At 73.1% G+C, this 44,997-nt stretch carries 40 protein-coding genes, 3 tRNA genes and 1 pseudogene; 21 read left to right on the top strand and 23 right to left on the bottom strand.

Annotation, left to right across the window (positions count from 1 at the left end):
- A partial coding sequence (locus tag DN069_RS15025; RefSeq protein ID WP_133259930.1) for a DEAD/DEAH box helicase occupies positions 1–786 on the bottom strand: 786 nt, incomplete at its 3' end.
- 92 nt (positions 787–878) lie between these two features.
- Positions 879–952 (bottom strand) — tRNA-Met (locus DN069_RS15020).
- 141 nt (positions 953–1,093) lie between these two features.
- Between DN069_RS15020 and DN069_RS15015 the strand changes: the two genes are divergently transcribed.
- From DN069_RS15015 to DN069_RS15005, 3 genes are all read left to right on the top strand, one after another.
- Positions 1,094–1,552 carry a MarR family winged helix-turn-helix transcriptional regulator gene (locus DN069_RS15015; protein WP_111501480.1) on the top strand — a complete coding sequence of 153 codons (459 nt, stop codon included), beginning with the start codon at positions 1,094–1,096 and terminating at the stop codon, positions 1,550–1,552.
- Between the two features lie 189 nt (positions 1,553–1,741).
- Positions 1,742–4,201, top strand: coding sequence for an MFS transporter (locus tag DN069_RS15010; protein WP_243639247.1), 2,460 nt, complete (start codon positions 1,742–1,744; stop codon positions 4,199–4,201).
- A 71-nt stretch (positions 4,202–4,272) separates the two neighbouring features.
- Positions 4,273–5,118, top strand: a complete 846-nt coding sequence (locus DN069_RS15005; protein ID WP_111501478.1) for a YceI family protein — start codon at positions 4,273–4,275, stop codon at positions 5,116–5,118.
- 16 nt (positions 5,119–5,134) lie between these two features.
- Here DN069_RS15005 and DN069_RS15000 read toward each other — a convergent pair whose 3' ends face one another.
- From DN069_RS15000 to DN069_RS14985, 4 genes are all read right to left on the bottom strand, one after another.
- Complete coding sequence (locus DN069_RS15000; protein WP_111501477.1) at positions 5,135–6,895, bottom strand: hypothetical protein; 1,761 nt, start codon at positions 6,893–6,895, stop codon at positions 5,135–5,137.
- Entirely contained in the window at positions 6,892–7,713 is an 822-nt protein-coding gene (locus DN069_RS14995; RefSeq protein ID WP_111501476.1) for a nucleic acid/nucleotide deaminase domain-containing protein, read from the bottom strand. The genes DN069_RS15000 and DN069_RS14995 overlap by 4 nt, the downstream gene beginning before the upstream one ends.
- A 57-nt stretch (positions 7,714–7,770) precedes the next feature.
- The gene (locus tag DN069_RS14990) at positions 7,771–8,424 is read right to left on the bottom strand and encodes an SUKH-4 family immunity protein (RefSeq protein ID WP_165845505.1); all 654 of its coding nucleotides are present in this window, start codon (positions 8,422–8,424) and stop codon (positions 7,771–7,773) included.
- 113 nt (positions 8,425–8,537) lie between these two features.
- A complete protein-coding gene (locus tag DN069_RS14985; protein WP_111501474.1) occupies positions 8,538–9,398 on the bottom strand; it encodes a nucleic acid/nucleotide deaminase domain-containing protein in 861 nt (286 codons plus the stop codon).
- Between the two features lie 182 nt (positions 9,399–9,580).
- Between DN069_RS14985 and DN069_RS14980 the strand changes: the two genes are divergently transcribed.
- From DN069_RS14980 to DN069_RS14960, 5 genes are all read left to right on the top strand, one after another.
- Positions 9,581–10,105 carry a pyridoxamine 5'-phosphate oxidase family protein gene (locus DN069_RS14980; protein ID WP_111501473.1) on the top strand — a complete coding sequence of 175 codons (525 nt, stop codon included), beginning with the start codon at positions 9,581–9,583 and terminating at the stop codon, positions 10,103–10,105.
- 147 nt (positions 10,106–10,252) lie between these two features.
- Positions 10,253–10,717 carry an SPW repeat protein gene (locus DN069_RS14975; protein ID WP_243639244.1) on the top strand — a complete coding sequence of 155 codons (465 nt, stop codon included), beginning with the start codon at positions 10,253–10,255 and terminating at the stop codon, positions 10,715–10,717.
- A gap of 25 nt (positions 10,718–10,742) precedes the next feature.
- On the top strand, positions 10,743–11,738 hold the full coding sequence (locus tag DN069_RS14970; protein ID WP_111501471.1) for an ABC transporter ATP-binding protein: 996 nt from the start codon (positions 10,743–10,745) through the stop codon (positions 11,736–11,738).
- Positions 11,738–12,634, top strand: a complete 897-nt coding sequence (locus DN069_RS14965) for an ABC transporter permease (protein WP_111501470.1) — start codon at positions 11,738–11,740, stop codon at positions 12,632–12,634. The genes DN069_RS14970 and DN069_RS14965 overlap by 1 nt, the downstream gene beginning before the upstream one ends.
- 120 nt (positions 12,635–12,754) lie before the next feature.
- Positions 12,755–13,477: a DUF4232 domain-containing protein gene (locus DN069_RS14960; protein WP_111501469.1), complete on the top strand. Its 723-nt coding sequence runs from the start codon at positions 12,755–12,757 to the stop codon at positions 13,475–13,477.
- A gap of 21 nt (positions 13,478–13,498) precedes the next feature.
- Here the strand turns inward: DN069_RS14960 and DN069_RS14955 are convergent, their stop codons facing one another.
- Complete coding sequence (locus tag DN069_RS14955; protein ID WP_111501468.1) at positions 13,499–14,818, bottom strand: MFS transporter; 1,320 nt, start codon at positions 14,816–14,818, stop codon at positions 13,499–13,501.
- Positions 14,819–14,918: 100 nt separating this feature from the next.
- Here DN069_RS14955 and DN069_RS14950 point away from each other — a divergent pair, with 100 nt between their 5' ends.
- Positions 14,919–16,022 carry an ArsR/SmtB family transcription factor gene (locus tag DN069_RS14950; RefSeq protein ID WP_111501467.1) on the top strand — a complete coding sequence of 368 codons (1,104 nt, stop codon included), beginning with the start codon at positions 14,919–14,921 and terminating at the stop codon, positions 16,020–16,022.
- Between the two features lie 67 nt (positions 16,023–16,089).
- On the top strand, positions 16,090–17,229 hold the full coding sequence (locus DN069_RS14945; protein ID WP_243639242.1) for an ADP-ribosylglycohydrolase family protein: 1,140 nt from the start codon (positions 16,090–16,092) through the stop codon (positions 17,227–17,229).
- Between the two features lie 28 nt (positions 17,230–17,257).
- Here the strand turns inward: DN069_RS14945 and DN069_RS14940 are convergent, their stop codons facing one another.
- Positions 17,258–18,310, bottom strand: coding sequence for an MBL fold metallo-hydrolase (locus tag DN069_RS14940; RefSeq protein ID WP_111501466.1), 1,053 nt, complete (start codon positions 18,308–18,310; stop codon positions 17,258–17,260).
- A gap of 232 nt (positions 18,311–18,542) precedes the next feature.
- On the opposite strand from DN069_RS14940, the pseudogene DN069_RS41560 reads away from it, so the two are divergent.
- Both DN069_RS41560 and DN069_RS41555 read left to right on the top strand, forming a co-directional pair.
- Positions 18,543–19,013 (top strand): annotated as a pseudogene (locus DN069_RS41560) (HD domain-containing protein); the annotation flags it as partial.
- Complete coding sequence (locus DN069_RS41555) at positions 18,999–19,451, top strand: DUF6508 domain-containing protein (RefSeq protein WP_243639246.1); 453 nt, start codon at positions 18,999–19,001, stop codon at positions 19,449–19,451. The pseudogene DN069_RS41560 and the gene DN069_RS41555, both read left to right, overlap by 15 nt.
- A gap of 34 nt (positions 19,452–19,485) precedes the next feature.
- Here the strand turns inward: DN069_RS41555 and DN069_RS14930 are convergent, their stop codons facing one another.
- Positions 19,486–20,226, bottom strand: coding sequence for a MerR family transcriptional regulator (locus DN069_RS14930; RefSeq protein ID WP_243639240.1), 741 nt, complete (start codon positions 20,224–20,226; stop codon positions 19,486–19,488).
- A gap of 137 nt (positions 20,227–20,363) precedes the next feature.
- Between DN069_RS14930 and DN069_RS14925 the strand changes: the two genes are divergently transcribed.
- Complete coding sequence (locus DN069_RS14925; protein ID WP_111501482.1) at positions 20,364–21,461, top strand: LLM class flavin-dependent oxidoreductase; 1,098 nt, start codon at positions 20,364–20,366, stop codon at positions 21,459–21,461.
- Positions 21,462–21,480: 19 nt separating this feature from the next.
- Positions 21,481–22,104 carry an FMN reductase gene (locus tag DN069_RS14920; RefSeq protein ID WP_111501463.1) on the top strand — a complete coding sequence of 208 codons (624 nt, stop codon included), beginning with the start codon at positions 21,481–21,483 and terminating at the stop codon, positions 22,102–22,104.
- A 22-nt stretch (positions 22,105–22,126) separates the two neighbouring features.
- Here the strand turns inward: DN069_RS14920 and DN069_RS14915 are convergent, their stop codons facing one another.
- The 3 genes from DN069_RS14915 to DN069_RS14905 form a co-directional block, all read right to left on the bottom strand.
- Complete coding sequence (locus tag DN069_RS14915; protein WP_111501462.1) at positions 22,127–24,493, bottom strand: protein kinase domain-containing protein; 2,367 nt, start codon at positions 24,491–24,493, stop codon at positions 22,127–22,129.
- A gap of 156 nt (positions 24,494–24,649) precedes the next feature.
- Positions 24,650–25,402: a crotonase/enoyl-CoA hydratase family protein gene (locus DN069_RS14910; protein ID WP_243639238.1), complete on the bottom strand. Its 753-nt coding sequence runs from the start codon at positions 25,400–25,402 to the stop codon at positions 24,650–24,652.
- Positions 25,403–25,430: 28 nt separating this feature from the next.
- On the bottom strand, positions 25,431–27,167 hold the full coding sequence (locus DN069_RS14905) for a cholesterol oxidase substrate-binding domain-containing protein (RefSeq protein ID WP_111501460.1): 1,737 nt from the start codon (positions 27,165–27,167) through the stop codon (positions 25,431–25,433).
- Between the two features lie 363 nt (positions 27,168–27,530).
- Between DN069_RS14905 and DN069_RS14900 the strand changes: the two genes are divergently transcribed.
- On the top strand, positions 27,531–29,159 hold the full coding sequence (locus DN069_RS14900) for an APC family permease (protein WP_111501459.1): 1,629 nt from the start codon (positions 27,531–27,533) through the stop codon (positions 29,157–29,159).
- Here DN069_RS14900 and DN069_RS14895 read toward each other — a convergent pair.
- From DN069_RS14895 to DN069_RS14880, 4 genes are all read right to left on the bottom strand, one after another.
- Positions 29,137–30,519 carry a glycoside hydrolase family 26 protein gene (locus DN069_RS14895; RefSeq protein WP_243639237.1) on the bottom strand — a complete coding sequence of 461 codons (1,383 nt, stop codon included), beginning with the start codon at positions 30,517–30,519 and terminating at the stop codon, positions 29,137–29,139. The two genes, DN069_RS14900 and DN069_RS14895, sit on opposite strands and share 23 nt — an antisense overlap.
- A 120-nt stretch (positions 30,520–30,639) precedes the next feature.
- Positions 30,640–32,394: a putative bifunctional diguanylate cyclase/phosphodiesterase gene (locus DN069_RS14890; protein ID WP_243639235.1), complete on the bottom strand. Its 1,755-nt coding sequence runs from the start codon at positions 32,392–32,394 to the stop codon at positions 30,640–30,642.
- Positions 32,395–32,601: 207 nt separating this feature from the next.
- The gene (locus DN069_RS14885) at positions 32,602–33,027 is read right to left on the bottom strand and encodes an OsmC family peroxiredoxin (protein WP_111501458.1); all 426 of its coding nucleotides are present in this window, start codon (positions 33,025–33,027) and stop codon (positions 32,602–32,604) included.
- Between the two features lie 63 nt (positions 33,028–33,090).
- Entirely contained in the window at positions 33,091–33,885 is a 795-nt protein-coding gene (locus DN069_RS14880) for a VOC family protein (protein WP_111501457.1), read from the bottom strand.
- Between the two features lie 376 nt (positions 33,886–34,261).
- Here DN069_RS14880 and DN069_RS14875 point away from each other — a divergent pair, with 376 nt between their 5' ends.
- Together DN069_RS14875 and DN069_RS14870 are read left to right on the top strand one after the other, a co-directional pair.
- Positions 34,262–35,506, top strand: a complete 1,245-nt coding sequence (locus DN069_RS14875) for an MFS transporter (protein WP_111501456.1) — start codon at positions 34,262–34,264, stop codon at positions 35,504–35,506.
- A gap of 56 nt (positions 35,507–35,562) precedes the next feature.
- Positions 35,563–36,363 carry an inositol monophosphatase family protein gene (locus DN069_RS14870; RefSeq protein ID WP_111501455.1) on the top strand — a complete coding sequence of 267 codons (801 nt, stop codon included), beginning with the start codon at positions 35,563–35,565 and terminating at the stop codon, positions 36,361–36,363.
- A 9-nt stretch (positions 36,364–36,372) separates the two neighbouring features.
- Here DN069_RS14870 and DN069_RS14865 read toward each other — a convergent pair whose 3' ends face one another.
- Complete coding sequence (locus DN069_RS14865) at positions 36,373–37,173, bottom strand: putative protein N(5)-glutamine methyltransferase (RefSeq protein WP_111501454.1); 801 nt, start codon at positions 37,171–37,173, stop codon at positions 36,373–36,375.
- An 85-nt stretch (positions 37,174–37,258) separates the two neighbouring features.
- Positions 37,259–37,332 (bottom strand) — tRNA-Lys (locus DN069_RS14860).
- Between the two features lie 90 nt (positions 37,333–37,422).
- On the opposite strand from DN069_RS14860, the gene DN069_RS14855 reads away from it, so the two are divergent.
- The 3 genes from DN069_RS14855 to DN069_RS14845 all read left to right on the top strand — a co-directional run bounded on the left by DN069_RS14855 (position 37,423) and on the right by DN069_RS14845 (position 39,351).
- Positions 37,423–37,737 carry a chorismate mutase gene (locus DN069_RS14855; RefSeq protein WP_111501453.1) on the top strand — a complete coding sequence of 105 codons (315 nt, stop codon included), beginning with the start codon at positions 37,423–37,425 and terminating at the stop codon, positions 37,735–37,737.
- A 91-nt stretch (positions 37,738–37,828) separates the two neighbouring features.
- Positions 37,829–38,272 carry a universal stress protein gene (locus DN069_RS14850; protein ID WP_111501452.1) on the top strand — a complete coding sequence of 148 codons (444 nt, stop codon included), beginning with the start codon at positions 37,829–37,831 and terminating at the stop codon, positions 38,270–38,272.
- Between the two features lie 119 nt (positions 38,273–38,391).
- Positions 38,392–39,351 (top strand): cation diffusion facilitator family transporter, encoded by a 960-nt coding sequence (locus DN069_RS14845; RefSeq protein ID WP_111501451.1) that lies wholly within the window; start codon positions 38,392–38,394, stop codon positions 39,349–39,351.
- Positions 39,352–39,363: 12 nt separating this feature from the next.
- Here the strand turns inward: DN069_RS14845 and DN069_RS14840 are convergent, their stop codons facing one another.
- From DN069_RS14840 to DN069_RS14820, 5 genes are all read right to left on the bottom strand, one after another.
- Entirely contained in the window at positions 39,364–40,404 is a 1,041-nt protein-coding gene (locus tag DN069_RS14840; RefSeq protein ID WP_111501450.1) for an NAD(P)-dependent alcohol dehydrogenase, read from the bottom strand.
- Positions 40,405–40,450: 46 nt separating this feature from the next.
- The gene (locus tag DN069_RS14835; protein WP_111501449.1) at positions 40,451–41,455 is read right to left on the bottom strand and encodes a decaprenyl-phosphate phosphoribosyltransferase; all 1,005 of its coding nucleotides are present in this window, start codon (positions 41,453–41,455) and stop codon (positions 40,451–40,453) included.
- Complete coding sequence (locus DN069_RS14830) at positions 41,452–42,687, bottom strand: phosphodiester glycosidase family protein (RefSeq protein WP_111501448.1); 1,236 nt, start codon at positions 42,685–42,687, stop codon at positions 41,452–41,454. Before DN069_RS14830 ends, DN069_RS14835 begins: the two co-directional genes overlap by 4 nt.
- Positions 42,688–43,216: 529 nt before the next feature.
- Entirely contained in the window at positions 43,217–43,867 is a 651-nt protein-coding gene (locus DN069_RS14825; RefSeq protein ID WP_111501447.1) for a nucleoside/nucleotide kinase family protein, read from the bottom strand.
- An 89-nt stretch (positions 43,868–43,956) separates the two neighbouring features.
- A tRNA-Lys gene (locus DN069_RS14820) sits at positions 43,957–44,030 on the bottom strand.
- Positions 44,031–44,143: 113 nt separating this feature from the next.
- On the opposite strand from DN069_RS14820, the gene DN069_RS14815 reads away from it, so the two are divergent.
- Entirely contained in the window at positions 44,144–44,995 is an 852-nt protein-coding gene (locus DN069_RS14815; RefSeq protein ID WP_111501446.1) for a PhzF family phenazine biosynthesis isomerase, read from the top strand.
- The last annotated feature ends 2 nt before the right edge of the window (positions 44,996–44,997 follow it).

The raw sequence follows: 44,997 nt of genomic DNA, 5'->3' as shown, positions 1-44,997 counted from the left end.
GACAGCCTCCAGCAGGGCCGTGACCTGCGGCAGGAAGCCCATGTCGGCCATCTGGTCGGCCTCGTCCAGCACGGTGGTCTCGACGCGGTCGAGCCGCACGTCGCCGCGGTCCAGCAGGTCCCGCAGCCGGCCGGGGGTGGCGATGAGCACGTCGACGCCGCGCTTCATCTCGCCCGCCTGGCGGCCGATCGAGAGGCCGCCGACGACGGTGGCCACGCGCAGGTTGACCGCGGTCGCGTAGGGGCCGAGCGAGGTGGCGACCTGCTGGGCCAGCTCCCGGGTCGGTACCAGGACCAGGGCCAGCGGAGCCTTGGTCTCCGCGCGGCGGCCCGCGGTCCGGGCGAGGAGCGCGAGGCCGAAGGCGAGGGTCTTGCCGGAGCCGGTCCGGCCGCGGCCGAGGACGTCGCGCCCGGCGAGCGCGTTGGGCAGCGTCGCCCCCTGGATCGGGAACGGCTCGGTGATGCCCTCGCGCGCGAGCGTCGCCTGCAGCGCACGCGGCAGCTCCAGCTCGGCGAAGGACGTGACCGCCGGAAGCGCCGGGGTCTGCGGGGCCACCACCTCGAAGTCGCCCTGTGCGGCGATGACCTGACGCTTCACCGGACGGCGCTTCGGCGCACCGAAGGACTGTCCGCCGCGTCGCTGGCGGCCGTCACCGGCCTCCGGGCCGCCCTGCTGCCAGGAACCGCGCTTCTGCCCGGTCTTCCCGGCGCGCTCCGCGGGGGAGAGGGGTCGGCCGAATCGCGTCGCCGGGCGCTGGTCGTTGGACCGGTTGGTGCGGTGGTTCACGACGGACCTTCCACAAGAAGCCACGATGGCAGATAAGAAGCCATAAAAAGCTCTGTGGGCCCGGCCTTCCGGCCGAGCCCACAGAGTCGTAGTAGCGGGGACAGGATTTGAACCTGCGACCTCTGGGTTATGAGCCCAGCGAGCTACCGAGCTGCTCCACCCCGCGTCGGTATCTCAACGGTAACAGAGCCCGACCCCCTCCGGGTCCCGCCCGGACGTGACGGCGGTCACCGCACCGGCCATTCATTTGCCTGTTGCAACTAAATGCCTTAAGGTTGCCCCAGGCAACTAATGTGCGGGGGTTGTGATGGCGACGCAGGAGCGCTGCGCGGAGCTGATGCGGCAACTGAGCGCGCTGGGCGCGGTCAGTCGTGGGCTGAAGCGCGCGCTGCCGCACGACCGTGCGGCCGGCTCCGTCGCGGTGTTGCGGATGCTCTCCCGGTACGGGCGGATGCGGACCGTCGAGCTGTCGGAGCGGCTCGACGTTGACGTGTCGGTCACCAGCCGCCACGTTGCCTACCTCGCCGAACGCGGGTGGATCGAACGCCACCCCGACCCGCAGGACAAGCGATCACGGTTGCTGAGCCTCACCCCTGCCGGAGAGGAGGTCCTGCGCGACGCGTCGGACCTCATCGCCGAGACGCTCGCGGACTTCCTGCAGGACTGGACGGACGACGAAGTGACGCAGCTCTCCACACTCATGGCCCGGCTGCGCGAGAGCTTCGACGGCAGCCGCCCCAAGGCCTGCAGCCGACTGACCGACTGACGACTGATCGACGACCTGACCGAACCACTGACCGCCCGCCCACCCCTCGCCCAAAACTGTCTTGCCCAGCAAGTCAGTTGGAGAACACAGACGATGGCAACATCCGTATCGACCGGTGTGCAGGAGGCCGCGCCCAAGCACGGCGCGCATGCCGCACCCGGCCCGCACGCCGGGGACCACCAGGCCCCGATGTCGCACCGGCAGATCATGGAGGCACTGTCCGGGCTGATGCTCGGCATGTTCGTCGCCGTGCTCTCCTCGACGATCGTGTCGACCGCGCTGCCGACCATCCTCGCGGACATCGGCGGCGGTCAGAGCGCCTACACCTGGATCGTCACGGCGGCGCTGCTCGCGGTCACCGCGACCACCCCGCTGTGGGGCAAGATGTCGGACCTGGTGAGCAAGAAGCTCCTGGTCCAGATAGCCCTGGTGCTCTATATCGTCGCCTCGGTGGTGGCCGGCTTCTCGCAGAACGCCGGCATGCTGATCGCCTGCCGCGTCGTGCAGGGCATCGGCGCGGGCGGTCTGTCCGCGCTCTCGCAGGTGATCATGGCCGCCATGATCTCGCCGCGTGAGCGCGGCCGGTACAGCGGCTACCTCGGCGCGACCTTCGCCGTCGCGACCGTCGGCGGCCCGCTGGTCGGTGGCGTCATCACCGACACCAGCTGGCTCGGCTGGCGCTGGTGCTTCTACGTGGTCGTGCCGTTCGCCGTCATCGCGCTGGTCGTGCTGCAGAAGACGATCCACCTGCCGGTGGTGAAGCGGCAGGTCAAGGTCGACTGGCTGGGGGCGTTCTTCGTCACCGCCGCGGTCTGCCTGCTGATGGTCTGGGTCACGCTGGCCGGCGACAAGTTCGCCTGGCTGTCGTGGCAGACCTACGTGATGGTGCCCGGCGCCGTCGTCCTCGGTCTGATCTTCCTGCTCGTCGAGTCCAGGGCGAGCGAGCCGATCATCCCGCTGCGGCTGTTCCGCAACGCGACGATCACGCTGACCTCCGTCGCCAGCCTCTTCGTCGGCATCGCGATGTTCGCCGGCACCGTCTTCCTCAGCCAGTACTTCCAGCTCTCCCGCGGCAAGACCCCGACCATGTCGGGCGTGATGACCATTCCAATGGTCGGCGGCCTCTTCGTCGCCTCGATGGTCTCCGGCCAGGTCATCACCCGCACCGGCCGCTGGAAGGCCTTCCTCGTCGGCGGCGGTCTCTTCCTGACCGCAGGCGCCGGCACGCTCGGCCTGATCCGGTCCGACACCCCCTACTGGGAGGTCGGCGTCTACATGGCGCTGCTGGGCGTCGGCATCGGTCTGATGATGCAGAACCTGGTGCTCGCGGTGCAGAACCAGGTCGCCCCCAAGGACCTCGGCGCGGCCAGCTCGCTGGTCACCTTCTTCCGGTCCCTCGGTGGCGCGATCGGGGTCGCCGCCCTCGGCGCCGCGCTCACCACCCGGATCACCCACTACACGAAGGACGGCTTCGCCGCCCTCGGCCTCCCGATGCCGGCCTCCTCCGGCGGCGAGGCCAACATCCCCGACCTGGGGAAGCTGCCCACCGTGGTCCGCGGGATCGTCGAGAGCAGCTACGGGCACGCCATCGCGGACGTGTTCCTCTACGCCGCCCCGTTCGCGCTGGTCGCCTTCCTGCTGGTGGTCTTCATCAAGGAGGTGCCGCTGAAGACGGCGAACGCGCTGCAGCAGAGCGCCGGGATCGAGGGGACGGAAGACGCCAACCCGGCCGCCCCGGCCGCCGCGGCCACCCCGGCTGTCGAGGAGGAGACCGCGTCCGAGGTGGAGTTGGCCAGTCTGGCCGCCGCTGCCGACGTGCAGCCGGCCGCCGTGTTCGCGACCGCGGGCATCGACCCCGTGGCCGGCCAGGAGGTTCCGATGAGCGGCATCACGATCCACGGCTTCGTGCGTGGCGGGGACGGCCACCCGGTCGGCACCGCGACGCTCACCCTGATCACGCTCCAGGGGCGGCAGCTGGGCCGCACCCCGGTGGGCGCCGACGGCGGTTATGAGCTGACCGCGCCCGGCGCGGGCAGCTACGTGCTGATCGCGGCCGCCGAGGGCCACCAGCCGCAGGCGTCCACCGTCGTCGTCGGCGACGGCCCGCTCGTCTACGACGTGGCGCTCTCCGGCACCAGCGGCCTGACCGGCCTGGTGCGCGCGGCGGCGGGCGGGCGGCCGGTGGGTGACGCGATGGTCGTCCTCACCGACGTCCGCGGCGAGGTGCTGGCCACCGGGAAGACCGCCGAGACGGGCGTCTTCACCTTCGGCGACCTGGCCTCCGGCACCTTCACCGTCGCCGTCAACGCCGCCGGGTTCCGTCCGGCCGCGCTGCTGGCGGAGGTCGGCGGGGCGGGCCTGACCCGCGTCGAGATCGAGCTGGCCGCCGGTGTGCAACTGCAGGGCACGGTGCGTGCCGGCGCGGACCACCGCCCGCTGGCCGACGCCCGGGTCACCCTCGTGGACGGGGCCGGCAACGTCGTCGGCACCGCGACCACGGGTGAGGACGGCGGCTACGCCTTCACCGACCTGGACGCGGGCGACTACACCCTCATCACCAGCGGCTACCCGCCGGTCGCCTCCGCGCTGACCGTGGACGGGCGCGGCGAGAGCGGCCACGACGTGGAGCTCGGCCACCCGGACGAGTGAGCGGGGGAACACGGGTTCCGGCCGACAACCGTCGGCCGGAACCCGTCACCGAACGATCAGGAGCAGCAGCAATGACCACTCACACGGGTGCGGGCGGCACCGGGCTTCGTGCCCGGGTGCGGACCAAGGCGGGCTGGGCGGTGCAGCACGCGGTGCTGACCGTCACCGACATGACGGGCGCTCAGATCCTGCGGGTCACCGCGGACGACGACGGCGCCGTGCGCACGGCCGCGCTGCCGCAGGGCGTCTACACCGTGATCGTCACCGCGGTCGGCTACCAGCCGACCGCCTCGACCGCGATCGTCCCCTCCTCCGGATGGGTGGACCTGGGCAACCTGGTGCTGGCCCGCCAGGGCGGCGTGGAACTCCCGCCCCCGGGACCGTGGACGATCGACCCGAGCCACTCCTCGGTGGGCGCGGTCGCGCAGCACCTGGGGATCTCCAGCATCCGCGGCCACTTCGGCGAGTTCCACGGGCAGATCGAGATCGCCGAGAACATCGCGGACTCCCGGGTCTCCGCCACGATCGCCGCGGCCTCGATCGACACCGGCAACACGATGCGCGACGGGCACCTGCGGTCGGCGGACTTCCTCAACGTGGACGTCCACCCGGAGATCAGCTACCGCAGCACCCGCGGCGTCTCCCCGGCGGGCCCGGGCCGCTGGACGGTCCACGGCGAACTGACCATGAACGCCGTGACCCGCCCGGTCGACCTGGACCTCAGCTACCTCGGCACCGGCCCCGACCCCTGGGGCGGCACTCGCGCAGCGTTCCGCGCCACGGCCGAACTCCACCGTGAGGACTTCGCGATGACCTACAACCAGGTCCTCCAGGCCGGCATCGCCGCGATCGGCACCACGCTCCGCGTGGAACTCGACATCCAGGCGGTGCAGGGGAGTTCACTGCCGACGGCGTGACACCGCGCCGCCGCCCTCACCAGGGCAGCGGCGCGAGGCCGACGGCCGTGACCGTCGTCGGGGTCGAGATGAAGAGGGTGCCGTCCGCCGCGAAGGCGAGCGACTCGATCGGGGCCGGCCAGGGAAAGGCGGAGAGGGCGCCGGAGAGCAGGTGCCAGAGGTGGATCCGCTGGTCGGACCAGGCGACGGCGAGGATCGGGCCGGTCGTGGTGTCCGTGGCGGCCAGCGCGGAGGGGACGGCGGCCCGGCGTTCCACCGGCTCCGGCATGACGGTGCCGGAGATCGAGTCCCAGAGGCGGACGGTGCCGTCGAGCGAGCCCGTCGCGGCGAACAGCGGGCCGTCCTCGGGCCGGACCAGGGCCACGGCGGTGACCGGCAGGTCGTGTGCCTGGTAGGACGAGGGCTCCGCGCCGCTGTCGCTGTCGCCGGTGCTCGCTCCTGCGCCGTCGAGGGTCCACAGGTGCACCCGGCCGTCCGCGCCGGCCACGGCGAGGGGCGTGGTGGGGCCGCAGGCCAGCGCCGTGGGGAGGGTGCGGGGGTCGGTCAGCCCGCGCCGGCTGTGGTACGCCGCGGCCGCGGTGACCGTGGACGACTCGGCGTCGGGGCCGATGGGGTGCAGGGTGCCGTCCGTGTCCAGGCAGAGCAGGACGTGCGTGTCGACGGCGGTCAGGGCGTCCGGCCGGATACCCGCCACGGTGGGCAGGACGCCCGTGCGGGAGCCGGTGGCGGGGTCGAGGAAGAGGACCCGGCCCACGGCGTCGGCGACGGCGAGGCCGTCCCCGACGAGCGCCAGCGATCCCGCGCCGCCGTGGGCGTGGGACCAGTGCGCGGACCAGTTGTGGGTGGCGGCGAGCGGGCGCAGGTACTCGGCGAGGGCGGGGTCGGTGGACAGCGCGGCGGTGTGCAGCAGTGCGGCCCGCTCGACGGCGTCGAGCCCGAACGTGGTCAGGGCCGGCGCCGCGGCCGACCAGACGCGGCGCAGCCGGCCGGGCGCGGGCGTCCGCGGGTCGGCGAGTGCGGCGGTCACCGCGACCGGCGAGCCGTGAACGAGGTAGCCGGGATCGGCGAGCAGGCGCCCGCGCTCCTCCACCTCGGATGCGGCGAGCCGCCGGTCGCGCTCCTCCTCGTCCAGGCCGGCCCAGTCGGTGCCGGGGGCGATCGCCTGCGGGGCCGGACCCTGCTCAGGGGCCGGGCCGTCGGCGTGGGCGCCGTCGGCCTGACGTGGCATCACGGACGCGGATTCCGGCGACAGTTCCACGTCGAGGACGGGGGCCACCAGGGCCAGCAGCTCCGTCGTGCCCGTCTCCGCCGCCAGGCGGACGTGCGGAAGCTCCAGCAGCGGCGCGAGGATCCGCTCCGCCACGTCCGCCGGACGGGTGCCGGCGCCGCCCTCGGGCAGGCCGGCGCCGACGAGCTGGAGATCGGGGACGAGGATCCGCACCGGCCGCGGATCCGCCGCGACCCGGGCGACCAACTCCTCCGGCGGCAGCGGACCGTAGCCCAGCTGGCGGCCGAGCTCCCAGGCCACCGTCGCCAGGGTCTGGGAGGCCGCCGGCACGGTGGCGTGGATCCGCGCACCGGGGACCGAGTCCGACCGCTGCAGCAGTTCCGCGAGCAGCCGGCTCTTGCCGACGCCCGGACCGCCCAGCACCCGCAGCAGTCGCGGGCTGTCCCCGTCGACGCGCGTGGCCCAGTCGAGCAGCACGTCGGCCGGAGCGGCCGTGGCGCCACCCTGGTGCGCGGGCTCGGCGGTGGGATCAGCCGACGGTGGCGTCACTCCTGGCCCTCCCTCGCCGCGGCGGCCTCCAGCAGCGACCGGATTCCCTCCCGGCGCGAGGCCTGGGTGTCGCCGTAGGGGAAGGAGTACGTGTGCTCGGCGCGGGGGAACAGCCGGCCGGTCCACAGCGCGCAGTAGTGGCCCGGCAGGGAGCAGGTCTGGAGCTCGGTGTAGACCCGGGTGATCTGCCCGGGTTCGACCCCGGCCGCCTCCAGGGCCTCCCAGAGCCGCTCCTCCGGGTGCACGCACGGCCCGCCGGAGCGGGTGACGATCTGCTTGTCGCCGTTGTCGTCGAGGTACTCGAAGGCGGCATAGCTCGAGACGCTGGAGGTGTCCCGGATGTCGTCGAGCACCTGGGGCCACCAGTGGTCGCCGTCGGCCACCGCGGCCGGGTCCTCCTCGGCCAGTTGGGCCTGGAAGGCCTGGAAGGCGGCGGCCGCCCGCTCGGGGTTGCTCGCACCCGACACCGCGTCCAGCAGCCGGTCGAGCCCGAGGAGAGCGGAGAGCAGCTGAGCCGCTCCGGAGTTGACGAAGCGTGCGGGCTCGTCCTCGATCAGGGTCACCGCCTGGACCGACCCGGCGGCGTCCACGCACAGCTCGAAGCCGCCGTCGAGGCCGAGGCGGGTCCACTCGGCCTGCTCCGGACGGGACAGCGGCGCGCCGACCGATTCGGCGTACGCACCGAACGGGACGTCGTCGTCGGGCTCGGTCCGGAAGTACGGACCGACCTCCAGCGGATACGGCAGCCCGCCGATCGCGCGCACGCCCTGCTCACCGAAGTGGGCGCGGACGCGCTGCTCCAGCCCCGGATCGGTCATCGTTCCTGCTCCTCGCGTGACATGACGTGCTGTCGGTTCGGTCGGCCCGGACAGGCCCTAGTGGAGGCCCCCGGTGATGTGCCGCACCACCTGGTGCCAGATCGAGTCGGGGCGGGCCAGGGCCACCGGGTCCGTGCGCTCGATCGTCGCGCGGAGTCGGTCCGCAGCGGTCGGGCCGACCTGCTCGTACGGCATGCCGTAGAGGCGCTCCAGCCGCGCCTCCACCTGCTCCTCGTAGCCGGGCTCCTCGAAGTCCTCTTCGGGCCCCTCGTAGAACGGGCGCTCGGCCTCGGTCACGCAGATCAGGTAGGCGAAGACCTCCAGGCTGGTGTTGAGGAGGTAGGGCTCGCCGCCGTCGTCCGAGGTGGCGTAGACGACGCCGGTGGACGCGTCCACGTTGATCGAGTCGTAGGGAATCTCTCCGAGGGTGACCCACTCGTCGAAGTGGAAGTCGTCGGCGACCTCCGGGTACTTCTCCCCGAGCCCCGGCCAGCCCTTGTCCTCGACCTCCTCGGTCAGGTCCTCCACGCGGTGGAACCAGCCCTGCGTGTCCTCCTGGTCGGGCAGTCCGACGGTGGTCAGGAAGACACGGGTGGGCGCGTGCGAGATCTGCTCGGCCGCCTCCTCCGCCACCGTGTCCAGGTCGTCCTCGCCGAAGACGTCGGCCATCGTCGCGCGGTCGACACGTGGGGTCGGCAGCGGTTGGGACATGGTGATGTTCCTCCGGTCGGTCGATCGGCCCGCAGTCGTCGCAGGCATGGTCCACGGTAGCGGGCGGGTCGGTCAGCGCGGTCGGCGTGGGGTGGCCGGCCGTGGGCGAGGGCTCAGCCGGCCCCGACGTAGCCCTTGCGGGGAGCCTTCGGCCAGAGGCGGTTCACGTAGTGCTCCATGATGGCGTTCCCGGCCTTCTGGGACGCGTCGCTGGCGCCGTATTCCACGCTGTGGCTGACCGCGACGCTCGACGGCAGGAAGTGGCGCATCCAGGCGCTGCAGTTCACGCCGGTACTGCACGGTGCCCGCTCGGTGTACAGCTCGGTCAGTCCCCCTTCTGTGCCCGCCTGTTTGAAGGGTATGCCGAGTATTCGTTCGGAGTGGACAGGGCTCCGGCTGCGGCCGACCAGGATGAAGCTGTCCGCGTCGCCCTTCTTCCCGTAGCGCACGGCCGCGTAGTTGTTGAGCGTGAAGCCGTCCTTGCTGTAGTTGCCGTAACTCTTGTCCTCGTGCCGGGCCAGCTGCGTGGCCTCGGCGAGATCGGTGCTGCCCAACGGGACCTGGGTCGAGTGGTCCAGCAGGGGTCGTTCCTCGTCCTTGCCCTTGTCCGGCAGGTTGTACGGGCTCTTGTCGCCCTTCGGACGCTTGCGTACCCGGTCCTTCTTGTCGAGTTGGAGCCCGAGGCGATCGCGGTCCTCCTGCGTCAGCGCCCTCGGCCCGTCCGCGGTGAGCCGCTCCACGACGCGGTCGTCCCGCAGCCGGTAGACGGGGGTCTCCTTGTCGTGCATCCGCCCCCGGAGCTCCTCGAGGGTGCGGACGTGCTCGGACTCCGTCTTGGCGGCGTTCTCCGCGACTTGACCGGTCTTGTGCTCGGTGTCCTTGAGGAAGTCGTGCAGCCCCGGGGAGAAGTCCTTCGCCAGCGCCTGCTCGGTCTTCTGTGCGGCCTCGCCGACCGCTTCGCTCATCTTGCTCATGTACGCCCCCCGTAAACCACGTACTTTGACGTCGCGTCACGGAACGCTACCAAGACGACGGTCCTTCCGGGTGATGTGCCGCCGCGCCGTGACCGCCGAGGAGCCCGATCACCGCTCCGGTGAGAGGGTGGAAGTCGACTCCGCACACTTCTCGCGACGCGCTTGTCGAAGGGTGGTCGACGATGGCCGGCAGGGAACCCGTCGAGGTGACCAACCTCGACCGTTACGACCATCCGGTGCTTCCGTGGTCCAGGGCGGAGGAGGCGCTCGCCACCTCCATGCCGAGTCCGTCCGTCCCGTCGTTCCTGGGGACGGTCCGCCCCGACGGGCGGCCGAGCTCGGCGGGCGTCGGGGCCGTGTGGCTCGACGGCGGCGTGTACTTCACCAGCAGCCCCGGCGCGCGCAAGGCGCGCAATCTCGCCCAGAACCCGAACTGCACGTTCTCCGTGCGGCTCGGCGGGATCGACGTCGTCGCCGAGGGCGAGGCGGCGCGGGTGACCGACCCGGACACGCTCATGCGGCTGGCGGCGATCTACTGGGAGGCGGGCTGGCCCGCCGAGGTCGAGGGGGACGCGTTCACCGCGCCGTTCAACGCCCCGAGCGCCGGGCCGCCGCCGTGGCACCTGTACCGGATGCGGGTGGCCACGGTCTTCGGCGTCGCGACCGCCGAGCCGTACGGCGCGGCGCGTTGGCGGTTCGACGGCTGAGACCTGTTCCGGCGCGGACGCGCGCGGCGTTGATGTGCTTCTGGCGTTGACGTGGCTGAGCCGAAGGGGGATAAAAGTGGCATAAGGGACTTCGGGGTCGGTTGCCCCGGAGCCCGTCGTCACGAGTCTTCGAAGAAGGCGAATGCCGTGGCTGACCTCTTCCATCGCCCCCGCCATGCGGAGATGGCGGGACACCCGGATCTCGCGGAGATGCGCGAGCGCTACGCGCGCATCGAGGCGCGCCGTGGCGTGTCCGCGATCGACGGCCTGGTGCTGCTCGCCGGCCTCTACGCGGCGATCTCGCCCTGGGTGGTGCACTTCAGCACCAGCAGCCCCGAACTCCGGGCGAACAACCTGATCATCGGCCTGGCCCTGGTCGCGATCGGCCTGGGCCTCGCCCTCGCGCCGGAGCGGATGTACCGGATGAGCGGCATCATCTCGGTGATCGGTGTCTGGATGGTCATCTCCCCGTGGGTCGTGACCGTGGGCCACACGGCGACCCGCGGACTGATCTGGAACAACGTGCTGATCGGCGCCGTCTGCTGCATGCTCGGCCTCGCGGCCATCGGCATGGTGCGCCAGTCCACCCGCTCGCCGGGCACCGGCGGGTAGGCCGCCGATTCGGGATCCCGAAGGCATGACCGCAGCGCAGACCGTGATCAGCACGACGGGGCTGACCAAGGTCTACCCGCGCTCGTCCGTTCCCGCGGTGGACGGCCTGGACCTGGCCGTCCACCGCGGCGAGCTCTTCGGGCTGCTCGGGCCGAACGGCGCGGGCAAGACCACCACTGTCGGCATGCTGACCACCCGGGTCATCCCGACGGCCGGAACGGCGCTGGTCGGCGGGATCGACGTGGTCGCCCGGCCGACGCTGGTCAAGCAGCTCATCGCGGTGGTGACCCAGCAGAACACCCTCGACCGGGCGCTCACCGTGCGGGAGAACCTGTTCTTCCACGGTCTGCTGTTCGGGATGCCCTCGAGCCGGGCCAGGGCGGCGGCGGACGAACTGCTGTCCCGCTTCCACCTCACCGGCCACGCGGACGACTCCGTGCACGTGCTCTCCGGCGGGCTCGCGCAACGGCTCATGGTCGCCCGCGCGATCCTGCACCGGCCGGCGGTGCTCTTCCTGGACGAGCCGACGGCGGGGCTCGACCCCCAGAGCCGGCTCGCGCTGTGGGAGGTGCTGTCCGAGCTGGTCGCCGAGCGGCAGACGATCCTGCTCACCACCCACAACATGGAGGAGGCGGACCGGCTCTGCGACCGGGTCGCCATCATCGACCACGGCCGGATCCTGGCCCTGGACACCCCCACGGCGCTCAAGCGCGGCATCGAGGCGGACGCCCAGGTGACGGTCCAGCTCGCCGGACCCTCAACGGGCGCTGCGGGCGACGCGGGCGCGGACGGAGCGGGCGACGCCCTGGCCGCGCTGCTCGCGCGGGCCGTGCCCGGCGTGGTGCGGACGCGGGTCACCGACGGCCGGGTGGAGCTGCAGGTCAACGGCGGCGACCGGCTGCTGCCACGGGTGCTGGAGGCCGCCGAGTCCGGCGGGTTCCGGGTCGCGGACCTGTCCGTGGCGGAGACGACCCTCGAGACGGTCTTCATCCGCCTGACGGGAAAGGAGCTGCGGGACTGATGAACGCCGAGCCCCTGTCGTCGTCGACGAGCACCGACCCGCCCACGCTCGCGGAGATCCGACCTCCGCGCTCGACCGGCACGGCGAGCCGCGCCGCGCTGCGCGCGCTGATCCGGCGTGACCTCACCGTGCTGCGCAAGAACTTCGGGGAGTTCGTCGGCCGGACGGTGATGCAGCCGCTGCTGCTGGTCTTCGTCTTCCTCTACGTCTTCCCGACGATCGGCCAGGGCGTCGGCGGGGCCGGCGGCCGGGTGGGGGAGTCGGCGTTCGCGACCGTGCTGGTGCCGGGCGTGGTCGCGATCTCGATCATGTTCCAGGGCATCCAGTCCGTGGCCATCCAGCTCTCCCAGGAGTTCGGCTACACCCGGGAGATCGAGGACCGCGTCCAGGCGCCGTGCCCGATCTGGCTGGTGGCGGTCGCCCGCGTGCTCTCCGGCGCCACCCAGGCGCTGATCTCCGCGCTGATCGTCTTCCCGATCGCGGCGGTGGTGCACGCACCGGGTGTCCACGCGCAGCTCACCGTGCACTGGTGGATCGTGGTCACGCTGATCCCGCTGGCCTGCGTGGCGATGACCTCGCTCGGGCTGGTGCTCGGCACCACCTTCGAGCCGCGCAACATCGGCCTGATGTTCGGCTTCGTCGTGCTGCCGCTCGTCTTCCTGGGCGGCACCTACTACCAGTGGACCCGGCTGGGCGCGGTCAGCGTCGGCGGCTTCCACTGGCTGCAGGTCCTCGTCCTGGTCAACCCGCTGATCTACATCGCCGAGGGCATGCGCGCCGGGCTGACCGACGCCTCCCACATGCCGCTGGTGGCCGTCTACCCGGTGCTGATCGGGTTCCTGGCCCTCTTCCTCGGCGTCGGGCTGCGCAACTTCCGTCGCCGCGTGCTGTCGTGAGCCTGCGGAGGGAGCCCCGTCGTGGCTGGTCGGACGCGAGACGCTTCGGTGGCGCGGCCGGGACGGGCCTGTGACGATCGGGGCGCAACCCCGGGTGGGACGGGGGCCGTCCCACTGGGCATGAAGCGCATATCCGTGATCGGAATCCTCGCGGCCTCGGCCCTCTGCCTCACTGTCTCCGCCTGCGGCGGCTCCGGCAGCCCCGTGGCCGGGGCGCCCGCCTCCGGGTCGTCCACGGCCTCCGCGCCCGCCGCGTCGGGCGGTTCGACCGGCACCACCGGTTCGACGGGCACCGGAGGCACCACCGGCTCGACGACGGGCGGGTCCACCGGCGGGTCCACCACCGGCGGTACGGGTGGCACGGGCGGCAGCACGGGGTCCACGGGAGGCGGGGCCGGGGCCGCAGCCTGCACCGGGTCGCAGATCACCGTCGGCGACGGCGGAGGTGACGCCGCGACCGGGCACGAGACGGTCGTGCTGTACTTCACCAACGTCAGCGGCACCGCCTGCACGCTCCACGGTTACCCGGGCGTGGCCGGCCTCGACTCCGCCGGCCACCAGGCCGTCCAGGCCACCCGCACCCTCAACGGCTTCACCGGCGGCCTCGCGCAGGGCGCGACGACCATGCCGACCGTCACCGTGCCCGCCCACGGCCGCGCCTCCGCCCGCCTGGAGTGGACGGACGTGCCCGAGGGCAACGCCACCTCCTGCCCGACCTACCACGGCGTCCTGGTCACCCCGCCCGGAACCCGCACCTCGACCCGCATCGCCTCCCTCGAGCCGAACGCCTGCACCTTCCAGATCCACCCGGTCGTCCCGGGCAGCACGGGCAACCAGAGCTGAACCCTGCGCCTCCCGCGACGGTCACCGGCGGTCCGGCTGAGGCGCGTCACGGGCCGCGGGTGGTGTCGGAGTCGCCTGAACCGGCACGGGAGTTGGCGGTACAGGCGCAGCGGCGTGGGGGAGTCGGCGGACCGAGCGCAGGCTGAGGGGGAGGAGGGCGAAGGCCATGGCGCTGAGGCCGGCGACCGTGGCCGTCGTCTCCGGGCCGAAGGCCGCCGCCGTCGGGCCGACCGCCAACTGGCCGACCGGGATGGCGATGTAGGAGAAGAGGTCGTCGTAGGCGGCGACCCGGGAGAGCAGGCGCTGCGGCACGTGCTCCTGCAGCGAGGTGTCCCAGCCGATCGAGGAGGCGGACGAGCCGAGCCCCGCCACGAAGCCGGTGACGAGCAGCCAGGGGACCGGCAGTCGGGCGCCCAGGGCCAGCAGCGGCAACGCGAAGAGCGCACTGCACAGTTGGCCGAACGCCAGAAGTCTGCTGATGGTGAGCCGGTAGAGCACCGTGCTCATCAGCAGCATCCCCGCGCCGCGCACGCTGAGCAGCAGACCCCAGGTGGCCGCCGAACCCGAGCGCGCGGTGAGTTCCGGGCCCAGGATCTGCCAGGTGCCGGTCTGCGCCAGGTTGACTCCGCAGAACGCGAGCGTGACAGGCCAGATCCAGGACGTCGCGCGGAACGCGCTCCAGCCCTCCCGCAGGTCGCGAACGAGGTGGCGGCCGCCGCCGGGGGAGGCGGGGCCGGAGCCCGCCGGGAGGCGGAGCAGGCAGGCGGCGGCGACGAGGTAGCTGAAGGCGTCGAGCGCGATCGCCGCGCCGCCGCCGGTCGCCACCACGAGGACTCCGGCGACGCTGGGGCCGATCACCTTGCAGCCGTTGCGCACCGTCCCGAGCAGCGCGTTCGCGCGCTGGAGCTGGTCGGTGGCGACGAGCTCCGGCAGCAGGCCGCGCAGCGCGGGCGTGGTGAACGCCGACAGCAGGCCGTTGAGGAACTCCAGCCCCGCGATCGCGCCGAGCGAGTAGTGGCCGCTGAGCAGCAGCGCGGCCACGGCGCCCTGGGTGAGGGCCGCGCCGAGGTTGGAGACGACGAGCACGACCCGTCGCGGCAGCCGGTCGGCGACCGCGCCGCCGATCAGCAGGAAACCGAGCAGCGGCAGCATGCGCACGGCCAGCACGATGCCGAGGTCGCCCGCGCGGCCCGAGGCGTCGAGCACGGCGAAGGCGAGCGCCACCGGCGCCATCGCGCTGCCGAGGAGGGAGACGGTCTGGCCGGTGAAGAACCAGCGGAAGCCCGCCTGCCGCAGCGGTGAGAACCGCCGCGGGGCGGCCGGGAGGGGAGGAGTGGACACCGTCCAGAGGCTGCACGGCCCTGCGGGCCGGCACTAGTGTTTCGCCCACTGCCGAAAGTTCCGGCGCGAGCAGGACGGACAGGGAGGAGGCGCGCGGGCGATGGTGCTGCTCCGGCTGGACTCGCTCGCGCTCTCGCGCTCACGGTTCGCGCTGTCGCCCGCCGCGGAGACCCTCGGGGCGCTGAAGGCGCTGTCCCGCCCGTGCGTCGATCCGTGGCTCGCTCCCTGGCACGCGCGCCATCACGCCGCGCTGCGCGCGGCCCTCGCCGCCGACCCCTTCGCCGAGGGGCTGGTCCGGCTGACCAGCTCCACCAAGTACCTGCCCGACCAGGTCAGCCTGCCGCCCACGGGCGGCATGCACACCCGCCTGAACGACGAGCTCGCGCTGATGTGCGAGGTCCCCGACGAGGACGTCGTCGCCAGTGTCCGGCTCGCCGTCGCGGCCAGCTGGGAGGAGCACGACGTCGATTCCTGGCTCACCGGACGGAACTTCGCCGCGCGCACCGCCGAGCTGTTCCGCCGCACCTGGGACGCGCACCTCGCCGCCGACTGGCCACGCCGCCGGATCGCCCTGGAACGGGACGTCACCTACCGGGCCGGCCTGCTCGCCGCGTACGGCTGGCCGCGCGCGCTGGAGCGGATGGCCCGCCGCACCGCCTGGACCGGCGCCGACGCGATCCGCTTCAGCGACCGCCCCGGCCCCGACCGGGTCGTCGGCCCGGACGGCATGCTGTTCGTGCCCTACACGGGTGCACGCGGCAGCTGGCTCTGTGAGGCGCCCGGCCGCCCGTACGCGCTGGTCTACCCGGCCCGCGGGTCCGGTGCCGACCCGTCCGACTCCCGCGCCCACGCCGGCGGCGACCCGGACCGGGACGGGCGCGCCGGCCTGGAGCACCGCGACCGCCGCGACCGCGCGCTGGGACGACTTCTCGGCACCGGCCGCGCCGCCATCCTGCGGACGCTGGAGCGGCCGGCCACCAGCAGCGAGCTCGCGGCGGAGCTGGACGTCTCGCTCGGCACCGTCGGCGGCCACCTCGCGGTGCTGCGCGACGCGGAACTCGTCGTCGGCACGCGCGTGGGGCGCCGCGTGGTCTACCGTCGCACCGAGGCGGGCGAGGTGCTTGCCACGGGGATGACGTGGACGACGGGGGAACGGCATGACGACGGGGTCGACGTGGCCGACGGAGCAGACGGGTTCGGTTGAGCAGACGGGTTCGGTTGGTTCGGCGGGTCCCGCCGGTCCGGCGCGTCAGTCGGGTTGGGCGGGTCCGGTGGGTTGGGCGGAGCCGGTGGAGCAGGCCGTGCCGGCGGGCCGGACCGATCCGACCGGACCCGCGGCCGAGGCGGCCAGCGGTAGGCCCCCCGCCGGGGCGGCCGAGCCCGTGGCGCGCGTGGACCGGGTCCGCGGCTGCCTGCTCGGCGGCGCGCTGGGCGACGCCCTCGGCTGGCCGGTGGAGTTCCAGCGCCTGGAGCGGATCCTCGACCGACACGGACCCGAGGGCGTGCGCACGCTGGCGGCCACGCCGGGCCGACCCGCCGAGGTCACCGACGACACGCAGATGACCCTCTTCACCGCGGAGGGCCTGCTCCAAGCCGGGCAGCTCACGCCGGAGGCGGTCCTGACCTCGGTCCACGCCGCCTACCGGCGCTGGCTGCGCACGCAGTGCGAGGCCGCGCCGAAGCCGGACGAGACCGGCCTGATGGCCGAGGCCTGGCTCTACGCCTCGCGCGCTCCGGGCAACGCGTGCCTGTCCGGGCTGGAGGCGCACGCCGCGCCGCCCGCGTCCGTGCCGGTCCCGACCGGTGAGCGCGGCCCGGTCAACTCCGACTCCAAGGGCTGCGGCACGGTGATGCGCTCGGCGCCGTTCGGCCTGCTCGGGCTGGGCCCCGAGCGGTCCTTCCAACTCGCGTCGGACTGCGCCCAGCTGACGCACGGCCATCCCACGGGCTACGTCGCCGCCGGTGCGTTCGCCGCGCTGGTGGACCGGCTGGTGGCGGGCGCCGAGCCGCGCGCGGCCGTCGCCGCGACGATCGCGCAGACGGCGGCGTCGGCCGGCGGTGCGGAGACGGTGGCGGCGCTGGAGCGCGCGGTCCGCCTCGCGGACGAGGAGCAGCCCGGCTTCGACGCCGTGGAGCGCGTGGGGCTGGGCTGGATCGCCGAGGAGTGCCTCGCGATCGCCGTCCACGCCCTTGTCGCCGCAGCCGTCGTCGGCCCGCGACGGGCGCTGACGCTCTCGGTCACCCACTCCGGCGACAGCGACTCCACGGGCGCGGTCTGCGGCAACCTGCTCGGCGCGGCCTACGGCGCCGCCGCCCTGCCCTCGGACTGGCTCGACCAGATCGAGGGCCGCACCACCCTGCTCCGGGTCGCAGGCGACCTGATCGCGCGCACCCCGCCGCCCACGCCGTAGCGCGGCGCGGGCGAGCCGGTGCCCGGGACTACGGTGTGGGGACGCCGGGATGCTCGAGCTCCCACGCCAGTTGGGCGAGCGCGTGCATCTGCTCCAGCATGGGCCGCGGCGGGCTCGCGTCCAGGTGCCGGTACTGCAGGGCGACCGTGATCGACAGGCGCTCGCGCAGGTGGAGGGCCGGGTGGTGGTTCTCGGCGGCGATCCTGCGGGCGGCGTCCTGCGCGGTGAGGCCCGCGCCGTGCAGGTCGTGGACGTGGTCGCGCAGGTGGCACAGGTAGTCGCGGTGGGCGAGCACGCCCTCCCGGCCCAGCACCGGTCCGTGGCCCGGGACGACGACGGTCGCGCCGGTGGCCAGGACGCGGTCGCAGCCGTCGATGACGTTCTCCAGCGGCCCGGCCCAGTGGACGGGGTGGTCGCCGGGCTCGTCGTCCGTCGCCGCGAAGACGATGTCGCCGCTGAAGCAGACGCGCTGGCGCGGCAGGTAGGCGAGCAGGTCACCGGTGGTGTGGGCGGGCGGCAGCTGCGTGAGCTGCACGGGGATGTCGCCGACGGCTATCTCCACCTCGCCGGAGAAGGTCAGCGCCGGCTGCGGCAGCCGCGTCTCCGCCCAGCGGTAGCGGCCGAAGTGACGGTTGAGGTACCAGCCGACAAGGGTGCCCGGGTCGCCGTCGTGAACGAGCCGGTGCAGGTCGCAGGGGTCCGGCTCGTGGGCGATGTGGGTGGCGGTGGCGGCGGTGTAGACGACGCGCGCGTCCGGCACGGCCTCCCAGCCCCACAGGTGGTCGCCGTTGCCGTGGGTGACCAGCAGCCAGTCGATGTCCGTGCCGGGGGCGAGCAGGGGCCGGGACAGGGCGAGGAACTGGTCCGCCAGGGCCCGGTCGTACGGGGTGTCGATCCATGCCGCGCTCGAACGGCTGGTCAGCAGACCACAGTTGGCCAGCCCCCAGCCGACGCTCGGCTGCGGGCGCCAGACGTGGACGCCGTCCGCGACGGGACGCAGCTCGCCCCGGACCGGTGGGTGCGGGACACGGGCGGCCGGAATGGTGCCGGCGGTGGCTTGTTCCGTGCGGTCGGCGCTCATGGTCGTAGATTGTGCGATGAACACGCCGGGGATGCGAATGCGGAGTGTCGCGCAGGCGGCCGGCGGGCGCGCCAGGGGGCCCGGCGGGGGTCCTGGCCTGCGCGGAGGTCCGTTCGATCCAAGCCGTGGTCTGACGGACCGTGTCCCCGGCCGCGCGCTGCCGTGCGCCGCGCGACACTGGACGGACGGAGACCACCGCAGGGACGTCAGGACAGGGAAGGGGCCGGACCACATGCCGCAGCGCACGCCGGAGGCCGAGGAGCACGTGCCACCGGGACTGTCCCTGGCCGAGGTCGAGGAGATCGCCCGCGCCGCACACGCCGAGCAGGTGGACAAGGCGGGCCGCCCCTACGCCGAGCACCTCTCCGAGGTCGCCGCCGGCACCGCGCAGCACGGCGGCGACGAGGCGCAGATCGCGGCCGCCTGGCTGCACGACGCCGTCGAGGACGACGCGTTGACGGCCGAGTGGCTCGCCGCTGCGGCGCTGCCGCAGCGCACCAAGGACATCGTGCTGGCGCTCACCCGCCGCGAGGGCGAGGCCCTCCCGGACTACACCGCGCGCATCCTGGCCACCCCCGGCGCGATCACCGTCAAGGAGGCCGACCTCGCCAGCAACTCGTCGCCGGGCCGCCTCGCCCTCCTCCCGGACGCCGCGCTGCGCGCACGCCTGACGGGCAAGTACGCGCGCATGCGCCGCCTGCTCCACCCTGACCTGGCGGAGCCGCTGCCCACCGGCTCCGGCGAGCAGGGCGACCCGACGGACGAGTCCCTGCTGGCCGCACTCGACGGCACGTCGGAGGCCTGGGGCCGGCTGAGCGAGTTCGCCTCCGGCTGGGCGGTGGAGGAGGGCGACGCACACTGGAACGACCGCCACTGGGTCTACGGCCCCCGCGTCGCCGCGGTGACCACGGCCCTCAACGCGGTCGGCGCGGTGCCGCCCTCCTATGACTGGAACGCCTTCGGCCTCCCACTCCTCGCCATGGACGGCACCCTCACCCCACCGGACGCGATCCGCACGGCCACCGCCCTCCTCCGCCGCGAACGCTTCGTCGAGGGCACCCTCGCCACCGCCTGGATGAACGGCCGCCTCTACGCCACCATCCGCGCCCTCGTCCACTGGCATGAGACCGGCACGTCCTAGCCCGACGCCGGCGCCCGCCAGTGACAGAGCCGCCTCACTCCGCCGGGGCGGACAGTTCCTCGGAGAGGGAGCGTTGGAAGGCGGTGACGAGGGCCTGGATGACCAGGGGTTCGATGTGGGAGGTGAGTTCCTTCATACGTTCCAGGCCCTCGGGGTCGGGGTCGGAGGCGAGGAAGGGGCGCCAGACCGTGTCGCGGAAGAGGCGGTGGAGGTCGTGGGCGGTGGCGCGGCTGTGGAGGCGGACCACGGCGCGGGCGGCGACCAGGGTCTCCAGGGGGATGGGGACGTCGAGGATCCGCAGGCCGAGGGGGAGCAGGCCGGGGTCGACGGGGAAGGAGCCGTCGGCCACCTCTGCGGGGGCGGGGCCGTCCGGAGGTTGGGGGAGGATCGCGCCCATCGCGGCGAGGCGGTGGAGGTCGGCGTCGGTGAGGGCGCGGCCGGCGCGGCGTTCCAGCTGGTCGCGGGTGATCCGCTCCGCGGTCTCCGGCTGCCAGGAGGCGACGAGTGCGCGGTGGACCGCCAGGTCCAGGGAGCCGACGTCCTCCGGGAGCTCCGCGAGGTAGCGCTCAATCGCGGCCAGCGTCAGGCCCTGGCGCTGCAGTTCCTCGATCAGTTCGAGCCGGCCCAGGTGCTCGGGCCCGTAGCGGCCGACCCGGCGCGGGCCCAGTTCGGGTGGCGGCAGCAGACCCTTCGCGGCGTAGAAGCGCAGCGTGCGGACCGTGATGCCGGCCCGTGCCGCCAGCTCGTCGACGTTCAACCACGCCTCGACCGTCAACCGTGCCTCCCCTCCCGTACCGGGCTCAACGGGCTCAACAGTATCGCTGTCACACCCGCCGGGAATGGCGGCGACTGGCGCGATGTTGTGGAGCATGGTTGAATTTTCAACAAGTACGAGCGAGAGGGATGAGCCAGATGCAGTTCGGGATCTTCACGGTCGGCGACGTCACCCCCGACCCCACCACCGGTCGCACCCCGAGCGAGCGCGAGCGGATCAAGGCGATGGTGGCCATCGCGCAGAAGGCCGAAGAGGTCGGCCTGGACGTCTTCGCCACCGGTGAGCACCACAACCCGCCGTTCGTGCCGTCGTCCCCGACGACCATGCTCGGCTGGATCGCCGCGAAGACCGAGCGGATCATCCTCTCCACCTCGACGACGTTGATCACCACCAACGACCCGGTGAAGATCGCCGAGGACTTCGCGATGCTGCAGCACCTCGCCGACGGCCGCGTCGACGTGATGCTCGGCCGCGGCAACACCGGCCCGGTCTACCCGTGGTTCGGCAAGGACATCCGCGACGGCATCTCCCTCGCCGTCGAGAACTACGCGCTGCTGCGCCGCCTGTGGCGCGAGGAGGTCGTCGACTGGGAGGGCCGCTTCCGGACCCCGCTGCAGTCCTTCACCTCGACGCCGCGACCCATGGACGACGTGCCGCCCTTCGTCTGGCACGGCTCGATCCGCAGCCCCGAGATCGCCGAGCAGGCCGCCTACTACGGTGACGGCTTCTTCCACAACAACATCTTCTGGCCCGCGGACCACACCAAGCGGATGATCGAGCTCTATCGCGCCCGCTACGCCCACTACGGCCACGGCACCGCGGAGCAGGCCATCGTCGGGCTCGGCGGCCAGGTCTTCATGCGCCGCAACTCCCAGGACGCGGTGCGCGAGTTCCGCCCCTACTTCGACAACGCGCCGGTCTACGGGCACGGCCCGTCGCTGGAGGAGTTCACCGCGCAGACCCCGCTGACCGTCGGCACGCCCGAGCAGGTCATCGAGAAGACGCTGGGCTTCCGCGACTACGCGGGCGACTACCAGCGCCAGCTCTTCCTGGTCGACCACGCCGGGCTGCCACTGAAGACCGTGCTGGAGCAGATCGACCTGCTCGGCGAGGAGGTCGTGCCGGTGCTGCGCCGCGAGTTCGCCAAGAACCGCCCGGCGGACGTCCCGGACGCGCCCACCCACGCCTCGCTGCTCGCCGCGCGCGAAGCCGGCGCGGCAGCCGTCCAGGCCTAGAACCCAGGGAGACAGCACCGTGGACACCATCACCCTCGCCGTCGTCTCGGCGGGCCTCAGTCAGCCCTCGTCGACGCGGCTGCTCGCGGACCGGCTGAGCGACGCCGTCCGGGCGGGGCTGGCCGAGGCGGGGCGCGAGGTGCGGATCGAGCACGTCGAGCTGCGCGAGCTCGCCCACCCGATCGCGGACAACCTCGTCACCGGCTTCCCCGGCCAGGCGCTGCGGGACGCGATCGAGACCGTGACCGGCGCCGACGCGGTCATCGCGGTCACGCCGATCTTCTCCGCCTCCTACAGCGGCCTGTTCAAGTCGTTCTTCGACGTCCTGGAACAGGGCGCGCTGACCGGCAAGCCGGCCCTGCTGGGCGCGACCGGCGGCACCGCCCGTCACTCCCTCGCGCTCGACCACGCACTGCGTCCGCTCTTCGCGTACCTGCGCGCGGCCGTCGTCCCCACGGCCGTCTTCGCGGCGTCCGAGGACTGGGCCTCGGCGGAGCAGAACGGGCTCGGACAGCACATCGACCGCGCCGCGCAGGAGTTGGCCGCCGTCCTGCTCCGGCAGCCGGCGCGGACCCGACGGCCCGACGCCTTCGCCGACGTCGTGCCGTTCGAGCAGCGGCTCGCCGCGCTCAAGCTGCCCTGACGGCAGCCTGAGCGCGGGTGGGTCAGCGCGCCGGCAGGGCGTAGACGTGGTTGTCGTGCGCGGTGTACAGCAGGGTGCCGTCCGTCGCGCACCACCAGTGGGCGTCCGAGGCACCGCCGTCGGTGAAGGTCCACAGCAGGTGGCCGTTGGTGCGGTCGAAGGCGCCGAGCGCGGCGCCGCCGGACGCGGTGGCGACCGAGCAGAAGATGGTGTCCTGGACGACCACGATCGGGCTGGAGTCGAGGCTCAGCTGCACGTCCGACGTCCACAGCTGGCTGCCGTTGTGCGCGTCCAGGGCCAGCAGGGTGCCCAGGCCCAGCGTGCCGTAGACGACCCCGTTGCGGTAACCGAGGTTGCTGTAGCCGAGGTTGCCCTGCTTGGGCGCCGACATCCGCTTGTCGCCCTTGTCCAGCCCGTAGCCGAACACCTGGTTGCCGTCCAGGTAGACCGTGCCGTCGCCGAGCAGCGGCATCGACGGGTTGGGGAAGCCCTGCAGGCCGTAGTCCTGCGACCACAGCTGCGCCCCCGTCGTGGTGTCCCGGACCACGACGTTGTTGGCGTCGTTCGTGTAGACCAGGTACTTCGCGTTCGCGAAGCCCAGCACGTTCTGCCCGTCGCCGGCCTTCACGTTGCGCTGCTGCTCCCAGAGCAGCTTGCGTGTGTGGATGTCGACGGCGACGACGATCTGCTCGGGGTTGTCGGTGACGACGACCTGGCCCTTGCCGTCGAGCGGGTACTTCTCGGCGACGACGAAGGCGGCCTGCTCGTTGATGCCCAGCAGTTGGTGCAGGCTGTACTGGTCCGGGGCCCGGACGGCCCACTTCTGCCCGCCGCTGTCGAGGTCGAAGCCCGCGATCGTCTCGTTCGCGTTGCTCGGCAGCGTCACCACGAAGCCGCCGCCGTAGCCGAAGGGCGACTGCTGGTAGAGGGTCGGGATCGTGGGACCGGTCCACTGCTTGGCGCCGGAGCGGGGGTCGAGCGCCACCAGGCTCTCGTCCGCGACCATCAGGTGGTTCGCCTGCACCACCGGCGGCGAGTCCACCTTCTGGTTGGCCTGGTAGGTCCAGATCGGGGTGGGCGCGACACCCGGCGCGCGGGACGGCTGGGGCGCCGGCGTGCCCGGCCCGCTGTCGGAACTGGACTGCTTCTTCTTCGACTTGGGGGAACCGCCGGCGGACAGCGCGAGCGCGACGCCGCCACCGGCGGCCACGACGGCCGCCGCGCCGACCGCGCCGTAGAGGACCTTGCGCCGCGAGGGCGCGGGCGCCGGTTCGGGGGCGGGGGTGACGTGCGGAGCGACCGGCCCGGGCGGCGGGGTCGCGCCTGTCGCGCCCCCGGTCGCGCCGGTCCCGAGGACGACGGTGCCGTCCCCGGCGGAGCCGGCGTCCACGGCGGAGGCCCCGTTGAGGACCACGGTGCCGTTCTCCGGGGCCGGAGCGTTCTGGCCCGTGCGCGGGTCGACGGGGGCGGCCGGGCGCGCGATCGGGGCCGGGGTCTCCAACTCCATGACGCGGGCCGCGTGCTGAGCGATGCCGGAGGCGACCTGGCCCGGCAACCAGCCGCCCTGCAGCAGCGCCGCGGCACCGTCCGGGGCGAGCAGCTGCAGCAGTTGGGCGGGTGTCGGCCGGTCGGCCGGGTCCTTCGCCAGGCAGGCGCCGATCGCCTCGCGCAGCGACTGCGGCACCGTGTCCAGGTCGGCCGGCTCGTGTACCACCCGGTACAGCAGCGACGCCGCGGACTCCTGCCCGAACGGGCCGTGCCCGGTCGCGGCGAAGGCGAGCACCGAACCGAGCGAGAAGACGTCGCCCTCCGGCCCCACCTTCTTGCCCGAGGCCTGCTCCGGCGACATGAAGCCCGGCGAGCCGACGACGACGCCGGTGCTGGTGAGCGCGGCACCCGCGCCGTCCAGGGCGCGGGCGATGCCGAAGTCGATGACGCGCGGCCCGTCGGCCGCCAGCAGCACGTTCGACGGCTTCAGGTCACGGTGGATCAGACCCGTGTCGTGGATCGCCCCGAGCGCCTCCGCGAGGACCGCGCCGAGTGCCCGCACGGTGGCCTCCGGCAGCGGCCCGTACGAGGACACCGCCTCGCTGAGGGAGGGCCCGAGCACGTAGGCGGTGGCCAGCCACGGCGTCGCGGAGTCCCGGTCGGCGTCCACCACGGGTGCGGTGTAGGCGCCGGAGACGCTCTGCGCGGCGGCGACCTCGCGCCGGAAGCGGTCGCGGAAGTCGGGGTTGTCGGCGAGGTCCGCGCGGACCACCTTCACCGCGACGGTCCGGCCGCCCGCGCTGCGGGCGAGGTAGACGCGACCCATGCCGCCGGCGCCGAGACGTGCGACCAGCGTGTAGGGGCCGATGATTGCTGGATCGTCAGCTTCGAGCGGCTGCATGTGCGGATCCCCCGTCGAGTCTGTGTAGCTACGTCCGGCGAGGATTCTAGGACGGTTGGATCACGCGCAGGGCACGGGGACGTTGCACTACCCCCGTGCGGGGTGGGCCCTGCGCCGAGTGGGTGCGTCCCGCCGCCGGGGCAGCGAGGTCGCGCGTCAGCGGTGCCGTTCGCGGAAGGCCGCCGCACCGGGGAGGCCCTCGGTCGTCAGCGTCGCCATCCCGTGCCGGAACTCGTTCGCCAGGGCGGCCTCCTCGGTGAGGCCCTCGGCCTCCAGGGCCGAGAGGCGGTCGTTGCGGAGGCAGGTCTGTGGCAGCGCCGCGATCTCGTGGGCCAGCTGCTCCGCCGCCTCCCGCTCGGTCCCGGCGGGGACGACGCGGTCCGCGAGACCGATGGTGAGCGCCTCGGCCGCCGGGACCTCACGGCCGGTCAGGATCAGGTCCATGGCCCGGCCCGCGCCGACAAGGCGCGGGAGGCGGACCGTGCCGCCGTCGATCAGCGGGACGCCCCAGCGGCGGCAGAAGACACCGAAGACCGCGTCCTGCGCGGCCACCCGGAGATCGCACCAGAGCGCCAACTCCAGGCCTCCGGCCACCGCGTGGCCGGCGATAGCGGCGATGACGGGCTTGCCGAGGCGCATCCGGCTCGGGCCCATCGGGCCGGGGCCGTCGGGGGAGAGGGTGTTGCCCTGCGGGCCGTCGGCCTCCTTGAGGTCCGCGCCCGCGCAGAACGAGCCGCCCTCGCCCCACAGCACGGCCACCGACGCGGACTCGTCCGCGTCGAACTCCGCGAACGCGTGGTACAGCGCGTCCGCGGTCGGGCCGTCCACGGCGTTGCGCCGCTCCGGGCGGGAGAGGACCACCGTCCACACCGGCCCGGAGCGTTCGATCCGTACTGCGTTCACGTTCACCCGCACCACCCGTGGAGTACCGGACATCTCAGGGCAGCAGGGTATCCAGGAAGGAGTTGGAGAAGACCCGCCCCGGGTCGTAGCGGTCCAGCGTGGCCAGCGCGGTGTCCCAGTTGGCGGAGACCGGCTGCCCGGCCCGGTAGGAGGCCGGGATGGTGCTGCCGAGGACGGTCGGGTCGGCCCAGCACGCGGTGCCGGAGTACGCCCAGCCCTTCGACCACTCCGCGCGCACCGCCGCGTAGCTGCCCGTGTAGTTGGAGAGCACCCACTGCTCGGTCTCGCGGTAGAACTGCTGCGCCTGCGGGGTGCCGGGGACGGTCAGCAGGTCCATCCAGACCGCGGTGTCCCACTGCGGCTGGTCGGGTCTCGGTCTCAGCGCGCTGAGGAGGGGTTCGACGGCGCCCGGGACACCGCAGTCGGCGGCGTTGTCGAGGCCGGTGACGCGGACCTCCCACGGGCCGTTCATCGGGTACTGGCCGGCCGCCTTGTAGGTGTTCAACTGCCCGTTCAGGTAGGTGTAGAACTCGCTGACCACGCGCTGGATGTCGGCGCGCCGGCACAGGATCGCGTAGCCGTTCGCGGTCACCTGCAGCGTGGTCGGGCGCACGTACAGCTGCAGGTTCTTCGCCCAGCCCCAGATGTCCCAGGTGCCGGTGGTGATCAGTCCGGAACCGACGATGCTCATCTCCAGGTTCTCGAAGGTCGGCGTCACCGAGACGTTCCCGGAGATGATCTCGGAGATGTACTGCGACTCCTGGCTGCTGACCGAGTCGGAGAAGGAGTAGTTGAACGGGCTGCTCACGGACTTCGAGGTCCACGGCTGGCCGGGGGAGACGGACCAGACCTTCAGCCACGGCACCGTCGTGAACGGGAACCAGATCGTCTCCACCCGCCCGCTCCTCTGCACCAGGGCCGCGAAGGAGCTGGACCCGGCCGACGCCGGCGGCGCGAACAGGTCGGTGACCTGCGTGGTGTAGGTGGAGACGCAGCGCAGCCGGGTGTTGGCGCCCACGCGCAGGGTGGCCTCGGTGACGAAGGCCCGGCCCAGGTGGACCAGGAAGGCGCCGATGTCCGGGTCGCTGCGCTGGAAGGTCTTCAGCACGTACGCGCTGCTGCCCGGATCCCAGACCACGGCCGTCAGCGAGACGACCAGGTTGCTGACGGAGCCGTAGGTGTGGCCGGCGAGCGGCGACTCGCCGCTGCCCGGGACGGAGGTGCCGTGGCCGTCGATGGCGAGGACGCCGCCGAGGGTGAGGTCGCCGGGCGCGGGCGTGTTGGTCAGGCCGTATCCCGCGCCTTCCAACGCGGTCAGCAGGGCCTCCATGGTGACCCCGGTCTGCGCGGTCACGCCGGCCGGGCTGCCGGAGTTCACGGTGACGGCGGTCAGGTGCGCGGTGGTGTCGACGAGCACGATGTTGCCGCTCGCGGCGTTCGGTTCCAGCAGCGGCGACCAGCCGTGGCCCATGCCCCTGGCGCGCAGCCGCCAGCCGTTGGCGTGGGCCCAGTTGGCGATGGTCACCACGTCGTTCGGGCTGGTCGGCGCGCACGTCCAGGTCGGGTTGAGCTGGATCTCCCCGGACCAGTTGCGGAACGCCTGCTGGTAGACGGGGATCGAGGCGGGGAAGTTCGGGGGAGCCGCGGTGGCCGCCTCCGCGGGGGTCACCCTGAAGGCGGGCGTCCACGAGGCGGCTCCCAGGGCGGCACCGGCCGCGGTCGCACCCAGAAAGGCGCGACGCGACAGGCGCGCGCGGTCGTGCTGATCCATGACTGTCCTCCGGTCGGCTCGGGTGGGAGCACAGCCGTACGCGGCGTCGCGGACCGAAGAACCGACACGTCCTGACCCGGACCGGTCGGGGGCGCACGCCGACGCACGGCAGGAAGGGGTGGATGAAAGCGCCGGGCGGTGCGGTCCCGCGCGGGCGTCACGCCGGCGATGCGGGCACGGCGGGACAGTCGGGTGGCGATGGGTGAAGCCGAGAGTCGGCCGCATCGCCGAAGAAGTCAATGCGGCCGGTCATGCGGATTGGGGCACCAAGGGGGGAGGATTGGCCGTAAACGACCCAAAGCGCCTACGGCGACCCGCTGAACAGTCTCACGGGCCCGGCGCCGCGTCCGCATGGAGGGTTCCATGAGCACTTCCGTTCCGCCTCCGGACGGCCCTTCGGGCGCCTCGGTCGTGACGGCGCCGGGGGAGGTGTCCGGTTCCGCTCCGGGTGAGAAGGGGCTGCGCGGCAACGCCCTCGGCCTGTTCTCCTCGGTGGCGATCGGTCTGGCCTCCACCGCTCCTGCGTACAGCCTCGCGGCCACCCTGGGCCTCATCGTCGCCGGCGTCGGGCTGCAGGCCCCGATCATCACCATCCTCGCGTTCGTCCCGATGCTGCTGATCGCCTACGCCTACAAGGAGATGAACACGGTCGACCCGGACTGCGGCACCACCTTCACCTGGGCCGCCCGCGCGTTCGGGCCGCGGACCGGTTGGATGGGAGGCTGGGGCATCATCGTCGCCGACGTGATCGTCATGGCCAATCTGGCCCAGATCGCCGGCATCTACGGCTTCCAGCTCGTCGGGCACGGGGGACTGGCGTCGAGCACCCTGTGGACGACCGTGGCCGGGGTGGTCTGGATCGTCCTGATGACCTTCATCTGCTACATCGGCATCGAGGTCTCCGCCGCGATGCAGCGCGTGCTGCTCTGCATCGAGGTCGCGATGCTGGTGCTGCTCTCGGTGACCGCCCTGGTCAAGGTGTACGGCAGCCACGCGCCCGGGACCTCGGTCAAGGTCTCCGCCTCCTGGTTCAACCCCTTCCAGGTGCCCACGGCGAGTGCGCTGACCGCCGGCATCCTCTCCGCCGTGTTCATCTACTGGGGCTGGGACACGGCCGTGTCGGTCAACGAGGAGACCGCCGACAAGACCCGCACCCCGGGCCGGGCGGCGGTGCTCTCCACCGTCATCCTGCTGCTGATCTACGCCCTGGTCTCCACCTCGGCCCAGGCCTTCGCCGGTGTCGGCGACAAGGGCATCGGCCTGGCCAATCCGGACAACTCCGGTGACGTGCTCTCCGGTCTGGGCAACGCGGTGTTCGGCAGCACCGGACTCGGCTGGTTCCTCTCCAAGCTGCTGATCTTCATGGTGCTGACCTCGGCCGCGGCCTCGACCCAGACCACGATCCTGCCGACCGCGCGCACCAGCTTCTCGATGGCCCTGCACAAGGCGATCCCCTCGCACTTCGGCCGGGTGCACCCCCGCTTCGCCACGCCCACCTGGTCGACGGTCGCGATGGGGCTGGTCTCGATCGCCTTCTACGTGCTGCTGACCCGGATCAGCACCAACGTGCTCACCGACTCGATCTCCTCGGTCGGCCTCGGCATCGCCTTCTACTACGGGCTGACCGGGTTCGCCTGCGTCTGGTACTTCCGCCGGGTGCTCCGGCGCAGCGCCCGCGACCTGTGGTTCAAGGGCGTCCTGCCGCTGCTCGGCGGGCTGATGCTGCTGTACTTCTTCTGCTACGCCGCCTTCGACGTGTACGCCGCGCCCGACTACGGGCACACCTCCGTGGACCTGCCGGGCATCGGCCGGGTGGGCGGCGTCTCGGTCATCGGCGTCGGCGCGCTGGTGCTCGGCTTCGTGCTGATGCTGATCCAGTGGGCCGTCCAGGGCTCCTGGTTCCGCCACCCGGACGTGCCGGTGAGTGCGGCGACCGTGGAGGAGCTCGACGCGCTCGAGGCGGCCGAGGTCAGGAACGGCCCGGAAGCTTGACCCGCGTCACGCCGGGCTGCGGACCCGGGCGCGGCCGCCCGCCGCCCGGTGCCGGTCCGCGCAGGCCGGCACACGGGTCGCCGTCACGCCGCCGGTGGCAGGACGTGCTCGGCGCGGGCGTCGGGCCCGCCTGCGTCGGCGGCATGACCGGCACCGACGGGCTCGGGACCGTGCTCGCCGAAGCACCGGCGCTCGCCCCGGGGCTGGCGCTCCCGCCGGGGGCGGCCGAGGGCGACGCCGACGGCGAGCCGGACACCGAGGCGGACGGGGAGCCGGACGGGCTGGGGGAGGACGTGGGCAGCGGCGGCGGCTGAGTCGACATCATCTGCTGGTAGATCGCGCTGGACTCGGGGTTCTCGTCGCAGTTCAGCACGCCGTGCGGGCAGTAGTCCGTGATCGTCTGGTAGAGCGTGTCGTGCGTCTCGATCCAGTTGAGCATGGACCGCATGAACGCCGGGTCGTCGCCGTGCCGGAACATGCCCCACTCCGCGTAGGAGACCGGCTTGTGGTGCTGGGCGGCGAACTTCACCTGGTCCAGCAGGCCGTAGGGCTGCGTCACGTAGTCGGCGAAGTCGTCGCCCGGGCCCTGGTCGTAGTTGTCGGTGCCGATCACGTCGGTGTAGTTGTCGCCCGGGTAGCAGTCCGTCCAGGGGTGCGCGTCGGGGCCGCGGTTGGGCGTGAAGTCGAAGCGGAACTGCTGCCCGGGCACGCTGCGCATCACCTCGACGATGCGGCGCCAGTAGGCCTTCCAGTCCGCCGGGTCCGGCCCGCAGCGGCTGGTGTAGGTGATGCCGTTCATCTCCCAGCCGAGCGTGATCACCGTGTCCGGGACGCCGAGCGCGACCAGGCGGCGGGCGAGCGTCTGGTAGTGCGCGTCGTCGGCCCCGGCCGCGGCCTGCTGCAGCAGCGTCGCGACGTCGTCGTCGCTGATGCCCGCCTCGTTCTCCGCCTGCATCGGCACGGCCAGCACGAAGACCCGGTCCGGCCGGGCCAGCCGCCACTGCGCCCACGGCCCGAGGAGCGAGGGCGCGCCCTCGATGTCGGACCAGTTGTTGCCCGGCAGGTAGGTGTGACCGACCTGCAGGTCCGCGTTGTGCAGCCAGACGGCGAGCTGGGTCTGCCGGTCCTGGGCGAAGTCGGACCCCACGAACGCCCCGAAGGGCACCGCGTGGGCGGGCAGCACGGTCGGGTCCGACCAGGGGGAGGTGTCCGGACCGGAGGAGAGCAAGGCGTCTCCGCTCTGGACCCGACCCGTCCCCGCACCGGGCGCCGGCTCCAGCAGCCGCGCTCCGGTCACGAAGGCGACCAGCAGCACGCTCATGGCGAGAGCCAGAGCCGCGAGCAGACGACGCTGTGACATGCGTTCAGCCTATGGACTGATGAACCGTCAGCGCGCGGCCTGCAAGCTGAACAGGTGTCACCTCTCACCCGTTCGGAGGCATTCGCTTGCGACGGCGCAGGTTGCGGCACCCGCGGAGGGTCACCCCCGGCCGAGCAACCGGGTGATCTCCTCGGCCGGGGCGGCCTTGCCGAAGTGCCAGCCCTGGGCCGAGTCGCAGCCGGTCAGGCGCAGGCGTTCGGCCTGGCCCGCGCTCTCGACGCCCTCGGCGGTGACGGTGATGCCGAGGACGTGCGCCAGCCGCACCAGCGCGGTGACGATCTTCTCGTCCACCGCCTCCCGCGGCGTCTCGTCCCCGTCCAGCTCCGAGCGGAAGCCCTCGACGAAGGACTTCGCCAGCTTCAGCACGTGCACCGGCAGTCGGCTGAGGTACGCCAGGTTGGAGTACCCCGTGCCGAAGTCGTCGATCGCGATGCGCACACCCATCGCGTCCAGCGCGTGCAGCGCCTGCACCGGACGCCCGGCCGGACCCATCACCGCGCTCTCGGTGAGCTCGAGCTGCAGCAGCCGTGACGGCAGGCGGGTGTGGCCGAGGACCTCCGCCACGTCCGCCACCATGTCGGAGTCCCGGAACTGGCGGGCCGCCAGATTGACGCTGACCAGCAGCTGCGCGTCGGGGAAGTGGTCGAGCCAGGCGCGGGTCTGGCGGCAGGCCTCCTCCAGCACCCAGTGCCCGAGCGGGACGATCGCGCCGGTCTCCTCGGCGATCTGGATGAAACGATCCGGCGCGAGCCGGCCGAACTCCGGGTGCCGCCAGCGCACCAGCGCCTCGACACCCTGCAGCCGGCCCGTCGCCAGCTCCACCAGCGGCTGGTACTCCAGCAGGAACTCGCCGCGTTCCAGCGCGGGCCGCATCGTCGTGGCGAGGACCTGACGCGTCATCTGGGTGGCGATCCGCTCCGGGTCGTACAGCGCCCAGCGCGAGCGACCGTCCGACTTGGCCCAGCACAGCGTCGCGTCCGCGTCCCGGACCAGCACCGTCGGCGAGCTGCCCGAGACGGGGCGCTCCACCACCCCGACGCTGGCGGTGGCCGCCACCCGCTGGCCCGCCAGGTCGTAGGGCGTGCCGAGGACCTCGACGACCTCGGCGGCCAGCGCCGTCAGCTCCTCCGCGCCCGCGCTGCGCGGCACCAGCACCGCGAACTCGTCCCCGCCCACGCGCGCGACCAGATGGCCGCGTGGCGAGAACCGCTGCTCCAGCCGCCGCGCGACGCCGACCAGCAGCTCGTCCCCGACCGGGTGGCCGAGGGTGTCGTTCACCGCCTGGAAACCGTCCAGATCCAGGAAGCAGAGCCCGATCCGCTGGTCGGCCTCGGCGCAGGCGTCGGCCAGGCGCTCGAAGAACAGGGCCCGGTTCGGCAGCCCCGTCAGCGGATCGTGCATGGACTGGTAGTGCAGCCGGTCGCCGAGGCGGCGCGCCTCGGAGACGTCCTCCACCATGGCGAGCGTGTACAGCGGCTCGCCCGTCGAATCGCGGATCAGGGAGACGGTAATGTTCGTCCACACCGCGTGGCCCTGGCGGTGCCGCAGCCGCTTCTCCAGCCGCACCCGGTCCCGCTCGCCGCGCACGAGCTGGCGGTAGAGGTGGCGGGCGCGCTCCTCCACGTCCATCAGCTGGTGGATGTGCATCCGCATCAGCTCCGGCACGGTGTGCCCGAGCATCTCGGCCAGGGCCGGATTGGCCTCGATGATCACATCGTCCCGGTCGACCAGCGCCATGCCGATGCCGGCGTCGACGAAGGCGGCCCGGAAGCGGTTCTCGCTGGCCCGCAGCGCCTCCTCGAGACGGCGCCGGTCCACCGGGCCGTCCAGACCGCTCAGGTCTTCGAGCGTCAACGGCGCGCCTAAGGCGTCCAGGGCGCCAAGGGCGTCCAGGGCACCGATGTCCTCGGGTGAGCCGGGGGGACCGGACGGGCCACTACGCACGGTGGCGATCGTAGGCAGCGGCCCCGGAGCAATCCAGCATTCCGGGGCCGATTCACTCCGGCGAGGGGGGCATACGCGGAACGCGTGCGCCCCCGCTCACCCGTTCCGGTGAGCGGGTCAGCCGAGCGAGGCCGACAGGGTGATGGTGGTGCCGGTCAGCGCCTGGCTGACCGGGCAGTTGGCCTTGGCGTCCTCGGCGGCCTTGACGAAACCGGCCTCGTCCAGGCCGGGCACGGTGCCGACGACCGTCAGGTGGATGCCGGTGATCCCGGTGCCGGGCTGGAAGCTCACGTCGGCGGTGGTCTCCAGCTTGGTGGGCGGCGTGCCGGCGTTGCCCAGGGCGAAGGAGAGCGCCATGGAGAAGCAGGCGCTGTGCGCTCCGGCGATCAGCTCCTCCGGGCTGGTCTTCCCGTTCGCCTGCTCGGCGCGCGCGACCCAGGTGACCGGGAACTCGCCGATCCCGGAGGACTTCATGGCGACGACGCCCTGGCCCTCCGTCAGGTTGCCGTTCCAGGTCGTGGTCGCGGTGCGGGTAGTGGCCACGAGGGCCTCCGTTCGATGCTCAGTGATCTGTTGACAGGCCGTCGCCCATCCTAGGAGCGGGAGTTACCGCGCCAGGGTCATGACGCTGAAGTGCGCGCCGGAGGGGTCGCGGGCGACACAGAGGCGGCCGTAGGGGGAGTCGAAGGGGCCGCGCAGGACCGAGCCGCCGAGGGCGGCGATCTGCTGGGCCGTCTCGTCCACCTTGGCGACGGCGAAGTAGACCGACCAGAACGGCTGCCCGCCGCCGGGCGCGAGCTCCTGCGCCGGGTCGGTCGCCCGGAGCCGGCCGCACACCTGGCTGCCCGAGCCGGGCGGGGTCCAGACCGTGTAGTCGAAGTCGGTGCCGTCGCCGATCTGCTCCTGCTTGTAGTCGAAGAGGCCCGCGTAGAACGCGTCCGCGGCGCCGTCGGCCGTGGTTGCGAGCTCGTTCCAGCACATCGCGCCCGGCTCGCCGTGGAGGGCCGCGCCCTCGTGGCCCTGCGGCTGCCACAGCCCGAAGGAGGCGCCCTGCGGGTCGAACGCGAAGGCGAGCCGCCCGGCGGCCGGCACGTCGTGCGGCCCCATCGCGATCTTGCCGCCGCCGGCCTCGACGGCCTTGATCGTGGCGTCGACGTCGCTGGTGCGCAGGTAGACGTTCCAGGCGGGCGCGAGCCCCTCGGCGCTGGGCGGGGGCGGCATCAGCGCGGCGACCGGCTGCCCCTTCCACAGACACATCGTGTAGTGCCCGTACTCCGGGCCCTTGTCCTGGAACTCCCAGCCGAGGGCGGCGCCGTAGAAGCGGCGGGCGCTCTCCAGGTCGGGGGCGTTCAGGTCGGCCCAGCAGGGGGCGCCGTCTGGATAGGAGCTGACGTCGGGCATGGGGCCCTCCGGAGGTGCGTGGTCGGGTGGGGGATGGGCGGGAGAGGGTCCCCGCCGGATCGAGGCCCACGATTCCTCCGCCGCCTCGGCCCTGCAACCGCTCGCGTCCGTCCGGTCACCCTGCGTGGGGGCGAGGTGAGGTGAGGGGTGGGGTCTACGCGCGTCACGCGAATCCGCTACACTGGCTGCAGATCTACCGAGACCAGCTACATCTGCCTGATGCAGAGTCGGCTAGACCGCTCGGCGGCCGCAGCCAGCACCACCGGTGCGGGGCGCGGTATCTACCCCGGTCGACGCACCAGAGGACGACCCTCGGCGCCCGGGGCACCACCCATATGCTCCCGCGCGCTACCAGGCAGCGGAGAGACCTCCCCACATGGCCCGTCCGTTCGGATACGGCGCGCTGCTGCGCACCCCCGGAGCCTGGACCTTCCTGCTGCCGGCGTTCGTCGCCCGCCTCCCCTACGCCATGCTCGGGCTCGGCACCGTGCTGCTCGTGCTCGACACCACGCACTCCTACACCACCGCCGGTGCCGTCGCCGCGGTCGCCTCGATCACCCAGGTCGTCGGCGCGCCGCTGACCGGCCGGCTCGCCGACCGCCGCGGCCAGGCCCCCGTGCTGCTTCCCTGTCTCGCACTGCACGGCGGCTCCGTCGTCGGCCTGATCGTGCTGGCCCTGTCCGGCGCGCCGGTCTGGACGCTGTTCCTGGCCGCGGGCCTCGCGGGCGCGTCGCTGCCGCAGATCGGCGCGATGGTCCGCGCCCGCTGGCTGCACGCCCTCGACGGGCGCCCCGAGGCGGTCTCCTCCGCCTTCGCCTTCGAGTCGGTCACCGACGAACTGACCTTCGTCCTCGGCCCGGTCCTCGCCACGATGCTCTGCACCACCGTCGCCCCGGCCGCCGGCCTGGTCGCGGAGGCCGGACTCACCGTCATCGGTGGCCTCGCCTTCGCCGCGCAGCGGCGCACCGCCCCGCCGGTCCGCGGGGCCGAGGCCGCCGGCGCCGCGTCCGCCCTGTCCCGTCCCGGCGTGCGCCTGCTGGTCGTGGCGCTGCTCGGCGTCGGCTCGGTCTTCGGCGCACTCCAGGTCTCCATCACCGCCGCGAGCGAGGCGGCCGGCCAGGCCGGCCTGAGCGGCATCGTCTACGGCCTCTTCGCCACCGGCAGCGTCCTCGCGGGCGCGGGCTTCGGCGCGGTCCGCTGGAAGCGCTCCCCGCGGTTCCGGCTCCTGGCCGCCTACGGCGCGCTGGTGCTCGGCACGTCCACGCTGTGGGCGATGCCGAACCTGCTCACGCTCGCGGTGGCGGCGTTCTGCTGCGGTCTGGCCATCGCCCCGACGCTGATCTCCGCCTACACGCTCGTCGAGACCCTGGTCGACGCGGGCGCCAAGACGGAGGCCTTCACCTGGCTCACCGGCGCGATCGGCCTCGGCCTGGCCCTGGGCTCCACCGTCGCGGGCCGCCTCATCGACGCGCACGGCGCCTCGGCGGGCTTCCTCGTCCCGGCAGCGGGGGCGGCGCTCGGCTTCGTCACCCTGCTCGCCCTCCGCGGCCTCCTCGTCCCCACGGCGGCCACCCGCACCGTCGCGACCTCCCGCCGCGAGCCCGCCCACGCCTCGCACTGAGGCGCGGGCTCCCGGCGCCCTCCCCGATCATGCCGCGCCCGGCTACGCTGCGCGGCATGATCCATTCCTCCCCGTCCGCCGCCGACGCAGCGGTGGCCGTCGCTGCGGCCCAGGCCGGAGCCGAGGCGGTGCGCGAGCTCTACGGTCGCCCGCTCGACCGGATCGACAAGGGCGCCGGGGACTTCGCCACGGCCGCCGACGTGGAGGCCGAGCGGCGGATCCTCGACGTCCTGCGGTCCGCCCGGCCCGACGACGCCGTGCTCGGCGAGGAGAGCGGGAAGCAGGGCCCGATCGGCGCCGACCGCCAGTGGCTGGTCGACCCCCTGTGCGGCACGTTGAACTACGCCGTCGGCAGCACGCTGGTCGCCGTGAACGTTGCCCTGCGCGACGGAGCGGCGGCCGTGGCCGACCCGTTCAGCGGCGAGGTCTTCCACACCGACGGCCGGGCCGCGCTGGTGCGAAGGGACGGGGCCGACGCCCCGTTGGCGCCCACCGCCTCCTCGCAGTTGGTCGACGTCAACCTGGACCCGCCGTTCCCGAACGCCCCGGGGTTCCGCGCCGTCGAACTGCTCGGCCACCCCGATTTCGTCCAGCGCTTCCGGCCGCGGGTCGTCTCCTCGACGCTGGCCGTGGCCTGGGTCGCGGCGGGTAGGCGGGCCGCCTACGTCACCGACGGCGGCGACTTGTCCGCAAGCGTGCACTTCGCCGCCGGCATCGCGCTCTGCCGAGCCGCGGGGTGCGTCGTCACGGGCATCGACGGTGAGCCGCTCGGCGAGGCCGGGCGCGGACTCCTCGCCGCAGCGGACACCCAGACCCACGCCCTGCTGCTGTCCATGATCCGCAGCCAAGGGTCGTAGCCCCCGGCTTCAGGTCCGGCGGCCGATCACGACCGTGGACCAGTACTCCTCCGACGACAGGGCCGTCGCCTCCAGGCCGCCGGAGGCCAGGGCGGTGACCGCCGCGTCGCGCTGGCGGTCGCTCGACTCGACCAGGATCACCCCGCCCGGGGACAGCCAGTCGCGGGCGGAGGCCGCCACGCGGCGCATCACGCCGAGGCCGTCCGCGCCGCCGTCCAGGGCGACGCGGGCCTCGTGGTCGCGGGCTTCGGAGGGGAGGAAGGGGATGTCGTCCGTGGGGACGTACGGGGTGTTGGCGAGCAGCACGTCCACCCGGCCGCGCGGGGCGTCGGGCAGCGCGGCGAACAGGTCCCCCTGGAACGCCCGGCCGCCCAGGCGGGCGATGTTGCGGGCGGCGCAGGCGACCGCCGCCGGGTCGATGTCCGCCGCGTAGAGCTCGACGGCGCGCTCCGGCGCGCCCAGGCGGGAGGCCAGCGCCACCCCCAACGCCCCGCTGCCGCAGCACAGGTCCACGATCACCGCCGCGCCCGGCACCGCCTCCACGGCGCACTCGACCAGGAACTCCGTTCGCGGTCGCGGGACGAAGACGCCCGGGTCGACCTCGATCCGCAGCCCGCAGAAGCGGGCCCAGCCGAGGACGTACTCCAGCGGCTCGCCCCCCGCCCGCCGGGCCACCAGCGCGTCGAGCGAGGGTGCGTCGGCCGCCGCGTCGAGCAGCAGCCCGGCCTCCTCCTCGGCGAAGACGCAGCCGGCCGCGCGCAGCCGGCCGACGACGCCGGGAAAGAGCGGTGAGTCAGAAGCGGCCGTCATCAACGTCCTCCGTCCGAGCCGACGCGGCAGGGATGAAACGCCGGAGGGCTCCTCCGCCGAAGCGGAGGAGCCCTCCAACCGTCTGTGCGCCGCCAGGGACTCGAACCCCGGACCCGCTGATTAAGAGTCAGCTGCTCTAACCAACTGAGCTAGCGGCGCCTGCTGACGGGGAAGACATTACAGGAACCCAGGAGAAATGCCGAATCGGTATCCTGGGCACCCATCCAGACAGGTCCCACGGGGGAGTGCATGTCCGAAAGCCACGCCGAGGTCGACCCGCACGCGAAGGCAGAGCTGGAGCGCCTGCGCGGCAGCATCGACAACATCGACGCCGCGATCGTGCACATGCTGGCCGAGCGCTTCAAGTGCACGCAGCAGGTCGGCCGGCTCAAGGCCGAGTACCGGCTGCCGCCCGCCGATCCGGCGCGCGAGCGCGAGCAGATCGAGCGGCTGCGCGGCCTCGCCACGGCCGCGGGGGTCGACCCCGCCTTCGCGGAGAAGTTCCTCAACTTCATCATCGCCGAGGTGATCCGCCACCACGAGCAGATCGCCGCCGAGGACTGAGCGCTCGCCGGTACCACCCACTCCCGGCAGCCGGACGATCTTCGGCGTAGGGTCGGAGCGGACACACAGGCCGCCAGGGGTGGAGGGTGACATGTTCGAGCTCGGCACGGACGGGCCGTCGGTGATCGTCGCGGGACTCGACGGTTCGGATTCGTCGATGCGCGCGGCCGCCTACGCCGCGGGTCTGGCCCGTCGGCAGGGGGCCAAGCTCGCGCTGGTCTACATCCAGCCGCTGAACGCCATGGGCGGCGCCGACGTCGGCGCCGCGGTGCTGCAGGCGGAGAAGGAGGTCGCGGACCGGCTGCTCGCCGAGATCCGCGAGGCCTCCGAGCGGATGCCGGACAACCAGCGCGTCACCTGGGAGTTCTACAGCCAGCCCGGCGACCCGTACCAGGGCATCGTCGACCTCGCCGAGCAGCTCAAGGCCGACGGCGTGGTGATCGGCGCCTCGGAGAAGGCGGGCCACCGCCTGGTCGGCTCGGTCGGCGTACGGCTGGTCAAGGCGGGCCGCTGGCCCGTCACCGTCGTGCCGTAGCGGGCCTCGTGGCGCGCTCCGACCTCGCCCGGCGGGTCCGCATGCTCTACGGTGTTGCCCGCCAAGGTAAGTAAGAGCGGTAAGAACGCAGCTCGGAGCGGGACAGGAGCCCTTCGTCCATGAGCACCTCCGGTGGTACGAAGGCCGTCCTCGCGGCACTCGGCGCCAATGTCGCGATCGCGGTGTCCAAGTTCGTGGCCTTCGCGTTCAGCGGCTCCTCGTCGATGCTCGCCGAGGGTGTGCACTCGCTGGCCGACTCCGGCAACCAACTGCTGCTCCTCCTCGGCGGCCGGCGCTCGCGGCGCGCCGCCGACGAGGCGCACCCGTTCGGCTACGGCGGCGAGCGCTTCGTCTACGGCTTCCTGGTCTCCGTGGTGCTCTTCTCCCTCGGCGGCCTCTTCGCCCTCTACGAGGGCTACGAGAAGATCCGTCACCCGCACCCCATCGACGCCTGGTACTGGCCGGTGGGCGTGCTGGTCTTCGCGGTCGTCGCCGAGGGCTTCAGCTTCCGCACGGCGATCGGCGAGGCCCGGTCGCTGAAGGGACGTCAGTCCTGGCGCCGTTTCATCCGCACCGCGAAGGCCCCGGAGCTGCCGGTGGTCCTGCTGGAGGACTTCGGCGCGCTGATCGGTCTGGCCCTGGCGCTGTTCGGCGTCGTCCTCGCCGTCGTGACGGGCGACGGCGTCTGGGACGGTGTCGGCACGCTCGGGATCGGCGCGCTGCTGGTCTGCATCGCGCTGGTGCTCGCGGTGGAGACCAAGTCGCTGCTGCTGGGGGAGGGCGCGGGCCCCGAGGTCGTGGCCCGGGTGCGCGCCGCGCTGCTGGACGGCGCGGACGTGGACCGGGTGATCCACATGCGCACCCTGCACCTCGGCCCGGAGGAACTGCTCGTCGCCGCGAAGATCGCCGTCCCGGCGGACGCCAACGCCCGACGCATCACCACCGCGATCAACGCGGCCGAGGCCCGCGTCCGCGCGACGGAGCCGACGGCCCGCGTCATCTACCTCGAACCGGACCTCTACAGCGAGTCCGAAGCCGCCGCCGGCCCCGACCCGGCGGCGACGCCGGGCGGACGCTGACTTTGCGTGAGGTCAGCCGTTGGGGAGGATCACGGCGCGGCCGGTGATCTTGCCAGCGTGGAGGCGTTCGTACGCCGTGGGGGCCTCGGCCAGCGAGTAGGTCTCGACGTGGACGTCCACCGCACCCGCGCGGGCCAGGTCGAGAACCTCGATGAGTTCCACACGGCTGCCCCAGTACGGCGCGCGGACCGCCGCGTCGTAGGGGACGGTGCCGAAGCCGACAGGGAGGCTGCCGCCGCCGAGGCCGACGATGGTCACGTCGCCCTCGACGGCGACCGCCGCGCCCGCGGTCGCCGCGGTCGCCGCGGCGCCGACGAAGTCGAAGACGGCCTCCGCGCCCAGACCGCCGGTCAGCTCGCGGACCCTGGCGGCCGCGTTCGCGTCCGACAGGACCGTCTCGTGGGCGCCGACCTCGCGCGCCAGCGCGAGCTTGTCCTCGCTGACGTCGAGCGCGACGACCCGGGCCGCGGTCATCGCGCGCAGCAGCTGGATGGCGACGTGACCGAGGCCGCCCGCGCCGATGACGACGGCCGTGCTGCCGGGCACCAGCTTCGGCAGCGACAGCTTGATCGCGTGGTACGGCGTCAGGCCGGCATCCGTCAGCGGGACGGAGCGCACCGGGTCGAGGTCGCCGAGGGGGAGGAGGTGGCGGGCGTCGTCGACGAGCAGGTACTCGGCGATCGCGCCGGGCGCGCCCAGCCCGGGCGCGGCGATGCCCAGCTGCTTCGCCCGCAGGCAGTAGTTCTCCTTGCCCTGCGCGCACTTGGCGCAGACGCCGCAGCCCCACGGGCCGTAGACGGCGACGGAGTCGCCGACCGCGACACCGGTGACGCCGTCACCCAGCGCGGCCACCGTGCCCGCGCCCTCGTGGCCGAGCGTGAGCGGCAGCCGGAACGGGAGGGCCTCGGCCGGCCAGCTCATCACCGCGATGTCGGAGTGGCAGACGCCGGCCGCCGTGACCTTGAGCAGCACCTGCCCCGGACCGGGCACCGGATCGGGGACGGTCACCACCTCGGGCGCCGCGCCGACCCTGCGGTACTGGAGCGCTTTCACTGGCCGAACTCCTTCCACTCCCCATCAAGTTGGGATCAGTGTCGCGTCACATCGCCGGTGCCGCGAAGCCGACGGCGAAAAGTAGCAGCCAAGAGAGCTCCAGCAGGATCATCGGGGTGTCCCTGATCAGCAGATCCTCGATGTGGCTGGTCGTCCCGCGCGAGGTCAGCCCGTCGAACCGGACCAGCGCCGCCGTCAGCGGGATCACGGTGGCCACGTGCCAGACCCGCTCGCGCGCGTCGGGCTCGACCAGCGCCCAGGCCAGGTAGGCCGCGACCATCGCCAGCGCGATGACCCGCTGGGCGACCCGCAGGCCGGAGGCCGTGTAGTGCTGGAGCGAGGGCCGATGCGCCGCGGCCGGCGCGCCCAGGCCCGCCAGCTCCGTGTGCCGTTTGGCGGTCGCCACCAGCAGCGCGCCCAGGCTGCACACCAGCACGAACCATCCGGAGGGCGGGACCTGCGAGGACGCGGCGCCGCCGAGCGCGCGCAGGACGAAGCCCGAGGCCACCAGGGTCAGTTCCAGCACGGCCAGGTGCTTCAGGCCGAGGCTGTAGAGGAACGAGGTGACCAGGTACGCGGTCACCGCGATGGTCAGGCCGTAGCCGGGCGCCGCCAGGCTCAGCGTCAGACCCGCGACCAGGCAGAGCCCGGCGACGGTGATCGCCGTGGCCTCGCTGAGCTCGCCGGAGGCGATCGGCCGCAGGCACTTGCGCGGGTGCTGCCGGTCGCGTTCGGCGTCGACGGTGTCGTTGACGAAGTAGACCGCGCACGAGGCCAGGGTGAAGACCACGAAGGCCAGGGCCGCGCCGCCCAGCGCGCTGCCGCCACGCGCTTGGAACTGTCGCGCCGTCAGCTCGGAGCCGGTCAGCGGGGCGGCGAAGACCAGCAGGTTCTTCACCCACTGCCGGGGCCGCGCGGTCCGCAGCACCGCGGACGGCACGCGGACCCAGGCGGCCCGGCGGACCGCCTCGACGCCGAGCGGGATCGGCGGGATCGGAGGGATCGGCGGCACCGCCGGTGGCACCGGCCGGATCGGCTGCGGGGCGCTCATCGCGCGTACACCGCCGTGAAGTCCCGACTGGTGTCCTCGTAGTACCGGTCGGCCGGACGTTCCTGGTCCGGCAGCAGCTTGATCGGCGTCGGGTTCGCCGGGTCCGGCTGCGGCTTGTAGTACATGAACGACATCCACGCGGGGTTGATGTCGAGCTGCATCGCGCGCACCGCTCCCGCGCTCGCCAGCAGGTCCGCGAGGGTGCGGACGGACAGCGCCGGACCGTAGGCGAAGAGCAGCCGGCCGTCGGCCGTGACCCCTACACCGGAGCGCCAGACGAAGTACTTGCCGGCGAGGGTCAGACCCCAGCCGCTCTCGACGTTGTTGTCGACGCTGTCGGGCACCTTGCTGTGATCGACGATCAGCTTGAGGTTCTGGCGGACCCCGGTGACGTTCGGGGCCAGGGACGCGTCGCGACCCCAGTCGGCGACGGTCGCCTTGCCGTCCTTGGTGAAGACCAGCGAGCCCGCGCCGTCGGTGAGCGTGCCGCGGGTGGTCCCGTTCAGGTAGAAGCCGCCCTGGGCCTCGTCGTTGGTGACCTTGAAGCCGCCGTTGAAGGTGGCCAGCAGGCCGTTCCGCTGCCCGCTCGGGATCGAGAACGGCACGCCCCAGTCGGCCGGGCCCGGATCGGACTGGCCCGGGTGGAGGGTGAAGCGCACCAGGCGCTGGTCCATGGAGACCACGGCGGCGACGTAGGAGGTGTGCTCGTTGTCGGGCCGCAGGAACGCCCCGAGCACGGCCGGGGTGCCGTCGACGGCCTCGAGAGTCTGCCAGGTGCCCTCGCCCGGTAGCGGGGCACCGGCCGGGGAGACCAGGCGCGCAGGCATGATCGGCTTCAGCGCGGGCCTGGACGAGGTGCTGTTCTGCACCGGCTGGCCGTTCGGGGCCAGCGCCATGGTCGGCTTGCCGCCGATCTTCGGCGGGTGCGCCTTGTACTGCTGGTCCTCCAGGAAGGTGACGATCGGCCCCATGTGGTGGTCGCGGGCCCACTCCGCGACGCGGGCGACGACGCTGTCGTCGCCGGGCGCGGCCAGGGCCGAGCCGATGGACCAGCAGAGCCAGGCGAAGCAGGCCGTGAACAGCGCGAGCACGGCGCGCACGCTGCGCAGTCGCAGGATTCGGCGGGTCCGGCGGAAGCGCTGCTTCTTCGGCGGTGTCGGCGCGCCCTCGGGCTGCGCGGGCTCCTCGGCGGGGTTCTCCGAGACGGACTCGGGCGACGCTGGTATACCCACGCGGACCTACTTCCGGTCGGTGCGCACGCGCACTGAGGACGGGAGAGAGCGACGGCGACCGCGGTGGGGCGCGCAGTGACCTGGGTCACGGACGGCCGTCTTCGTCCACGCTAGGAATCCGGAACCGGAGGCGCCTGTTCAACTAGGCAGTCCGGGTTACCCGACCTGACGCCCCGCCGGATCCGCCCAGCTGAGCGCGCGGCCCGCCCGCGCCGCCTCCTCCGGCGGCACGCCGGGGGAGCGACCGACCCGGGGCGGGACGCCTTTCACCACGTCAGGCCACGTCGGGCCGTGCGGGCCGGGTTGTCGGCGGTTGCCGGGGCCGGCGGCGGTCGCTTTCCTCTCCCGGCCTTCGGCCGGGGGTGCCCCACCCCTCCGCAGGGTTCGACTCGGAGGCGGGCGCCGACCTGCGGCTCGGGCTCGTGGGTCGCGGCGGTGCCACCGCTGCCCGCGCGGCAGCGCGCCGTCCGGCGAACGGGTCGGTGTGGCGGTCCTCAGCCGTGACCGGCCGGTCGCCCGCCGGGCCGGCTCAGTCCGCGTCGAGGGTGACGATCCGGACGCCCGCGGCGAGGTGGGCCTTGACCAGCTCGCCGTTGGGGTGGTCGTTGCCGTCGACCCAGGCGCGGGCGGCCGCCGGGTCGAGGCCACCCGCCCGCTGGCGGGCCAGCAGGCGCCCGTCGCGGACGGCGTCCGGGGTGGCCAGGAACCACACGGCGTCGAGCTGCGCGCGGACCTCGGCCCAGCCGGGGCCGCCCGCCGCGCCGGCGGCAAGGTAGTTGCCCTCCGTGACGACCAGCCGGGTCTCCGGGGTGACCAGGTGCCGCGCGGCGACGGGCTCGTGGAGCGTGCGGTCGTAGTCGGGCACGTAGACCGGCTCGGCCGGTGCCGCGGTGCGCAGCCGCCGCAGCAGGGCGAGGTAGCCCCAGACGTCGAAGCTGGGCGCCGAGCCCTTGCGGGAGGCCAGGCCGAGCCGGTCCAGCTGCGCGTTGGAGAGGTGGAAGCCGTCCATCGGCACATAGGCCGCCGCGTCCGGGCCGAGGTGTTCGCGCAGCTCGCTCACGAGCCGGACCGCGAGCGTCGACTTGCCCGCGCCCGGCGCGCCGGCGATCCCGAGCAGGAAGCGGCCGCCCGGCGCCGGCGTCAGCGCGGCGGCGTCCGCGACCAACTGCTCGCGATCCATGATCGATTCCTCCGCGCGCCGCGAATCAGGGGACTCGGGAAATGCCGGAAGGCTCCTCCGCCGAAGCGAAGGAGCCTTCCAACTGTCTGTGCGCCGCCAGGGACTCGAACCCCGGACCCGCTGATTAAGAGTCAGCTGCTCTAACCAACTGAGCTAGCGGCGCCTGCTGACGTGGAAGACATTACATGACCAGCAGCCGAAACACCGAATCGGCCCCTGCGGCCGGCTCCCGATCATGGTTGCCCCGGGGCCTCGGCCCGTGACAGCGTTGAATCCATGACGACTTCCGGCACCACCGCGGTCCCCGCCCCGGACATCCTGCGCTACACCGCGTTCTCCTCGGACCCCTCCGGCGGCAACCCGGCGGGCGTGGTCCTGGACGCCCGGGCGCTGGACGACGAGGCGATGCTCGCCGTCGCGGCTGAGGTGGGGTACTCCGAGAGCGCCTTCCTCACCGAGCGTGACGAGGCTGCCCGCCGGTTCCGGATCCGCTACTTCAGCCCGCTCGCCGAGGTCGACTTCTGCGGCCACGCGACGGTCGCGACCGCCGTGGCGCTCGCCGAGCGGCTCGGGGAGGGGCCGCTGCTCTTCCTCACCAACGCCGGTGAGATCACCCTCGACACCGCCCGGGGCGCCGACGGCGCCGTCCGCGCCACGCTCACCAGCGTGCCGACCCGGACCCGCCCGGCGACCGACGCCGAGCTGGACCAGTCGCTCGCCGCGCTGCGCTGGTCGCGTGTGGACCTGGATCCGTCCCTGCCGCCGCACGTCGCCTTCGGTGGCGTCGAGCACCTGGTGCTCGCGGCGGCGACGCGGGAGCGGCTGCGTGCGCTGGACTACGACTTCGACGGCCTCGCCGAGGTGATGCGCCGTCACGGCTGGACCACGCTCCAGCTGGTCTGGCGCGAGAGCGCGGAGCGCTTCCACGCGCGCGACCCCTTCCCGATCGGCGGCGTGGTCGAGGACGCGGCGACGGGCGCGGCCGCGGCGGCCTTCGGCGGCTACCTCCGCGACCTCGACGCCCTCCCCGCGTCGGGCGCCTTCACCATCCGCCAGGGCGAGGACATGGGCCGCCCCAGCACGCTCACGGTCGCGTCCGTCCCGGGCACGGGACGGACGCGACCGTGAGC

The sequence above is a fragment of the Streptacidiphilus pinicola genome (assembly GCF_003258295.1).
Classification (GTDB): Bacteria; Actinomycetota; Actinomycetes; order Streptomycetales; family Streptomycetaceae; genus Streptacidiphilus; species Streptacidiphilus pinicola.
Note: the sequence above shows the minus strand (reverse complement) of the source record. Positions and strands in the feature narration are given on the sequence as shown.

Coding starts and splice junctions, on each gene's coding strand:
- DN069_RS15015 (WP_111501480.1), top strand. CDS start 1,094: ATGGCGACGCAGGAGCGCTGCGCGGAGCTGATGCGGCAACTGAGCGCG.
- DN069_RS15010 (WP_243639247.1), top strand. CDS start 1,742: ATGTCGCACCGGCAGATCATGGAGGCACTGTCCGGGCTGATGCTCGGC.
- DN069_RS15005 (WP_111501478.1), top strand. CDS start 4,273: ATGACCACTCACACGGGTGCGGGCGGCACCGGGCTTCGTGCCCGGGTG.
- DN069_RS14995 (WP_111501476.1), bottom strand. CDS start 7,713: ATGACCGATCCGGGGCTGGAGCAGCGCGTCCGCGCCCACTTCGGTGAG.
- DN069_RS14990 (WP_165845505.1), bottom strand. CDS start 8,424: ATGTCCCAACCGCTGCCGACCCCACGTGTCGACCGCGCGACGATGGCC.
- DN069_RS14985 (WP_111501474.1), bottom strand. CDS start 9,398: ATGAGCAAGATGAGCGAAGCGGTCGGCGAGGCCGCACAGAAGACCGAG.
- DN069_RS14980 (WP_111501473.1), top strand. CDS start 9,581: ATGGCCGGCAGGGAACCCGTCGAGGTGACCAACCTCGACCGTTACGAC.
- DN069_RS14970 (WP_111501471.1), top strand. CDS start 10,743: ATGACCGCAGCGCAGACCGTGATCAGCACGACGGGGCTGACCAAGGTC.
- DN069_RS14965 (WP_111501470.1), top strand. CDS start 11,738: ATGAACGCCGAGCCCCTGTCGTCGTCGACGAGCACCGACCCGCCCACG.
- DN069_RS14960 (WP_111501469.1), top strand. CDS start 12,755: ATGAAGCGCATATCCGTGATCGGAATCCTCGCGGCCTCGGCCCTCTGC.
- DN069_RS14950 (WP_111501467.1), top strand. CDS start 14,919: ATGGTGCTGCTCCGGCTGGACTCGCTCGCGCTCTCGCGCTCACGGTTC.
- DN069_RS14940 (WP_111501466.1), bottom strand. CDS start 18,310: ATGAGCGCCGACCGCACGGAACAAGCCACCGCCGGCACCATTCCGGCC.
- DN069_RS41555 (WP_243639246.1), top strand. CDS start 18,999: ATGCGCCGCCTGCTCCACCCTGACCTGGCGGAGCCGCTGCCCACCGGC.
- DN069_RS14925 (WP_111501482.1), top strand. CDS start 20,364: ATGCAGTTCGGGATCTTCACGGTCGGCGACGTCACCCCCGACCCCACC.
- DN069_RS14915 (WP_111501462.1), bottom strand. CDS start 24,493: ATGCAGCCGCTCGAAGCTGACGATCCAGCAATCATCGGCCCCTACACG.
- DN069_RS14905 (WP_111501460.1), bottom strand. CDS start 27,167: ATGGATCAGCACGACCGCGCGCGCCTGTCGCGTCGCGCCTTTCTGGGT.
- DN069_RS14900 (WP_111501459.1), top strand. CDS start 27,531: ATGAGCACTTCCGTTCCGCCTCCGGACGGCCCTTCGGGCGCCTCGGTC.
- DN069_RS14895 (WP_243639237.1), bottom strand. CDS start 30,519: ATGTCACAGCGTCGTCTGCTCGCGGCTCTGGCTCTCGCCATGAGCGTG.
- DN069_RS14880 (WP_111501457.1), bottom strand. CDS start 33,885: ATGCCCGACGTCAGCTCCTATCCAGACGGCGCCCCCTGCTGGGCCGAC.
- DN069_RS14875 (WP_111501456.1), top strand. CDS start 34,262: ATGGCCCGTCCGTTCGGATACGGCGCGCTGCTGCGCACCCCCGGAGCC.
- DN069_RS14870 (WP_111501455.1), top strand. CDS start 35,563: ATGATCCATTCCTCCCCGTCCGCCGCCGACGCAGCGGTGGCCGTCGCT.
- DN069_RS14865 (WP_111501454.1), bottom strand. CDS start 37,173: ATGACGGCCGCTTCTGACTCACCGCTCTTTCCCGGCGTCGTCGGCCGG.
- DN069_RS14855 (WP_111501453.1), top strand. CDS start 37,423: ATGTCCGAAAGCCACGCCGAGGTCGACCCGCACGCGAAGGCAGAGCTG.
- DN069_RS14850 (WP_111501452.1), top strand. CDS start 37,829: ATGTTCGAGCTCGGCACGGACGGGCCGTCGGTGATCGTCGCGGGACTC.
- DN069_RS14845 (WP_111501451.1), top strand. CDS start 38,392: ATGAGCACCTCCGGTGGTACGAAGGCCGTCCTCGCGGCACTCGGCGCC.
- DN069_RS14835 (WP_111501449.1), bottom strand. CDS start 41,455: ATGAGCGCCCCGCAGCCGATCCGGCCGGTGCCACCGGCGGTGCCGCCG.
- DN069_RS14825 (WP_111501447.1), bottom strand. CDS start 43,867: ATGGATCGCGAGCAGTTGGTCGCGGACGCCGCCGCGCTGACGCCGGCG.
- DN069_RS14815 (WP_111501446.1), top strand. CDS start 44,144: ATGACGACTTCCGGCACCACCGCGGTCCCCGCCCCGGACATCCTGCGC.